Source organism: Leptotrichia hongkongensis (assembly GCF_041538065.1).
In the GTDB taxonomy this organism is placed as follows: Bacteria; Fusobacteriota; Fusobacteriia; order Fusobacteriales; family Leptotrichiaceae; genus Leptotrichia; species Leptotrichia hongkongensis.
Genome location: NZ_JBGORW010000006.1, coordinates 1 through 57,671, shown reverse-complemented (window position 1 = coordinate 57,671; position 57,671 = coordinate 1). Strand labels below are relative to the sequence as shown.

At 29.1% G+C, this 57,671-nt stretch carries 51 protein-coding genes and 2 pseudogenes; 47 read left to right on the top strand and 6 right to left on the bottom strand.

Going from position 1 to position 57,671, the window contains the following annotated elements; all coding sequences use genetic code 11:
• Positions 1-59: 59 nt before the first annotated feature.
• The 25 genes from speD (at position 60) to cbiB (ending at position 28,904) form a co-directional block, all read left to right on the top strand.
• Positions 60-923 (top strand): adenosylmethionine decarboxylase, encoded by an 864-nt coding sequence (speD, locus tag ACEG17_RS05790; RefSeq protein ID WP_021746703.1) that lies wholly within the window; start codon positions 60-62, stop codon positions 921-923.
• Between the two features lie 582 nt (positions 924-1,505).
• Positions 1,506-2,969: an aminotransferase class I/II-fold pyridoxal phosphate-dependent enzyme gene (locus tag ACEG17_RS05785; protein WP_372582927.1), complete on the top strand. Its 1,464-nt coding sequence runs from the start codon at positions 1,506-1,508 to the stop codon at positions 2,967-2,969.
• A gap of 72 nt (positions 2,970-3,041) precedes the next feature.
• Positions 3,042-3,572, top strand: coding sequence for a glycoside hydrolase family 108 protein (locus ACEG17_RS05780; RefSeq protein ID WP_299575634.1), 531 nt, complete (start codon positions 3,042-3,044; stop codon positions 3,570-3,572).
• 140 nt (positions 3,573-3,712) lie between these two features.
• Positions 3,713-4,555: a polyamine aminopropyltransferase gene (speE, locus tag ACEG17_RS05775; RefSeq protein WP_372582926.1), complete on the top strand. Its 843-nt coding sequence runs from the start codon at positions 3,713-3,715 to the stop codon at positions 4,553-4,555.
• Positions 4,556-4,585: 30 nt separating this feature from the next.
• On the top strand, positions 4,586-5,437 hold the full coding sequence (gene speB / locus ACEG17_RS05770; protein WP_372582925.1) for an agmatinase: 852 nt from the start codon (positions 4,586-4,588) through the stop codon (positions 5,435-5,437).
• A 132-nt stretch (positions 5,438-5,569) separates the two neighbouring features.
• Complete coding sequence (locus ACEG17_RS05765; RefSeq protein WP_372582924.1) at positions 5,570-8,167, top strand: DUF2339 domain-containing protein; 2,598 nt, start codon at positions 5,570-5,572, stop codon at positions 8,165-8,167.
• Complete coding sequence (locus ACEG17_RS05760; protein ID WP_372582923.1) at positions 8,151-9,323, top strand: hypothetical protein; 1,173 nt, start codon at positions 8,151-8,153, stop codon at positions 9,321-9,323. The genes ACEG17_RS05765 and ACEG17_RS05760 overlap by 17 nt, the downstream gene beginning before the upstream one ends.
• Positions 9,324-9,339: 16 nt before the next feature.
• The gene (locus ACEG17_RS05755; RefSeq protein ID WP_021768382.1) at positions 9,340-9,906 is read left to right on the top strand and encodes a LemA family protein; all 567 of its coding nucleotides are present in this window, start codon (positions 9,340-9,342) and stop codon (positions 9,904-9,906) included.
• 33 nt (positions 9,907-9,939) lie between these two features.
• Positions 9,940-11,892 (top strand): DUF2207 domain-containing protein, encoded by a 1,953-nt coding sequence (locus ACEG17_RS05750; RefSeq protein ID WP_372582922.1) that lies wholly within the window; start codon positions 9,940-9,942, stop codon positions 11,890-11,892.
• 128 nt (positions 11,893-12,020) lie between these two features.
• Complete coding sequence (locus tag ACEG17_RS05745; protein ID WP_372582921.1) at positions 12,021-13,667, top strand: AAA family ATPase; 1,647 nt, start codon at positions 12,021-12,023, stop codon at positions 13,665-13,667.
• A 25-nt stretch (positions 13,668-13,692) separates the two neighbouring features.
• The gene (locus ACEG17_RS05740; RefSeq protein WP_372583004.1) at positions 13,693-14,745 is read left to right on the top strand and encodes a DUF2207 family protein; all 1,053 of its coding nucleotides are present in this window, start codon (positions 13,693-13,695) and stop codon (positions 14,743-14,745) included.
• Between the two features lie 70 nt (positions 14,746-14,815).
• Positions 14,816-15,859, top strand: coding sequence for a DUF2207 family protein (locus ACEG17_RS05735; RefSeq protein WP_372582920.1), 1,044 nt, complete (start codon positions 14,816-14,818; stop codon positions 15,857-15,859).
• 104 nt (positions 15,860-15,963) lie between these two features.
• A complete protein-coding gene (locus ACEG17_RS05730) occupies positions 15,964-17,100 on the top strand; it encodes a cysteine desulfurase family protein (RefSeq protein WP_372582919.1) in 1,137 nt (378 codons plus the stop codon).
• 87 nt (positions 17,101-17,187) lie between these two features.
• Positions 17,188-17,979, top strand: coding sequence for a Cof-type HAD-IIB family hydrolase (locus ACEG17_RS05725; protein WP_372582918.1), 792 nt, complete (start codon positions 17,188-17,190; stop codon positions 17,977-17,979).
• A gap of 34 nt (positions 17,980-18,013) precedes the next feature.
• Entirely contained in the window at positions 18,014-21,571 is a 3,558-nt protein-coding gene (dnaE, locus tag ACEG17_RS05720; protein ID WP_372582917.1) for a DNA polymerase III subunit alpha, read from the top strand.
• Positions 21,572-21,595: 24 nt separating this feature from the next.
• Positions 21,596-22,366 (top strand): hypothetical protein, encoded by a 771-nt coding sequence (locus ACEG17_RS05715; RefSeq protein WP_372582916.1) that lies wholly within the window; start codon positions 21,596-21,598, stop codon positions 22,364-22,366.
• 93 nt (positions 22,367-22,459) lie between these two features.
• A complete protein-coding gene (gene rsmD, locus ACEG17_RS05710) occupies positions 22,460-23,014 on the top strand; it encodes a 16S rRNA (guanine(966)-N(2))-methyltransferase RsmD (RefSeq protein WP_372582915.1) in 555 nt (184 codons plus the stop codon).
• A gap of 27 nt (positions 23,015-23,041) precedes the next feature.
• Positions 23,042-23,263: an exodeoxyribonuclease VII small subunit gene (gene xseB / locus ACEG17_RS05705; protein WP_071125410.1), complete on the top strand. Its 222-nt coding sequence runs from the start codon at positions 23,042-23,044 to the stop codon at positions 23,261-23,263.
• 104 nt (positions 23,264-23,367) lie between these two features.
• Entirely contained in the window at positions 23,368-23,598 is a 231-nt protein-coding gene (locus ACEG17_RS05700; protein ID WP_372582914.1) for a VOC family protein, read from the top strand.
• 243 nt (positions 23,599-23,841) lie between these two features.
• Positions 23,842-24,732 (top strand): polyprenyl synthetase family protein, encoded by an 891-nt coding sequence (locus tag ACEG17_RS05695; RefSeq protein WP_372582913.1) that lies wholly within the window; start codon positions 23,842-23,844, stop codon positions 24,730-24,732.
• Between the two features lie 42 nt (positions 24,733-24,774).
• A complete protein-coding gene (locus ACEG17_RS05690) occupies positions 24,775-25,707 on the top strand; it encodes a YeiH family protein (protein ID WP_372582912.1) in 933 nt (310 codons plus the stop codon).
• Between the two features lie 35 nt (positions 25,708-25,742).
• On the top strand, positions 25,743-26,450 hold the full coding sequence (locus tag ACEG17_RS05685) for a hypothetical protein (protein ID WP_372582911.1): 708 nt from the start codon (positions 25,743-25,745) through the stop codon (positions 26,448-26,450).
• Positions 26,451-26,474: 24 nt separating this feature from the next.
• A complete protein-coding gene (locus tag ACEG17_RS05680) occupies positions 26,475-27,254 on the top strand; it encodes a purine nucleoside phosphorylase YfiH/LACC1 family protein (protein WP_372582910.1) in 780 nt (259 codons plus the stop codon).
• A 20-nt stretch (positions 27,255-27,274) separates the two neighbouring features.
• Complete coding sequence (locus tag ACEG17_RS05675; protein WP_299570941.1) at positions 27,275-27,832, top strand: hypothetical protein; 558 nt, start codon at positions 27,275-27,277, stop codon at positions 27,830-27,832.
• Between the two features lie 67 nt (positions 27,833-27,899).
• A complete protein-coding gene (gene cbiB, locus ACEG17_RS05670; protein WP_372582909.1) occupies positions 27,900-28,904 on the top strand; it encodes an adenosylcobinamide-phosphate synthase CbiB in 1,005 nt (334 codons plus the stop codon).
• A 5-nt stretch (positions 28,905-28,909) separates the two neighbouring features.
• Here the strand turns inward: cbiB and ACEG17_RS05665 are convergent, their stop codons facing one another.
• The 4 genes from ACEG17_RS05665 to ACEG17_RS05650 all read right to left on the bottom strand — a co-directional run bounded on the left by ACEG17_RS05665 (position 28,910) and on the right by ACEG17_RS05650 (position 31,082).
• Positions 28,910-29,305, bottom strand: coding sequence for a hypothetical protein (locus ACEG17_RS05665; protein ID WP_372582908.1), 396 nt, complete (start codon positions 29,303-29,305; stop codon positions 28,910-28,912).
• A gap of 24 nt (positions 29,306-29,329) precedes the next feature.
• A complete protein-coding gene (locus ACEG17_RS05660; protein WP_299574259.1) occupies positions 29,330-29,695 on the bottom strand; it encodes an AtpZ/AtpI family protein in 366 nt (121 codons plus the stop codon).
• 54 nt (positions 29,696-29,749) lie between these two features.
• Complete coding sequence (locus ACEG17_RS05655) at positions 29,750-30,490, bottom strand: class I SAM-dependent DNA methyltransferase (RefSeq protein ID WP_147006461.1); 741 nt, start codon at positions 30,488-30,490, stop codon at positions 29,750-29,752.
• 229 nt (positions 30,491-30,719) lie between these two features.
• On the bottom strand, positions 30,720-31,082 hold the full coding sequence (locus tag ACEG17_RS05650) for a magnetosome magnetite crystal formation protein family (protein WP_372582907.1): 363 nt from the start codon (positions 31,080-31,082) through the stop codon (positions 30,720-30,722).
• Between the two features lie 173 nt (positions 31,083-31,255).
• On the opposite strand from ACEG17_RS05650, the gene dnaX reads away from it, so the two are divergent.
• The 7 genes from dnaX to glmM all read left to right on the top strand — a co-directional run bounded on the left by dnaX (position 31,256) and on the right by glmM (position 40,191).
• Positions 31,256-32,821 (top strand): DNA polymerase III subunit gamma/tau, encoded by a 1,566-nt coding sequence (dnaX, locus tag ACEG17_RS05645; RefSeq protein ID WP_372582906.1) that lies wholly within the window; start codon positions 31,256-31,258, stop codon positions 32,819-32,821.
• A 166-nt stretch (positions 32,822-32,987) separates the two neighbouring features.
• Positions 32,988-33,440: a 50S ribosomal protein L9 gene (gene rplI, locus ACEG17_RS05640; RefSeq protein ID WP_039901469.1), complete on the top strand. Its 453-nt coding sequence runs from the start codon at positions 32,988-32,990 to the stop codon at positions 33,438-33,440.
• A gap of 106 nt (positions 33,441-33,546) precedes the next feature.
• Entirely contained in the window at positions 33,547-34,983 is a 1,437-nt protein-coding gene (gene dnaB / locus ACEG17_RS05635; RefSeq protein ID WP_372582905.1) for a replicative DNA helicase, read from the top strand.
• Positions 34,984-35,025: 42 nt separating this feature from the next.
• Positions 35,026-36,294, top strand: a complete 1,269-nt coding sequence (locus tag ACEG17_RS05630; RefSeq protein WP_147005957.1) for a peptidase U32 family protein — start codon at positions 35,026-35,028, stop codon at positions 36,292-36,294.
• Between the two features lie 243 nt (positions 36,295-36,537).
• Entirely contained in the window at positions 36,538-37,218 is a 681-nt protein-coding gene (locus ACEG17_RS05625; protein WP_021744742.1) for a response regulator transcription factor, read from the top strand.
• Between the two features lie 10 nt (positions 37,219-37,228).
• Positions 37,229-38,830, top strand: a complete 1,602-nt coding sequence (locus ACEG17_RS05620) for a sensor histidine kinase (protein ID WP_372582904.1) — start codon at positions 37,229-37,231, stop codon at positions 38,828-38,830.
• Positions 38,830-40,191: a phosphoglucosamine mutase gene (glmM, locus tag ACEG17_RS05615; protein ID WP_372582903.1), complete on the top strand. Its 1,362-nt coding sequence runs from the start codon at positions 38,830-38,832 to the stop codon at positions 40,189-40,191. Before ACEG17_RS05620 ends, glmM begins: the two co-directional genes overlap by 1 nt.
• Before the next feature lie 64 nt (positions 40,192-40,255).
• On the opposite strand, the gene ACEG17_RS05610 is transcribed toward glmM, so the two are convergent.
• Positions 40,256-40,999 (bottom strand): gamma-glutamyl-gamma-aminobutyrate hydrolase family protein, encoded by a 744-nt coding sequence (locus ACEG17_RS05610; RefSeq protein ID WP_372582902.1) that lies wholly within the window; start codon positions 40,997-40,999, stop codon positions 40,256-40,258.
• Between the two features lie 67 nt (positions 41,000-41,066).
• On the bottom strand, positions 41,067-41,849 hold the full coding sequence (locus tag ACEG17_RS05605; protein ID WP_372582901.1) for a DUF4037 domain-containing protein: 783 nt from the start codon (positions 41,847-41,849) through the stop codon (positions 41,067-41,069).
• A 268-nt stretch (positions 41,850-42,117) separates the two neighbouring features.
• Here ACEG17_RS05605 and ACEG17_RS05600 point away from each other — a divergent pair, with 268 nt between their 5' ends.
• The 15 genes and pseudogenes from ACEG17_RS05600 to nadR all read left to right on the top strand — a co-directional run.
• On the top strand, positions 42,118-43,008 hold the full coding sequence (locus ACEG17_RS05600) for a LysR family transcriptional regulator (RefSeq protein WP_147005952.1): 891 nt from the start codon (positions 42,118-42,120) through the stop codon (positions 43,006-43,008).
• A gap of 51 nt (positions 43,009-43,059) precedes the next feature.
• On the top strand, positions 43,060-43,644 hold the full coding sequence (gene gmhA / locus ACEG17_RS05595; protein WP_372582900.1) for a D-sedoheptulose 7-phosphate isomerase: 585 nt from the start codon (positions 43,060-43,062) through the stop codon (positions 43,642-43,644).
• Positions 43,645-43,679: 35 nt separating this feature from the next.
• Positions 43,680-45,023 (top strand): MATE family efflux transporter, encoded by a 1,344-nt coding sequence (locus tag ACEG17_RS05590; protein ID WP_372582899.1) that lies wholly within the window; start codon positions 43,680-43,682, stop codon positions 45,021-45,023.
• A gap of 140 nt (positions 45,024-45,163) precedes the next feature.
• Positions 45,164-45,502, top strand: a complete 339-nt coding sequence (locus tag ACEG17_RS05585) for an MliC family protein (RefSeq protein WP_372582898.1) — start codon at positions 45,164-45,166, stop codon at positions 45,500-45,502.
• Positions 45,503-45,671: 169 nt separating this feature from the next.
• Positions 45,672-46,082: a MarR family transcriptional regulator gene (locus ACEG17_RS05580; RefSeq protein ID WP_299573168.1), complete on the top strand. Its 411-nt coding sequence runs from the start codon at positions 45,672-45,674 to the stop codon at positions 46,080-46,082.
• A 343-nt stretch (positions 46,083-46,425) separates the two neighbouring features.
• The gene (locus ACEG17_RS05575; protein WP_372582897.1) at positions 46,426-46,821 is read left to right on the top strand and encodes a YbgA family protein; all 396 of its coding nucleotides are present in this window, start codon (positions 46,426-46,428) and stop codon (positions 46,819-46,821) included.
• Positions 46,805-47,172: pseudogene (locus tag ACEG17_RS05570) on the top strand (TIGR02328 family protein). The gene ACEG17_RS05575 and the pseudogene ACEG17_RS05570 overlap by 17 nt, the downstream one beginning before the upstream one ends.
• A gap of 276 nt (positions 47,173-47,448) precedes the next feature.
• Positions 47,449-48,003, top strand: a complete 555-nt coding sequence (locus tag ACEG17_RS05565) for a peptidylprolyl isomerase (protein ID WP_372583003.1) — start codon at positions 47,449-47,451, stop codon at positions 48,001-48,003.
• 17 nt (positions 48,004-48,020) lie between these two features.
• Positions 48,021-49,223, top strand: a complete 1,203-nt coding sequence (locus tag ACEG17_RS05560; RefSeq protein WP_299572109.1) for an argininosuccinate synthase — start codon at positions 48,021-48,023, stop codon at positions 49,221-49,223.
• 437 nt (positions 49,224-49,660) lie between these two features.
• A complete protein-coding gene (gene metF, locus ACEG17_RS05555) occupies positions 49,661-50,536 on the top strand; it encodes a methylenetetrahydrofolate reductase [NAD(P)H] (RefSeq protein WP_372582896.1) in 876 nt (291 codons plus the stop codon).
• 318 nt (positions 50,537-50,854) lie between these two features.
• Positions 50,855-52,003, top strand: a complete 1,149-nt coding sequence (locus ACEG17_RS05550; protein ID WP_372582895.1) for a cysteine desulfurase family protein — start codon at positions 50,855-50,857, stop codon at positions 52,001-52,003.
• A 33-nt stretch (positions 52,004-52,036) separates the two neighbouring features.
• Positions 52,037-53,227, top strand: a complete 1,191-nt coding sequence (thiI, locus tag ACEG17_RS05545; RefSeq protein ID WP_299573583.1) for a tRNA uracil 4-sulfurtransferase ThiI — start codon at positions 52,037-52,039, stop codon at positions 53,225-53,227.
• Between the two features lie 35 nt (positions 53,228-53,262).
• Positions 53,263-54,819: a YihY/virulence factor BrkB family protein gene (locus ACEG17_RS05540; RefSeq protein ID WP_372582894.1), complete on the top strand. Its 1,557-nt coding sequence runs from the start codon at positions 53,263-53,265 to the stop codon at positions 54,817-54,819.
• A 38-nt stretch (positions 54,820-54,857) separates the two neighbouring features.
• Positions 54,858-56,300, top strand: coding sequence for a DNA recombination protein RmuC (locus ACEG17_RS05535; RefSeq protein ID WP_372582893.1), 1,443 nt, complete (start codon positions 54,858-54,860; stop codon positions 56,298-56,300).
• Positions 56,301-56,418: 118 nt separating this feature from the next.
• A pseudogene (nadR, locus tag ACEG17_RS05530) lies at positions 56,419-57,480 on the top strand (multifunctional transcriptional regulator/nicotinamide-nucleotide adenylyltransferase/ribosylnicotinamide kinase NadR); the annotation flags it as partial.
• Between the last annotated feature and the right edge of the window lie 191 nt (positions 57,481-57,671).

The following is a 57,671-nucleotide window of genomic DNA, read 5'->3' as shown; positions in this document are numbered from 1 at the left end:
GATTTATTTGATTTTTAAAGGAATTTTTAGTGTAATGTGAAGAAATGGGAGAGGAAGTGATGAATGAGTTGGAAAATAATAAAATTAAGTTATATGGATTTAACAATTTAACAAAAACATTAAGTTTTAATATTTATGATATTTGCTATGCGGAAACAGAGAGGGAGCAAAAGGACTATATTGCATACATTGATGAGCAGTATAATTCAGAAAGGCTTACAAAAATACTTATTCGTGTGGCAGAAATGATTGGAGCACAAGTCTTGAACATATCAAAGCAGGATTACGAGCCACAAGGGGCCTCTGTAAATGTTTTAATTGCAGAAGAAAGAATAAGTCCAGAAAATATCGACAAGTCTTGTAATAGAGGAAAGCCATTTTTTGAGGAAATTGGAATGGATGAAAACAGTATAAAAAAAGGTGGGGCAAGTCAGGATACGGATACAGTCCACGCCCATTTGGATAAAAGCCATATAACAGTGCATACTTTCCCAGAATACCATCCAGATAATTCAATTTCCACTTTTAGAGTGGATATTGATATTGCAACTTGTGGGGAAATTTCTCCGTTAAATACGTTAAACTATCTGATAGACAGCTTTGATTCTGATATAATTACAATTGACTACAGAATACGTGGATTTACAAGGGATATTTCAGGAAAGAAATTTTTTACAGATCATAATATAACTTCTATTCAAGATTATATTGAGCCTGAAAAATTAAAAATATACGATGCAATTGATGTAAACGTATATCAGTCTAACATTTTCCATACAAAAATGCTAATAAAGGAAATCAGATTACAAAATTATCTATTCAATCAAGATGTTTATGAAATCGCACCCAAAAAAAGGCTGGAAATTACGGATAGACTTAGGAAAGAAATGATTGAAATTTATAGTGGAATGAATATTTATTAAACATATTTTATACTTAAATTAAGTTTTCAAATATAAATTTTATTTTAGATTTATCTAGTTAATAGTTATTTTTTTTCTTTTTTTACATTATTTATTTTAACGTAAGGGCATCAAACGCCATGCCCTTACAACCCCGCTTAACGCAAAACTTTCTTATAAAAGAAAAATAGAACTCGCTTTTGAGTATAAATTGTTTTAATACGAATAAATATATTTAACTTCAAAATAAATTACAAAAGCTCAAACAGCTATTTTTCTTCTAACGAAATTTTGCTTGGTATCTATTTTCATCAAATTACATATTATAATTGAATCGAAAATGCTTAGATGAGCTGGGATTAGTGCGTAGTGCTTTCGCCAAAATTTTCAGATATTATAATTTGAAGAAATTGAAATAACTAATATTGCGAAATAAAAGGGGATGGCGATTGTTCCCCTTTGCTTTTAAGAAAAAAACATATAAATTATAAAAAAATAGTTACTAATCAAAATGTAAATGTAACTTGTCTAAATATTTAGTGAAAAATTTTGGAATTTAGAATTGTAATAATTAAAAGTAAAAATATGAAAGGAGTTGAAGAAATGGGGAAAAATATTGATACAGATAGACAGAATAAGACAGTTCTTTTTGATGCTTTAAAAAATCATCTTTCTAACAGGGTTGTGAGATTTGATGTGCCGGGGCATAAAGGAGGGCGTGGAAATAAAGAATTTCGTGATTTTATTGGGCTGGAAGCGATGCAGATGGATGTTAATTCGATGAAGCCGCTTGATAATTTATGCCATCCAACTTCGGTTATTAAAGAGGCTCAGGATATAGCGGCGGAGGCTTTTGGGGCAAAAGAGGCTTATTTTATGGTAAGCGGAACGACAGGGGCTGTACAGGCTATGATTATGGCAACTTGTAAAGCTGGAGATAAAATTATTATTCCAAGAAATGTGCATAGAAGTGCCATTAATGCAATGGTAATTTGTGGAGCAATTCCAGTTTATATTAACCCTGGACTTAACAAAAAATTGGGAATATCACTTGGAATGTCGATTAATGATGTGAAAAAGGCAATTCAGGAAAATCCTGATGCAAAAGCAATATTAGTGAATAATCCTACTTATTACGGAATTTGTTCAGATTTGAAATCTATTGTAAAACTGGCACATGAAAATGATATGTTTGTGCTAGTTGATGAGGCACATGGAGCACATTTTTACTTTGATGAAAATTTACCAATTTCAGCTATGGAAGCTGGAGCAGATATGGCGGCAATTAGTATGCATAAGACAGGTGGTTCTTTAACACAAAGTTCGATTTTGTTAAGTGGTGAGAGAATAAACGCTGATTATGTTCGGCAAGTTATAAACTTGACCCAAACAACAAGTGCATCGTATTTGCTTATGACTTCGCTTGATGTAGCAAGAAAAAATTTGGCGATAAATGGAAGGGAACTTTTTGAAAAGACAGTTAAATTTGCAGAATATGCCAGAAATGAAATTAATAAACTAGGTGGATATTATGCCTATGGGAAAGAACTGATTGATGGAGATTCGGTTTATGACTTTGATACGACAAAATTATCTGTGTATACAAAAGATATTGGACTTGCTGGAATTGAAGTTTATGATATTTTGCGGGATGATTATGAAATTCAGATTGAATTTGGAGATTTGGGAAATATTTTGGCGATAATTTCGGCGGGAGACAGAGGCTTGGAAATAGAACGGCTAATATCTTCGCTTGCAGAAATTAAACGGCTTTACTCAAAAGACTCTACAGGAATGTTTGATCACGAATATATAAATCCTGATGTTGTGCTTCCGCCACAAAAAGCCTTTTATTCAGAAAAGGAAATGATTCCCATAAAAGAAAGTGCAGGTAAAATAAGTGGAGAATTTGTTATGGCCTATCCGCCAGGGATACCAATATTAGCACCAGGAGAGCGAATTACTGAGGAAATCATAAATTATATTGAATATGCAAAGGAAAAAGGATGTCTATTAACAGGAACTGAGGATATGCATGTTGAAAAGATAAATGTTGTTTTAGAGTGAAAATTTTTGACGTAAAAACGCAGATAGTATCTGCGAAATCCAATTAAAATAAATGAAAGAAGGAAAGCAAAAATGGCTGACAGCAGATTTTTGAAATTTTTTAATTATATTTTGCTAGTTGAAGGAAGCTATTCTAATGATAAGAATGATAAAGGTGGGGAAACAAAATACGGCATTACTAAGGAACGAGCTAGAGAATGTGGATACAAAGGTAGCATGAAAGATTTAACAAAAGCAATGGCACAAAAAATTTATGAGGAAAAATATTATAAGGCTAGAAAATTGGATCAAGTAAAAAATGATAAAGTGGCACTAAGCATATTTGATTTTTCAGTAAATGCTGGGAGATATGGAATCAAAAAGGCTCAGGAAGCTGTGAATAAAGTTTATGGGAAAAATGTAATTAGTGTAGATGGAGCGGTTGGGCCTATGACATTAAAATATTTAAATGATGTTAATCCAGCTAAATTTTTGATGGCTTATCATAATTTACAGCGTGAATATTACAAGTCTCTTGCTAAAAATAATGTAACTCAGAATGATTTTCTAGCTGGATGGCTGAACAGGGTTAAGGTTAAGGAAAATTATTTGAGAAACGTTTAATGAGTACAAGAAAATAGAATAAAATTATAAACAATGGAAAATTTGAGGAATTTAGAAAAAAGTTTTAAAGTACAAAACATTGGAAATAAAAGGTTAGATATTAAAAAAATAGGTAATACAAATTGAAAGGAGTGTAGCAGATGGAATTATGGTACACAGAAGAACATACGAAAAATGTTCGTTTTTCTATAAAGATTGATAGGCAGTTAGTTAGTGCAAAAAGTAATTTTCAGAGAATTGATATTTTTGAGTCGCCAGAGTTTGGGCGATTTTTGACATTGGATGGATTTATGATGCTGACAGAAAAGGATGAATTTATTTATCATGAGATGATAACTCACGTTCCTATGGCTGTAAATCCTAAGGCTAAGAAAATATTGGTAATTGGTGCTGGAGATGGCGGTACTGTTCGTGAACTTGTAAAATATGAGCATATTGAGAGAATTGATATGGTGGAAATTGACAAGATGGTTGTCGACCTTTGTCGTGAATATTTACCTAAGACAGCGAATAAGCTGGATGACAAGAGAGTTCATATTTATTATGAGGATGGATTAAAATTTGTACGTTCCAAGGCAAATGAATATGATATTGTAATTGTGGATTCGACAGATCCTTTTGGGCCTGGAGAAGATTTATTTACAAGAGAATTTTATGGAAACTGCTTTAATGCACTAAAAGAGGATGGAATTCTTGTGAATCAGCACGAAAGCCCATATTATGAGGCAGATGCTAAAGCAACAGCAAGAGCAAACAAACAATTAAGGGCGGTTTTCCCATTTGCGACAGTGTATCAGCTGCATATACCGACATATCCATCAGGACATTGGCTATTTGGATTTGCTTCGAAAAAATACAATCCTGTAGAAGATTTGAAGGCTGATGAATGGAATAAGTTTGGGATAGAAACAAGATATTATAATACAGAATTGCATAAAGGGGCTTTTGCATTGCCAAATTATGTGAAAGATTTAATAAAATAATTTAGAATAAAAACTAGAAGGAGAATTTATATGAGAAATAAAAATATACATACATTTATAGGTTGTGACAATGAATACAATGAGAGTAAAATTGCTATTTTTGGAGCGCCGTTTGACAGTACAACTTCGTTTAGACCAGGGACTAGATTTGCTTCAGCAGTTATGAGAAATGAGAGTTTTGGAATAGAAACGTATAGTCCTTATCAAGATAAGGATTTGGAGGATATTAAGGTTTTTGATGGAGGAGATTTGGAACTTTCGTTTGGAAATTCAGAAAGTGCATTGCAGGATATTCAAGACGAAACGGCAGAAATTTTGAAGGATGGGAAAATTACGTTTATGATTGGTGGAGAGCATTCTGTTACATTGGGAGCTGTAAGAGCGGTTGCTGAGAAATATCCAGATTTACATATTATTCAGTTTGATGCACATACAGACTTGAGAGATGAGTATTTAGGACAGTATTATTCACATGCTTCTGTAATTAGAAGATGTTGGGACATTGTTGGAGATGGCAGAATCTTTCAGTTTGGAATAAGAAGCGGCGAAAGAGATGAATGGAAATTTGCAAAAGAACATCTTCATACAACAAAATTTAATTTTGATGGGCTTGATGAAGTTGTAGAAAAATTAAAAGGAAAACCTGTGTATTTTACATTGGACTTAGATGTACTTGATCCATCGGAATTTCCTGGAACTGGAACGCCTGAAGCTGGAGGAGTTACTTTTGTGGAACTTCATAAGGCAATAGAAAAAATTTCGCAGTTAAATATTGTTGGGCTTGATATGAACGAATTATCGCCTGTATACGATCAGTCTGGGCAATCTACAGCACTAGCTTGTAAACTGCTTAGGGAAATTTTGCTGTTTATTTATAAATAGATTTATTTTAAGGAAAAGTGTTTGTGCATAAATGGTACAGATACTTTTTTGAATATTATAATTGTATAATATGTTGCAAAAAACTGACAGAATATATTTATAAAAAATTGCGAGTTTTGAGGTGTTTTTACAATGATTGACAAACTAAAAGAATTAGAGAATCTTGAGAATAAGTATAGGGAAATTGGAAAAATAAATTCGGAGATAGAATCAATAATTGCAAATATAAAAAATGAGGCTGGAATAAGCAGGGAAAAGGAACTTTTGGAAGAGAATGAAAGGCTGGCAAAGGATTTAAAGTCATTTCATGAAAAGATGAAAGTTAGAGAAGAGGAAATTGGGAGGCTTAAAAATAGTAATGCAGTACTTATTGAGGAATTGAAGGAAGCGAAAAAGGTTAGGAGAAATGGTGAGATTGATAAGTTTCAGAATATTTTGGCTGCGAAGATGAATGTGGAATTGGAAAGTGGAGTGACTAGAAGGCTTTCTAATTATGCAGAGGAAATGAAGAGAAAAGTCAAAATGCTGGAAAGAAATCTTGATGGCGAATTTTCAGAGGAAGCTGATTCATTAAGAGATGAACTCAAAAAAATTAATGGGAAAATTAGTGATTTTTTAGAGAAAAGTAATAGGAAAACTTTTGAAAATAAAACATTTCTTCAAGAAGAATCTTCAGTTTTTCATAATAAAATAAAAGAAGAAACGGCTTTGAAGGAAGGGGAATTTCTTTTTGAAAGAGAGAAAAAAAGATTTGTATTTGAAAAACTTATTGGACTTAAAGGATTTAACTTTTTAGGGATAATATCAATCTTTTTGGGAGTTTTTTTGGTATTTCGGACACAGTTTGCAAAAATTTTGGCAAATAATTATGTAAAAAGTTCGGCATCGTATTTGCTTGGGATGTTTTTTCTTTTTGCTGGAGAAAAATTTTATCAAAAAAATAAGAAGCATTTTGCAGTTGGGCTGATTGGTGGTGGAATTGGGATTCTTTATTTGACTACGCTTCTTTCTACGCTTTATCTCAAACTTTATCCAATGACAGCGGGACTTTTTATATCGGTAATACTGACAGGGCTGGTTGTGATTCTTTCATTGCGATATGATAGCCAGATAATTGGAGTATTATCGCTGATTGGTGGATATTTGCCTTACGGAGCGTATATTTGGGTGAATAGGAGCAATGTTCAGATTTATTATGTTTTAGCATATTCTTTGATTTTGCAGGGAATTGTGCTTGGTGTTTCTTGGAAAAAGGACTGGATATACAGCAAGATTTTTGGATTTGTTACAGGTGTAGTAAATATGACGGGGCTGATTTATTACTTAAATCACAGCATTCATGATAAGATTACGGCGTTTTTCTACATCGTAATTTTTACAACAGCATACAGTTTCATTTTCCTAAATTCTCACAAAAAAGAAAATCGTCAAAGCAACATAATTGACTATATATTTCTAAGTTTAAATCTAATTATAAAATTTTCATTGATTTACAGCCTATTTGACAAGACAACCCCAAGCTGGCTAAAAGCAATATTAGTTGGAACAGTTGGAGTAATTTATGGATTTTTTGGCGACAGGCTCAAGGACAACAAAGTTGCAAAAATCTTTTATATCGTTGCATTAGGAAGTTTTATCCTAATTATTCCGTTAATTGTGCCAGAAAAATTTGTTGTGGTTGCGTGGGGTGCTGAAACTGCACTTTTATATTTCTTTTATAGAAAATATAAAAATAAAGAAATGCGATATGGGACAATTGCGATTTATCTAGTTTCGCTGGTAAGTAATTTGATTGTGCGGGAAGAAAAATATTTGCTTGTGTATATTCAAGATTTGATGATAATATCTTTTTCATTTGTGCTTTATTTCCTGATAAAACAAAAAAGCTACAAGACGGAAGTTAGGATTTTAAATGGAATATTTAAATATCTGATTTTTACATATTCAATATTTTTTATAAATAAAGTTGTTTTTGATGTTGTTACTTCATTTAAAATGATAAATTATGGTGAAAATATATTTTTGAGTTTATTAGTTTCGCTTTTTGTTTTAAGAACAGTAACGTGTAAAGCGAAAAAATTACAAGATAGTTTTAGTTTGAAATTCTTGATAATAATTGAAATAATTTATTTGTTATTCATAAATATGATTAATCTTATCCTGTATTTTTTTAATTGGAGTTCGGATATATATATATTAATAGAAAGAGTAGCAATAAGTTATATATTTCCGTTCTTTTTGCCAATTTTAATAAATATATATTTATTTATGGTTGCTAAAAATGATATTCATTTATGCTTTTTCAAAAAAAATGAGAAAAAGCCGTTGTGGATACTGGGAGAATCAATATATTTCCTTTGTGTAGCAAATATTATTTTACGGATATATGAAGATTCAGGTGTATTAATTTTAGGAGCTGGACTAGCTTTGGATATAGTTGGACTGCTATTATGTGGATATTTAGTCTGGAAAGGATTTAGAGTGCCAAATAGGAATGTTAGAAGAATTGGGCTTGGAATAGGAATATTTTTTGTGGCAAAAAGTTTTTTATGGGACTTCTTACGATTTGATAATTCTTATAAGTTGATTGCTTACTTTAGTATGGGGGCTATTTTGATTGGAACTTCTTATATTTATCAGACAGCTTTGAAGAAATTGGAGCAGGAAGTGAAAGAGAGTTTGAGTGACACGGATTTTGGGAAAGGTGAGAAAAATGAAGAAAATAAATAAAATAATATTGTTTTTATTTTTAATAACAATTGTTCAACTTTTTTCCAGTCAGTATTTTAAAACTATAAAAATAACAGGAAAGTCGGCATACAAACAATTTTTTCTAACAGAGGATATTTATGAGAATAGTAAAAATAATCTTGGAGATATACGGATAATTGATAATGCTGGGAAAGAAGTTCCTTATGTTATCGAAACTGGAAAAAATCAGGAAAAGCACAGCGAAAAAATTGTAGCAAGGGCAAAAATAGATGAAGTATTGACGAAAAAGGATAAAATGGAATTTATTGTGAAATTTAATTCCGACAGTTCGTTAAAGGATATAATTGGAAACAGGCTTGCACTGATTCCTTCCAAAAATTTTTACACCGAATATACTTTGCTTGGAAGTAATAACGGTACAGATTGGGAACAGATAACTTCGGGAGAAATTTATAAGACACCTGATAAGTCAAACTTGACAATCGAATTTTCAGAAAAAAGATATGAATTTTATAAAATTGTAACGCCTTTAGATAAAGGGAATATCTTTAGTGAAGCAATTTTGAAATTGTCAAATAATGAGGCTGGGAAATTTAAAACTGTAGGGACAAAATTGGATTATAAGGTTGAGCAGGAAGGAAAAAATACAATTTTGAAAATTAAGAGCAAGTTTTTGCCATTAAAAAATATTGTTCTAGATGTAAATGATGAGTTTCAGAGAAATTATACTGTGAGAAACGGAGATAATTTTTTTGCAGAAGGGATAATATCTAAAGTTGGGGAAAGATCAAATTTGGTAATAAATTTAGAAAGTGTTCCTAAATTGTCTGAAATAGTCGTTGAAATACAGAATGGAGATAATTCACCGCTCAAAATAAATGAAGTAACAGGAAACTATGTTCCAGACAGAATTGTGTTTAGGGCTACAGAAGGGGAAGATTATAAAATAACCTTTGGAGATGAAAGTTTAGACAAGCCTGAGTACGATATTGCAGAATTTGCTGATTCAATAAAAGAACGAGATGAAGTTTTTGTAGGAAAATTGGAAAAGGCAGATATAAAGAAAGTTTCAAAGCCAAGAGATTACACGGTTTATTATAATGTTTTTATAGGGGTGGTTGTGGTAATATTAATTGGATTTATGGTAAATAAAATAAATAAAAATAAAAAATAGAAGAGGAGAATGAATTATGAGTATTGTATTTATTTTAATAGGAATTTTGGTAGTTTTAGTTGTAATCGGAATGGGAATTTATAATAAATATATTAGACTAAAAAATCTGAATGAGGAAGGTTGGAGTGGAATAGGTGTATATTTGCAAAAAAGGCTAGATTTAATACCAAATCTTGTTAATACTGTTAAAGGTTATGCAACACATGAAAAAGAAACGCTGGAAAATGTGGTAAAATTGAGAAGTCAAATGATGTCGATTGATACAAAGGATATTGATAATATTGAAAAAATTCAAAAACTTGAAAATGAAATGACAAAAACATTAAGATCAATAATGATGTTACAGGAAAATTATCCAGACTTGAAAGCAAATGAAAACTTTTTGAGCTTGCAATCTCAACTAACTCAAATAGAAACAGAAATTCAAAGTTCAAGAAAATATTATAACGGAACAGCAAGAGACAGAAATACTTTTGTGGAAACTTTTCCAAACAATATTTTTGGTGGAATTTTTGGATTTAAAAAAGCTGAGTTCTTTAATGCTGTGGAAGGAGCAGAAAAGGCTCCAGAAGTTAAGTTTTAATTTTTTAGTAAATTTTTTGGAAGAGGGCTTATTATGAAGAGTTTTAGCAACCGAAAATTAAACAGTATTTTTTCAATAATGTTTGTATTTTTCACATTGTTTTTCTTAAGTGCAAAATCATTAATTGCTGAAAAAATAACGAATTATGAAGTTACAGTTCAGATGAATAAAAATGGAACTTTGACAGTAAATGAAGTAATTGACTATGAATTTGACGGTGTGGCAAAGCACGGGATTTATAGGGATATTCCGTTACGTTCAAAGAAAAATGGCGTAGATATTTACAAATCTTATATAAAAATGAATTCAATAAAGAGAAACGGTATTTCTGAAGAATACTCTACGAAACTTTTTGATGAAGGTATTAGATATAGGGTTGGTTCTGCAGACAGATTTGTGGAAAATGGTGTAAATAGATACGAGTTTAATTATGTGATTTATAATGCAGTATTTGAAAAAAATGGAATTTATCAGGTTTACTTTAATGCAATTGGTCAATTTTGGCAAGTTCCTATTGAAAAAGCTACGGTAAATATAAAATTTGGAAATGGAGAACCTGTTTTAAAAAATGAAATTAAGCAATTAGATATTTTTACAGGTGAATATGGACAAAGTGGAAAAGATTATATTACAAATTTGAATAATGGAACTGTTGAAATTAAAACAAATAAGGTTTTAGAGGCATATAGTGGATTAAGTTTTCGTCTGAATTTAAAAACAGATAATATAAGCCCAACATTTTGGGATAAATTACAGACACTTTATTATGCTCATCCTTTAATTGCTGTAGGACCGATTATAATAATAATTCTAGCAATTTATGGATTTGTAACGTGGTATATATTTGGAAGAGATGTAAATAAAAAGGCAATTGTTCCTGAATTTAACATACCAAAGGATATTTCTGCCATGTATGCGGCTTACATCAATGGAGAAAGAGAGCCAAAAGAAATACTAACAATCGGAGTGCTTTCATTGCTTTCTAAAGGTTATGTTGAAGCTAATGACGAAGAAGGTAATGGAAGAAATGTAGAATATACATTGTCTGACAGTAGAAAAAGCAAGCCTGAATTAGCAGAAGAAGAAAAGATTGTTTTTAATGCTCTTTCTGATAATGGATACATATTTAAAAAAGAAAGAAGTCTTTACGATGCTTCAAATAAAATATTAAAATCATTTGAAAAAGAGTATAAAAAGAAAGTTTATAAGGATAATAACATTTTTAATATTGTCTTTATTGTCGGTATGATTACAGTTTTTATGATTTCGTCAACTGCAAGCAGCGGAACGGCAGGTATTTCTGATGGTATTTCTGGAGCAGTTTCTCTAGTTATGGTTGCTATTTTCTTTGGAATAGTATTAAATACGATTTTTTCAATTATCAATAATATTTATGGAAATAATAGCAAATTTTTAAAAATTATTAAGTGGATAGCAGTATTATTCTTTTCATTAATATATGGAGTTTTAAATTTCATTATAATTGGAATAATTATGGCAATGTATGCTGTTTATTCAAAAATAATTGGAAGATATACTGTTGATGGAATGAGAAAAAAAGAATACTTGGATGGCATGAAAATGTACATAAAGACTGCTGAAGCAAATCAGATTATGAAATTTAATGATGTAGATGAGCTGGTAGCTTATTTTAAAGGGATATTGCCTTATGCGGTAGCTCTTGGTGTAAAAAATGAAGCGGTAAAACTTATGAAGAATACGATAAAACTTTATAATTTTGATGAAAGTACATATTCTTATATAAATAGAGGAGTACATTTTAATTCATACAATAATTACTTTTTATCAGATATGATTTCAAGAGGTTATAACAATGCATACAATAAAATAGCAGAAGAAAGATTCAGTACTTTGAGAGAAAACTCTAGAAATTCGAGCGGAGGCGGTTTTGGCGGAGGCGGATTCTCAAGTGGTGGAGGCTTCTCTGGCGGAGGTTCCGGCGGAGGAGGTGGAGGAAGCTGGTAGAAATACTGGCTTTTTTTCTTGTTGTAAAGTATTGTTTTTTAGTTTATAATATTGGTATAAATATTATTTTTTTGAATTTGTGCAAGAATTAAATTGAAAAAATATGAAGGAAACAGAGGGGATGAAAAATGGGAAATAAAAAGCGATTACCGATAGGAATGTCTGATTTTAAAAGAATAATAGAAGAAAATTACTATTATGTTGATAAAACAGGATTGATTAGCAGTATTTTAAGAGATGGAGCAAATGTAAATCTATTCACTCGTCCAAGAAGATTTGGGAAAACGCTTAATATGTCAATGATAAGATATTTTTTTGATTTTGAAAATAGAGAAGAAAATAAGAGACTGTTTGACAATCTTAATATTTCAGAAACTGAATATGCAAGTGAGCAGGGGAAATACCCAGTAATATTTGTGAGTTTTAAGAATATTGAGGAAGATGAGTGGGAAGATTGCTATTTTGAAATAAAAAATTTGATAAATAAATTGTATAATGACTTTGAGTTTATAAGAAAAAACTTGAATCAGAGTGAGTTAATGGAATTTGACAAGATATGGCTGAAACAGAAAGGGGCAGATTGGAAAAATTCTTTAAAAAATTTGACAAAATATCTGTATGATTATTATGGGAAAAAGAAAGTTGTCGTTTTGATTGATGAATACGATACTCCGATAATTCAGTCATATCAAGCAGGGTACTATAAAAAGGCAATTTCGTTTTTCAAAAGATTTTACGGAGAAGCCTTGAAGGATAATGAATATTTGCAATTTGGGATTATGACAGGAATTTTACGGATTGCAAAAGAAGGGATTTTTTCAGGGCTGAACAATTTGAAAGTAAATACAATATTTGGTGAAAAATATTCTGAGTTTTTTGGGCTTACAGAAAATGAAGTTATAAAAGCTGTGAAATATTATGAGCTTGAATATGAGCTGGAAGAAGTTAAGAAATGGTATAATGGTTATCAATTTGGAGATACTGAAATTTATAATCCTTGGTCAATTATTAATTTTTTGTCGGCTAGGCAATTACGTCCTTATTGGATTAGTGTTTCAGGGAATAAATTGATAGATGAAATGCTTGATGAAGGGAATAAGGAAATATTTGATGATTTGGAGAAATTATTTAATAAGGAGAAAATTTACAAGGAAATAAATGATTATTCTGAATTTACTTTTGATACGGATGATATATGGCAATTATTTCTGTATGCAGGCTATTTGACGATTGGCGGGGAAAAAGTGGATAATGAATATCCTATAAGGATACCAAATAACGAAATACTGAAGTTTTTTGAAAACAGGTTTATTGCCAGATTTATTAAAAAAACTCAAAAATTTACAAATATTATAAAAGACTTGAAGAAAGGAAAAATAGAAGAATTTGCAAAAGGACTTCAAGATGAAATACTATCTTCATTAAGCTATTTTGATACAGATAAGGACGAGAAATATTACAAAGTATTTTTAATAGGGATTTTCATAGTTCTAGGAAATGACTATATCAGACTTTCTGAAAGGGAAACTGGATATGGAAGGGCTGATTTGGTACTTGAACCGAAAAACAAAGAAAATCCAGCATATATTTTTGAATTTAAAGTGGCAGGCAACGAAGAAGAAATGGACAATTATGCGAAAGAAGGATTTAGACAGATTAGAGAGAAAGAATATGATGTGGAACTGAAAAATCGTGGAGTTAAAGAAATAATCCATATTGGAATTGGATTTTACAGAAAGAAATTGAAAATGAAGTATGAAAGAGTGAATTTTTAGTTTTAGGAGTTTAGATGTGGGAAATATGGATTTTATTATAAAAATTTTGGAAATTATCATAGTTATAGTTGTTACAGTGTATTCTGTCTTAACTTGGTATTTTTTTGGAAGAGATCCGAAAAGAAAGGTAGTTGTTCCTGAATTTAATGTGCCAGATAATATTTCTGCAATGTTCATGGCATATATTAATGGAGAAAGAGATTCAATAAGAATACTAAAGATTGGAATACTGTCATTATTATCCAAAAATTATATTTCCGTTATTAAAGATAAAAAAGGAAAAATTAAAAAATTTATTTTGAATAGTAAAAATAAAAAAAATTTAGAATTAAGAAAGACAAATTTATTTGAAGAAGAAAATGAATTACTGAATATTTTGTCTGAGGGAGACTTATTTTCCAACAAACAGTTAATTTTAAAATATAAAAATCGTATTGTACATTTTTTAGAGAAAAAATATAAGAAAACGATATATAAAAATAATTATTTTTGTTTTATTCCATTTATTTTAGGAACTGCGGTTTTATTATTTTTTATATTATTGAAATTAACAAAGGGAAATGTTGAAAATTCAGTTCGTATCACAATAGCAGGAATTATATGGTTAAAACTTGTGTATGATATGTCAAGGGGAATTTTGAAATTCTTATATATTACAGTTGTTATAGGTGGAATTATGGGGGTTATAATGTATGTTGATATTTATTCAGGCATAAGTTTATTTGCTTTAGGGATAATATTTTTAGTTTATGAAAAAGCGATAGGAAAGTACACGACTGCAGGAAGAAGAAAAATGGAATATATCGAAGGGATGAAAATGTATTTTAATACAACAGAAAGATACAGGATAGATAAATTTGAAACGCAAGAGGAAAAGTTGAATTATTTTAATTATTTGCTTCCTTATGCTGTTGCGCTTAAAATAGAAGATGAAAGTTTTAAATTATTTATGGATTCTTTAAATTTTTTAAACATGATGGGAAATTACAAAGAGGCAAAATATTTTGTCGATGAATATACAGTTTCAATATTTCCTAATAAATTGTTTAAAAATGTATTTGATTTTTTTAAAGCTTGACTTATTAAGATTAGATAAGTTTAGAGCTTGAGAAGGTTAAAGTATAAAAATGTATTAAAGGAGCTTATTAATGAATAAATCTTATATAGTTATAATTGAAATTATTGTAGTTATACTTGTCGCAATATATTCTGTCTTAACTTGGTATTTTTTTGGAAGAGATCCGAAGAGAAAGGCTGTTGTTCCTGAATTTGTAGAGCCAGATTATATTTCTTCAATGTTTGTGGCTTATATTAATGGCGAGAGGGATTCAAAGGAAATATTGAAAATTGGAATGTTGTCGTTAATATTGAAGGGATATATTTCCGAAGTTTATGAAGATGGTACTGGAAATAGAAAATATATTTTGAATAAGAAAAATAGAGATAATTTGAAATTGAGAAAGGAAACTTTGTTTCAGGAGGAAAATAATTTGCTGGATGTTCTTTCGGAAAATGATTTGTTTGGGAATAAACTAGGAATTATTGGATTTAAAAATCGAATTGTTCATTTTCTGGAAAAGAAATATAAAATGATGATTTATAAAAATAATTACTCATATTTTATTCCATTTATTTTGGGAATAGCAATTTGTATGGCTTTTACATTGTCAAAATTAATGCAGAAAGATATTGCAAGTTCGATGATTCTTACAATTTTTATATTTGGATGGCTAGCATATGTATATAGCATGCAGAGAGGATTACTGAAATTTTTATATGTAACAACTACTGTGGGCGGGTTTATTGGCGTGATATTGTATGCGGATATTTTTTTTGGAATAATTTTGTTAATTTTAGGGATAATGTTTTTGATATATGAAAAGGCAATAGGAAAATATACAGTTTCGGGACAGCGAAAAATGGAGTATATTGAAGGTTTAAAAATGTATTTTGAAACTGCTGAAAAAAATAAAATAGATAAATTTGAAAAAGAAGAAGAAAAACTTAATTATTTTAATAGAATATTTCCTTATATTATCGCACTTAAAGTGGAAGATGAAAAAATAGGAATTTTTAAGGATTCTTTGGATTTTTTAAATATAATGGGAAGTTATGCTGAAGCTCAATATTATGTTAATGAATATGTAGATAGAAAATTTCCGATTTTTAGAAAAAAATATATTTTTTGGTAAGATAAGTAGATGATTAGAAAAGTAAAATGTATTTTAGAATTAAAATAACAAAATTTTATAAATTATAAAATAATGAAATGAAAAAAAGGAGAAGAAAGTTAAAAATGAAAATAGTATATTTAGATAATGCCGCAACTACAAAAATGTCAGACAAAGTGATAGAAGAGATGACAAAATCATTTAGTGAAAATTATGGAAATCCGTCTTCTGTGCATTCATTGGGACAATGGGCAAAATCAGCTGTGGAAAGGGCAAGACATATTATAGCACAGAATTTGAAGGTTGAAACAACTGAAATTGTATTTACATCTGGTGGAGCTGAAGGGAATAATCTTGCAATAAGGGGATTTTTAAAGGCGAACAATGATAAAGGAAAACATATTATAACATCTAAGATTGAGCATTCTACGATTTTAAAAACCTTTGAGCAGCTGGAAAATGAAGGGTATGAAGTTTCGTACATTAGTGTTGATGAGAATGGAGTTGTGAATATTGAGGAGTTAAAACAGCAATTGAGGGAAGATACTGCTCTTGTTTCGATAATGTTTGTGAATAATGAAACTGGCGTTATTCAGTCGATTAAGGAAATTGGGGAAATTTTGGCAGAGAGAAATATATTTTTTCATACGGATGCAGTTCAGGCAATAGGAAAAATGAAAATTTTGCCAAAAGATTTGAAAATAAATGCTTTGACGGCAACAGCTCATAAATTTTATGGGCCTAAGGGAGCAGGGTTTGTATTTATTGATAAAAAATATTCGGTTGAAAAGGAAATCTGGGGCGGTTCGCAGGAAAGGAACAGACGAGCTGGAACAGAAAATGTTCACGGAATTTTGGGACTTGGTGTGGCACTTGAGGAAGTTTATGAAAATTTAGAAGAAATATTAGAAAAAGAAGAAAAACTGCAAAATTATCTAGAAAATAAACTGAAAATTGAAATTGAAAAACTTAGAAAAAAAATAAAAATAAATGGAGAAAAGGCCAATAGAATAAAAACAACAACGAATATATACATAGAAGGTGTGGATATTCAAATGCTGCTGGTAGCACTGGATTTAAGAGGAATCTGCATAAGCGGCGGTTCTGCATGCATGTCAGGTTCGCTTGAAAATTCACATGTTTTGAAGGCTATGGGACTTACTGACGAGGAATTGAAAGGTTCATTTAGAATTAGTATTGGTAAAGATACGACTATTGAAGAAATAGATTATTTTGTAGAAAATTTAATTGAAGTTATTTAAATATAGAATTATAAAACAGATTATCAGATAGTTTTAAAAAAATAAGAAAGCAAAATTTAACAAATTGTTAGTAGAAAGGAAATTAAAATGAATAATATAAAAGCGATATTTATGGATTTGGACGGAACGGTGCTGACAAGTGAGCATAAAGTTTCGGAAAATTTGATAAAAAAATTGAGAGAATTGGAAGAAGAGGGAGTGAAAACATTTATTGCAACTGGGAGAACCTTTATTTCATCAAAGCCCTTTGTGGAAATGCTGGGTATAAAAAATCCAGTAATTAATTATAATGGTGGGAGAGTTACAAATCCGTTAAATAATGAAGTTATCTTTGAGAAACCTGTTGAGGCACAGGATGTTAAGGAACTTATCAAAGTTTCGAGAGAAAAAGGAATTCACTTAAATTTATATATGGATGACAAGTTATATATTGAAAATGAAACAGATGAAGGTAAAAAATATTCAGAAAGCGTGGAAATTCCATATTATGTTAAAAATTTTGATGAATTCATTGGAAAAACTTCTACAAAAGCGTTATTTATTGCAGAAAATTCGATTTTACTGGAGCTAAAAAAGGAATTGGAAGAAAAATTGCCACATATTAATTTTGTATTTTCAAAGCCACATTATTTAGAATGCTTGAATAAGGAAGTAAATAAAGGGCTGGCAATAAAGGAACTGTTGAAAAAATATGATATTTCTCCAGAAGAAACAATGGCGTTTGGAGATCAGTGGAATGATTTGGAAATGTTGAAGTTTGTGAAATACGGATATCTTATGGGGAATGCTACGGAAGAATTGAAACAGGAATTTTCAAAAGATAAAATTACTTTATCGAATGATGAAGATGGGATTTATGAAGTGATAAAGGCACTTTAGGTATTTTTATAAAAATAGAAATTAGGTAGAAATTATGGAAAATAAATTTGTACATTTGAAATTGCATACGGAGTATTCACTGCTTGAAGGAGTAGGGAAAATAGATGAATATGTTGAAAAGGCTAAGGAAATAGGAGTAAAAGCACTTGCAATTACCGATACTTCGATGTTTGGGGCAATTGAGTTTTTTAAGAAGTGTAAAAATGATGGAATAAAGCCAATTATTGGACTTGAGGTGTTTCTTGACGGACTGGAGAAAGTGGGGGAATTTTCGCTTACTTTACTTGCTAAAAATCAGAATGGGTATAAAAATTTATCAAAATTGTCGTCAATTTCATATAGCAGGTTTACACGGAATAGGAATAAAATTAAGTATGATGAATTGAAAAAATATTCAGATGACTTGTATATTTTGTCAGGTGGCATAAATAGTGAGGTTATAAAGGGTATTCTGGATTTGGAAAATACTCAGGTTAGAAGGGTTATTGAGAAACTTGGTAAGGATTTTGGGGATAATTTTTTTATTGAAGTTCCTGCTGTGGAAAGGCTGGAAAAGGCTAGGAAAATGCTTTTTGACATTGTGCGTAAAAATAAATTTGATAATTTTGTTATTACGAATGATGTTTATTATCCGAATAGAGAAGATACGGTTTTGCAGAAGATTGTAGAGTCGATAAAAGCGGGAAGCAAAATTGATGCGGAAAAATCAGACAGTAGTGAAATTTTGTATGATGATTTGTATTTGAAGTCGGAAGAAGAAATAAAAAAATGTTTTGAAAATAAGGAATATAGCGAGTTTTATGAAACTGGAATTAATAATGTGGAAAAAATTGTGGAAAACTGCAATGTTGATTTTGAGTTTCATCATTTTAAATTTCCAAAATATTCGTTGCCACAAAATGTAAATGAAAAGGAATTTTTGCGAAATCTAGTATTTGAGGGGATTTTTCACAAATATTTGAAAAAATCTGTTTCAGATTCTGAAAAATTGCAGCTGGATAAAAATTTTGAGATAATTGAAAAAGAGATTGCAAAAGATGAAATTGCTGGGCAGAAATTGAAGGAAGTTAAAATTCGGGAAGAATTATTAAAGAATAATTTGGAAAATGTTTTGGAGCGTGCAGAGTATGAGCTGGAAATTATTGATAAAATGAGATACAATGGATATTTTATCATTGTCTGGGATTTTATAAAATTCTCACGTGAAAATGGGGTTTATGTTGGACCTGGACGGGGTTCTGCTGCAGGGAGCATTGTTTCGTATGCCTTGAATATTACGGAAATTGACCCGCTTGAGTATAATCTGATTTTTGAGAGGTTTTTGAATCCTGAACGTATTTCGATGCCAGATATTGACATAGATTTTGATCAGGAACAGCGGGAAATTGTTATAAATTATGTGGTGAATAAATATGGGGCGGAATACGTGGCACATATTATTACGTTTGGAACGCTAAAGGCTAGGCTTGCGATTCGTGATGTGGGGCGTGTGTTAAATGTTTCGCTTGTAAAAGTCGATAAAATCGCTAAAATGATACCATTTAATACGGAACTGAAAGATGCCTTGAACAATATTCCTGAAATTAGAAAAATGTACGAAACCGACAGAGAAATAAAAAGAGTGATTGATTATTCACTAAAATTGGAGGGGAAAGTTCGTCATGCCTCTGTTCATGCAGCTGGAGTCGTTATTTCCAAAGATGTGCTAAGCGATGAGATTCCAACTTATTCTGATGGGAAAACAAAGATTGTTTCGACGCAGTATCAAATGAAGGAACTGGAAGAGCTGGGAATTTTAAAAATGGATTTCCTTGGCTTGAAAAATCTCACAATTTTGCGAAAAACTGTGGAAAATATTGAGAAAAGAAGAAAAACAAAAATTGTATTAAATGATATTCCTCTAAATGATGAAAAAACGTATGAATTGCTTACAAAGGCTGATACAATGGGAGTTTTCCAATGTGAGTCAGCTGGAATCAGAAGCCTTATGAAGAAAATGAAAATCGAAAAATTTGAGGACATAATCGCGTTACTTGCACTGTACCGTCCAGGACCTTTGCGAAGTGGAATGGTGGATGATTTTATTAATGTGAAAAATAACAGGACAGAAATAAAATATATTGATGATTCCCTAAAATACATACTTGAGGAAACTTACGGAATAATTTTGTATCAGGAGCAGGTTATGAAAATCGTGAGTGAAATGGCAAATTATTCGCTTGGAGAAGCTGATGAGCTGCGACGTGCGATTGGAAAGAAAAATCCTGAACTAATGAAGAAAAATCGTGAAAAATTTGTAACGAATGCTCAAAAAAACGGAGTTTTATCGAAAAAAGCAAACGAAATTTATGATTTAGTGGAAAAATTTGGTGGATATGGATTTAACAAGTCACATTCGGCGGCTTATGCATTGATTGTTTACTGGACAGCGTATTTTAAGGCAAATTATCCATTGGAATTTTTTGCTGCGATAATGACAACCGAAGTGCATAATCTGGATAGATTTGTTATTTTTGTGAATGAAGCCAAGGAAAAGGGGATTAATATATTTTTGCCAGATGTGAATTTATCTGATTATGATTTTGAAATTGAAGAAAATCAGGCGGATAACGAAAATTTTGGAAAGGTTGGAATAAGATTTGGACTTTTTGCGATAAAGGGCGTGGGAGCAGGATTAATTAATGAAATAAAAAAAGAACGAAAAAATGGAAAGTTTGTTTCCTACAAAGATTTTGGATATCGGATGAAACAAAACGGAATTACAAAAAAACAGTTGGAATCGCTAATTTTATCGGGAGCATTGGATGGACTTGATGGAAACAGGTTTGAAAAATACAAGTCTATTGATAAAGTTCTAGAATACAGCCAGAAAAAATACGAATCTGAAGAAGATTTGCAAATGATTTTATTCGGAGGGAAAAAGGAAATATCAGTTGACTTCCAGATGGAAAAAAGCGTTGAGTTTCCTCAAAAAGTCTTGCTTCAAAATGAAAAGGAATATTTGGGAATCTACATTTCAAGCCATCCTTTAAATGAGAAAAAAAATCTGATAAATATAATTTTCCACAATAAAATATCAGAAATTTCCCAAAAAGAGCTAAAAAAAGTACGAATTATCGGAATAGTAAAAAACGTAAAAAAATTTACAACACGGGCTGGAAAAGAGCCAATGGTAAAATTTGAAATGGAAGATTTTCAAAAAAGCATTGAAATAATCTGTTTTCCAAGAGAATACATAACTTTTGGATATAAAATCACAGAAGGGCAGATTATGGTGCTGGAAGGAATTGTAAATTCCGAGCAAAATAAAAATACACTTATTTTAAACAACATTTGCAATATTGAAAATCTGGAAGAAAATAAAAATCTAAAATTATACATCTTAATTGATGAAGAAGTGAAAGAAAAAAATCAGGAATTGAAGCAGCTTATTTTGAAAAATAAAGGTGATAATCAAGTATTTTTAGCGTTTAAAACGAATGAGAAAAAGGAAGTTGTAAAACTGTCTGAAAAATATAATGTGAACTTGTCACTCAAGTTTATTAGGAAAGTTGCGAAATTGGTGGGTATTGAGAGAATAAAGTTGAAATGATAAAAAAATTAAAGGAGTTGAAATATGTTTTTTTTGAATAATAAGAAATTAAAAAAATCTTTTAAAGTAACATTTATAATGATAATATTTTTTGCAATAAACATTGTAACATTTTCTGCAAAATCAGAATTTTTGGCAATTGGAAATTTGAAGATTGTAAGACAGGAGCCGCTAGTTATAAAGAGGGAAGATTTGAATATTACGATTGAGAAAAATAAGACAATAAAGGTTGAGAGTGTTTATACATTTGAGAATATTGGGAATTATAATGTAAAATCGACGTTTATGTTCTGGCTGGATACGAATATTGAGAAAAGTTTGAAAGAGGATTTCAGTAATAAAAATACAAATAATCGGGGAAAATTTGTAAAAAATATAAAGTTTTTGACAGATTATAAAAAGGCACAAAACTTGAGAGCAGTTATAAAATTTGATGAAAATATTTATGAAAGTCAAGTTACAGATAGTATCCAGCGTGAATGGTTTGCCATTTCAAAAGTTATTCCGTCGATGGAAGAAGAGAAAATCGCTGTTTATTATGATTTAGTAAATACAAAATTTTCAAGAAATAAGGATTTTGTGTACAGTTTTGAGTTAGTTGACAATTTTTTTAACAAAAATAAGGCGGAAATATTGTATGTAAATGTTTATAACAAATCAGATTTAAAAATTGACAGTATAAATTTTAAAGATTATGGATTTAAGAATATTAGTAAAAATAGTACAAAAGAGCATTATGAACTGCTAGAGAGTGGAGTAAATCTGGATGGAAAAATTTCAATAAAATTTAAGTAGGGCAAATGTTGGTAATTTTGCCTGAAATGTAGTAAAATATACACAGATTAATTCAAATATAGAGAGAATCATAAAAATTGAAAAGAGGAAAAAATGAGAATTGTAGCAGGAACATTGAAAAATAGAAGAATAAAATCAAGGGAAGGAAGAGAAACCAGACCTACGCTTGAAAGAATAAAAGAGGCAATTTTCAGTATAATTGGAGAAAAAGTCGTAGATGCAAAATTTCTGGACTTGTATTCAGGAACAGGAAATGTCTCATTTGAAGCACTTAGCCGTGGTTCAAAAAGAGCGATTATGATTGAGGAAGATAAAGAGGCGCTAAGAGTAATTATTGAAAATGTGAATCATCTTGGAGTGGAAGAAAAATGTCGTGCCTACAAAAATGATGTTTTTCGAGCGATAGAAATTCTTTCAAGAAAAAATGAAACATTTGATATAATCTTTTTGGATCCACCTTACAAGGAAAATATTTCAACAAAAACGATTGAAAAAATATCAGAAGAAAACCTTTTGGAACGAGATGGAATTATAATTTCAGAACACAGCACGTATGAGAAAATGGCTGATAAAATAGGTAATTTTGTGAAATATGATGAAAGAGATTATAATAAGAAGGTAGTTAGTTTTTATAGGTTTGAAGGATAGATAAAAAAATAAAGGAGAAAAATAAAAATGGCAGTAAAAAAACAAAGTTATGAAGAAAATATTGCACAAATTGATGAAATTTTGGAAAAATTAGAAAGTGAGGAATTATCGCTAGATGATTCAATTTCTGAATATGAGAAAGCGATTAAGCTTATTAAGGATTCGGAAAAATTGCTTGAAGTCGGAGAAGGGAAAGTTATGAAGGTGCTTGAAAAAAATGGAAAAGTGGAAATGGAAGAGTTTGAATAAAGATTAAAGACAGATTTTCAAGTGAATAGAAGCAGGATATTTAAAATATTTGAGTTTAGTTTTGAAGTAAATTTTGTTCAAAATTAAGATGAGGAGATGTTAAGATGAAAAAATACGATAATTTTTTTATTCCAGTTGATGACTTGGAAATGGCAAAAAAATATTATAAAAATAACTTAGGATTAAAAGTAAAGTTTGATTTTTCGGATATGGGAATGGTAGCATTCAGTATTGATGGTGAAGAAGCGGCAATAATATTAAAAGATAAAAATAAATTTAAAGACTTGAAACAGACAATATGGTTTGAAGTAGATGATGCAAATCGTAAGTATTAGCAAATGAAAGAAAGCGGAATTAAATTTTTATCAGAACCTTTTAGAATAAAAACAGTATAATCTTATATAACTGCTTTAGAGATTATTATAAGTAAAATTGATAGCAGTTAAATCAACAAAAGAAATATATTTGAAAAAATGAATTATTAATAATTGATAAAGGCGATGAATTTTTTAAATTTTTAGGAGATTTTTGGAATAGAAAAGTTAATGAAAATAAAAATTTGAGTGACGGGGGATAAAATGTTACGGGAATATTTGAAAGAAAAAAAGAAAGTTGTGGAGAATAGCCTGAGGGAATTACTTGGGAATTACAGAAATAAATATCCTGAAAAATTGGCAGAGGCAATTGAATATGCGGTTATGAACGGAGGAAAGCGAATACGTCCTATTTTGATGTATATGATTTGTGATTTGTTTGAAAAAAATAATTGTAAAAGTTATGATAAAATTAAGGAAATTGCCAATGCGCTTGAGTTTATACATTGTTATTCACTTGTTCACGATGATTTGCCGGCGATGGACAATGATGATTACAGACGCGGTAAATTTACAGTTCATAAAAAATATAATGAAGCAATCGGAGTTCTTGTGGGAGATGTTCTTTTGACAGAAGCCTTTGGAATAATTGCAAATTCTAAAAGTTTAGGAGATAAAAATAAGGTTGAAATTATTTCGAAATTATCTGAATATGCAGGATTTTTTGGAATGGTCGGAGGTCAGTTTGTGGATATGGAGTCTGAAAATAAGAAAGTGGAAATTGACACATTAAAGTATATTCACGCTCATAAGACTGGGAAATTGCTGACTGCTGCAATAGAATTGCCGATGATTGCTTTGGATGTTGAAAGTGAAAAGCGTGAAAAAATGGTGGAATATTCAAAGTTGTTGGGAATTGCATTTCAGATTAAGGATGATATTCTAGATATTGAAGGGAATTTTGAGGAAATTGGGAAAAAATCAAATGATATTGAAAATGACAAGACTACTTATCCGAGTATTTTTGGGCTTGAGGAAAGTAAAAGGTTGTTACAGGAGTATTTGGAAAGGGCGAAAAAGATTATTTTTGATGAATTTGAGGGGAATCAGTTATTTTTAGAATTGACGGATTATTTTGGTAATAGGAAAAAATAATAAAAATTTTTTGTAAATGTTTTGAAAGTTAGGAGTTATAAAATGAATAAAAAAATAGTATTTTATGCGGGATGTGCAATTGCGTTAATGCTTCCATTAATTAAAAGTGTTCACGCTTTTGCTTCGGGAATATCTCTTCTTATGGGAATTATTCTGGCAAGTTTCAGTTTAATTCTAGTTCCAAAAAATTTAGGGAAAATACGAACACTTACGCTAAATTCAGCTGTCGTATTTTTTGGATTTGGACTTAGCATAAGCAAGGTTGTTGCTGTTGGAAGTAAAGGGATTTTTCAGACGGCAATTAGTTTGATTGTAGTTATAAGTATCGGGTTATTTTTGGCAAAAATTTTTAAAATGGAAAAGAAGTTATCACAATTAATTGTGTTTGGAACTGCAATTTGTGGTGGAAGTGCCATTGCAGCAACTTCTCCAGTAATTGAGGCTTCTGATGAGGATATTGCCTTGTCTACGGGGATAGTATTTATTTTAAACACAGTAGCATTATTTCTTTTTGCATTTTTTATAAATTATTTCAAATTAAATGCTGAACAAACTGGAATATGGACTGCATTAAGCATACACGATACAAGTTCGGTAGTATCAGCTGCAGCTTTTCACAGTACAGAAGCCTTGAAAATAGCCACAATTATGAAACTTACAAGAACACTTTGGATTATTCCAATAGTTATTGTTCTTAGCATTTTAAATAAATCTGAAAATAAGAAGATTAAATTTCCAATTTTTATATTATTTTTTATTTTAGCTTCAATTGTTGCGACAATAATAAATTTGCCGGTAATTTACAGCTTACTTACTCAAATAGGGAAAATGATGCTGTCTCTTGCACTTTATATGATTGGAACTTCATTAAATATTCAGGCTATAAAAAAAATGACTGGAAAAAATCTTTTGTATGGTATTACGCTTTGGATTTTTTCGATAATTTCAGGATATATGATAATGATGTTTTTGTAAAAAGATTAAAAATAATTATAAGGAAATGAGGTACTATGAAAATAAAAAAATTAGTGATAACATTATTAGTGATATTATCTTTACAAATGTTTGGGTTTGAGTCTAAATTGGACTACAATGTTACAAGAAGTGAAAACTATAAAATTTCTGAACAAAAAATGAAAAAAGAGTCTTTAGAAGTAAAAAAAGGTTTTGAAGCTGACAATAAAAAATATAAAAATAGAGTAAAAGTCATTATTAAAAACTTTATAGAAAATGCGATATCAAAACAATCATTTAGTGAAGATGAAATATTCGGTGCTCAGGCAATGAAACAAATGATGGTTAGTATGTTAGAAAAAAGCATTGAGCATCAAAAAAATAAAATAGAAGAAATTAGATTTTTTAATGATGAAGAAGCACAAGTTACTCAAAAAGTAAAAGTTTTTGGTAGTAAAGAGAGTGATGCAAAATTTGAAAATGAATATGAAGTTTTTAAACTTGTTTTAAAAAAACTACAATATAAAGATGCAGACGATATGATGGTTCAAATGAAAAAAATGGAGAAAAAAGAAGCTTTTTCTAAAATTATGAATGCTATAAGTGAAATTATAGAAGATGAATTAAAAAAAGAAGAAAATTATGTGGAAATGACTATAACTGTTAGTATGCATAAAGTAAATAATACTTGGCATGTAAAAAATCTAGATGAACAAATAAAGATGGTGGAAGCGATATTGTCAAATTTAGAAAACAGTATGTAAAAAAATATAGAAGGATAGATAATTATGTTTATAGAAAAGGAAAATTATTATTATATTGAAGAGTTTGAAAAATACGGTATTACAGCAGTTTATACAAAAAAAAATGCTGGAAATATGTCTGATTACTGTCCAATTGAAAATCAGAAAGAAGGAATACAGAAAAATAATCGTGAAAAGTTATTAAAGGGACTGAATTTATGCTATAAACAGGAAGTAATGGCTTTTCAAACACATTCTAACAATGTAAAAACCATTGATGAAGATACAACAAAATATTATTATGAAAAAGAAGAAGATATTGATGGATTTCTGACAAAAAGGAAAGACATTGCTATTTTTACATTTTATGCGGATTGCTTGCCGATTTTTGTATATGATAAGGAAAATCAGGTTATAGGAGCGTGGCATTCAGGATGGCCAGGAACGTTTAAGGAAATGATGAAATCAGGACTTTTGGAAATGCAAAAAAAATATGGGACGCAAGTTGAGAATGTAGTAATGGCGTTAGGAATTGGGATTGGTCAAAAGGATTATGAAGTTGGAAACGAATTTTATGATAAATTTTTAGAAAAATTTGGGAAATGTAACAGAGAAATTGTGGAAAAATCATTTTGGTTTAATGAGAAAACAGGAAAATATCATTTTGACAATACAAAATTTAATGAACTTATGGCACTCAAACTTGGGATAAAACAGGAAAATTTGATTGTAGCAGCTGAAAGTACATTTGATGAAAAATTTCATTCTTATAGAAGGGAAGGAAAAAACGCTGGAAGGGCTACGGCTATGATTAGTTTTAAATAAAAAAGGGAGGAGACAAATTTATGAAAAAAATTTTATTTTTAGTATTTTTAATGATAGAAGCAATAGGATTTTCAGTTAATTGCAATTGGTATACAGGGAATACAGAATCTGCAAGCAAAATGGTAGAACTGGTTAAAAATACAAAATTAACAGATAAAATTTATTGTGATGTAGAAAAAAATAAAATGGTATATGAAACAGAGGATAAAAATAATGATAGTTTTATGGAAGTAGGGTTAATTTATAACAAAGGAAGCAAAAAGGGACTTACCTATATTGAAATTGCTAATTATTTGGATGAATTTGAAAAGGATGTGATTAAATTATATCCTTGGAAAAATTTGACAGAGTTAGAGTATAGTAATTCTCCAGAATATTATAAATACAGAATGTATATTTACAGTCCTGAAAATAAGGATGAATTTATGATTTATATGATTCTTTATGATACAATAAATGGTGTATGGAAGCGTTTTTATAGTAAGGATTTTTGGAATAAAAATGATGAGAATGCTGTTGAAATGATAGAAATTATGGAAAAAGTGGGAGCAAGGGCAACAGATGATATAGTTTATTAAAAAAGTGATTTTTAAATAAAATAGTTTATAGAAGAGTTACACAATAATGAATAATAGGAGATAAATAATGAATTTTTTAATAAAAATATGGATTGCATTTATTTTGGACTTGATTTTTGGGGATCCGGAAAAAATTACACATCCAGTCCAGATTATTGGTAAAATGATTACATTTTTAGAAAAAAAATTATATGGGAAAAAAGGAAGCTTTGCTGGAGGAGCAGTTTTAGGTATTTTAGTAGTTGCAAGTGCATTTTTTGTAATGTATGGATTTGTGGAATTGACAAAAATTGTAAAAATTTTGGAAATTTTGGAAATTTATTTGATGTATACGGTATTTTCGGTAAAATCACTGGCTCGTGAAGGAAAAAGAGTTTATAAAATTTTAAAATTAGGAAATTTGAAAGTAGCAAGGGAAAAATTGTCTTATTTGGTTTCAAGAGATACTGAAAAGATGGATAAAGTTATGATTATTAGAAGTACAATGGAAACTATTTCGGAAAATATGGTGGATGGCGTGATTGCACCGATGTTTTATATGTTTGTGGGTGGACTTCCGCTTGCAATGGCCTATAAGGCAATAAATACACTTGATTCAATGGTTGGGTATAAAAATGAGAAATATGCAAAGTTCGGTACATTTTCAGCAAAATTAGACGATGTGGTAAATTTCATTCCAGCTAGAATTTCTGGGATTTTTATAACAGCAGCAAGCTATATTTTGAGATACAATTACAAAAATGCATGGAAAATATTTAAAAGAGACAGAAAAAATCACGCAAGTCCAAATTCAGGACATTCAGAAAGTGCAGTAGCAGGAGCATTGGGAGTACAGTTTGGCGGAAAAGTTTCATATTTTGGAAAAGAAGTGGAAAAACCAATAATAGGGGATAAGAAAAAGGAATTTAGATTAGAAGATATTAAAAAAAATATACTATTAATGTATGTTACAAGTTTTGTAGCGATATTTTGTTTTTCTGTAATTTATTTGATTGTAAATGGAATGTTCAATAGTATATTTAATTCAATTGTATATTTTATATTGTATTTTTTTGTTAATATGTTATTGTAATAAAATTATTTTTTAAATAATTTTTCAGTCCAGTAACATAGAAAATATGAAATTTTAAAATTTAATGTTCCAGTTCCAGTTGCCAGAAGATTTGTCAGTACGTGGCTTTCAAAATATTTCTGGCTTACTTTCCCAACTATAAACATTCCCACACAAAATATTAACATTCTTTTCAAATATTCAACATTTCCACGTAATTTTCCCTTGTCTTGAAAGTATAAAATATTATGCACACCATTTACAAGTAAATTTATATTTATAGCAGAAATTATTGCTCCAACTAAATATCCAAAATAAAGTTCTACATAGTTAAAAATTATTCCTAGAAAAAGGAGAAGTATCGCAATAAAAATAGAAATAATGTATGCTTTTTTTATGTTTTGTGGCATTTTTTCCAACATTTTTATTCCTTTCAAAATATATAATTATTTTATGTTATTTACCTGCTTTATAAGTGACCAATAGCCAGAAATTGCTCCTATTATCAAAAAAACGATTAGGACAAGCGGCTGATCCGTTTTGAACAGATATTTTTTTAAAAGTAAATAAAAGCCTAGCATAATTAATATTGGTAACGCCAAAATATAAACCATATTTGTTGCAAGGGCAAAATATTTCATTAATTTACTGTTTTTTCTATTTTTTAATTCTTTTTCATTATTATGTCTGCCTAACTTTTTTTCTATTTCAAAAATCTTTTGTTTTCGTTTTTCTTCCTCTTGTGAAGTTTTCTCGTTGTCAACTATTTTATTTTCATTTTCTAAGATTTCTTTTTTGTCTTCTAATTCCATAATATAACTTCCTTTTACACTTTTATTTAAATTTTTAATTCATAAAATTAGTAATTATAATTTTTTTAGTACAAAAAATATTCTGCTTTCTCCAAATTCAGGATTAGAAGCAGTATCAAATACTTCAAAACCATTATTTTGAACAGTTTCCACAATCCATTCAGGCTCGTAAATAAATTTATGCTGCACTTCGTTGTATTTTCTGAATAAGTTATCATTTTCATTTTCACGGATAAACAAGTCAATTTCTACTAGATGTTTTTTCTCACTTAACTGTTCATGCCGCCAAATACTCGTATATTCAGGCTCTTCATCCAAAAATATATTATTTTCAAATATTTCCTCAAAAATATCTTCTGTTACAGCATCAAAAATTAAATATCCGTCTTTTTTCAAATTTTGATTACATTTTTTGATAAATTTTAAAAATTCCTTTTCATTTTTTAGATAATTTACAGTGTCAAAATTACAGATAATATAATCAACTTGTTGAATTTCATTATTTTCATTTATATTTTCATAATTTATAATGTTCTCTTTTACTAATTTGTAATTATTTATAAAATTATTTTTTAATAACTTTTTTTCAGACATTTCTAGCATTTTTTCTGATAAATCCACTCCAATAACTGTAAATCCATCTTTTAAAAATCGTAATATAAATTCTCCTGTTCCACATCCTAAATCAAGAACAGTTCCCTTTTTCTTGATAAACATTTGTAAAAATTTATACCATTCGTCATAATTTACATATTTCATAAAAACATCATAAATTTCAGCAAATTCCTTGTGCATTATTTTCCTCATTTCATTATTTTAATAATATACTCAAACCTATTTTAAATTAAACTGCTAAAATTATATAAATTTATGGTTTGAGTAAAATAGTCATAGCTTTTGAGTTTGGTTTTAAATAAGTTTTACTATATTATAACATTTTTAATATAAGTTGTGAACTTCAAAAACAAAAAAATACACCTAAGATAGTTATTTCTCTGGTGTATTTTTAAGACAGAATATTTAATTAATCTACAAATAATAAATTTGTGATTTTTTCAATGTAAGGAATTTTAAATTCTTTTTCCAAGATTGATGAAGCAGTTGCAATAATTTGTAAAATAGTTAAAACGATAAAAATTAGAGCAAATAAAATATTCCCAACGACGATAACAAAGTTTAATAATGATGATACTAGTAATAAAACTGTTATTGCTAATGTTTGTTTTGAATATGTTCTAACAAAATTGTTTTCACTTTCTAAAATTAATGCAAAAATTGGAATGACTAATCCACCAATTAATGTAAAAAAACTTAAATTTACAAGAAAAGCTGCTGCGTTTGCTTTTAATCCAGCAATTGATTTTTGTTCACTTATTTTATTGTTCATAACTCCTCCTAATATATTTTTATATTTAAATTATTCCTTTTGCTTAAAAGAATTTTAACATAAAAAATTTAAAAAATCAAATTCAAAATTACTTATATGAAAATTTTCTAGTAGTTCACAAATCATATTAAAAATGTTATAATATCAAATAGCAATAAAAAAGGGTGAGAACATTGAATATTACTTTATATAGAAAATATCGGCCCCAAAATTTTGATGAAATTGCAGGACAGGAATTTGTGTTGCGGGCGATAAAAAATTCCTTAAGAGAAAATAAGCTGTCACATGCGTACTTATTTACAGGGCCACGTGGTGTGGGAAAAACGACTATTGCAAGGCTTATTGCGAAAGGTGTGAATTGCTTAAATAGTGAGGATGTGACAGATAATCCTTGTGGGGAATGTGAAAATTGCCGTGAGATTTCTCAAGGGATTTCTATGGATATGATTGAAATTGATGCGGCTTCTAATCGTGGGATTGATGAAATTAGGGAACTGAAGGAAAAAATAAATTATCAGCCTGTTAAAGGAAGAAAAAAAATATATATAATTGATGAAGTTCATATGCTTACAAAAGAGGCATTTAACGCACTTTTGAAGACATTAGAAGAACCACCGTCACATGTTATATTTATTCTTGCGACAACAGAGATTGATAAAATACCAGACACAGTTATTTCTAGATGTCAGCGGTATGATTTTTTGCCGATTGACAAGGAAGATATAAAAAAATTGCTAAAAAATGTGGCTGAAAAAGAAAATATTACAATTGACGATGCAAGTCTTGATTTGATTTATCGTAAGTCTGAAGGAAGTGCAAGAGACAGTTTTTCTATTTTTGAGCAAGTTGTGTCAAATTTTAATAACGAAGAAATTGATATCACAAAGACGCAAAATGCTTTGGGAGTAGTGCCTGATGTAATTTTGGAAGAATTTTTAAATCTGATACGAGAAAGTGATAAAGAAAAACTTGTAGATTTTATTGATAAAATTTGGGAAGATGGACTTATAATCGAAACTTTTTTGAAAGATTTTTCATATTATCTGAAAGAGCAGTTTAAGAAAAAGACTGACTTACCAGTAAATTTTCTGCTGGATACAATAAGTGCGATTTTTTTTACTTTAAATGAGTTTAAATATGAAGAAGATAAAAGATTGCTTGGCTATGTTCTGATTCACGAACTTTATAAAAATCAGAAAAATAATTTACAAAGTATAAATTCTAGTGAAACTGTTTCTTCTTTTGACAAAAATTACATAAAAGAAGTGTCTAGCAATATTTATGAAAAAGTTATAAGCCAAATTTCAAAAAATACTAAAATAGCAAGTTTGGCTTCTACAGCTGAAACCCAAGAAAAAGAAAATATGGAAAAAACTCCAAAATCAGAAAGTACTACAAAAAATTATGATATTTCAATTTTTTCTGAAAATTGGGAAAAAGTATTGCTGGGGATAAGAAAAGAAAGTGTGATGCTTGGAGCATTAGTAATTGAAAGTTTTCCAGATAGAGTGGAAAATGGTGTATTATATATAAGATTTCCGAAGGAGCAGAAATTTCATAGTGAACAAATTTTACTGCCAGAGAAAAAGGCCAAAATTGAAAAAGTTATTAATCATATTTGTAATTCAGATATTACAATTCATACTTTTCTCGAAAGTGAAAATTCACAAAATGAAGAAGACAAGTTTATGCAAAATGCAGTTAAATTTTTTGGTGGAGAGATTTTAGAAAAAAAATAATTTTAAATATAGTAAAACTGCTTTAAAACAAAACTCAAAAGTTATGACTGTTTTATTCAAACCCTAAAAAGTAGTTTAATTTTAAGTAGGTTTGAGTATATTTTAAAACATAAGAAAAATTTTAACATATTCAATAAAGCTATTAGCAAGGAAAGGGATGATAAATATGAAAATTAAAGTTATTTTGAAAGAAAATATAAAAGGTGTTGGGAAAAAAGATGAAATAGTAGAAGTTAAGGATGGATATGCAAATAATTTTTTGTTAAATCAAAACAAAGCAATACTTGCAACGCCTGAAAATATTAATAAATTGAAGGCAAAAAATGAAAAAATTCAGAAAAATCATGATAAAGATGTAAAAAACGCAAATGAACTAAAAGAATTTTTGGCAGAAAAAGAAATTGTCTTAAAAGTGAAGGCTGGAGAAAATAACAAAGTATTTGGATCAATTGGGGCAAAGGAAATTGTAGAGGCTTTGAAAGAACAGCTGAATGTTGAAATTGATAAAAAGAAAGTATCTGCCAGTTCAAAAGTTAAAGAAATTGGATTACACAATGTAGAATTAAAACTTCATTCTGAAGTTAAGGCAAATTTAAAAGTTAGAGTTGAAGCAAAATAATTTTAAAAAAGATATGAGATTATCAAATATATTAAAGTACTGTATGCTTTAATTTTGATTTTTAAATTGTATTATTATAGAAAATAGAAAGTGAGAAATTTTAAAAATGGGATTATATGATCTGGAAGATGAGGAAAATAGCAAACCTTATAGTATAGAAGCCGAAGAGGCGCTTCTTGGCTCTGTCTTTATAAATCCCAATGTTATAGGTGACATTGTTGATATTGTAACGGTGGAAGATTTTTACAAAAATAACTATAAGCTGATTTTTTCCGAAATGATAAAGGCTTATAATATGGGTAAAATAATTGATGTGCTTCTAATAATAGAATCTCTAAAAAAACAGGAACTGATAGATGAAATTGGCGGAGAGAATATTATTTACGACTTGACGGAAGTTGTGCCTACTGCTGCGAATGCTGTTAATTATGCTCAGATTATAAAAGATAAGTCTGTACAGCGTCAGTTAATAGATATTGGTGAAAAAATTGTAAAAATGGCTATGCGAGGATATGATGAAGTTGACACAATGCTTGATAAGTCAGAAAGCATGATTTTTAAAGTTGCAGAATCTAAGCAGAAAAAAGATATTGTACCTCTGTATGAATTAGTTCAAGGTAAGATAACCCAAATGGATAATTATACAGATAATAAAGGTAAAATAACTGGTATTTCTTCGGGATTTGAGAGATATGACAGTATAACAAGCGGCTTTCATGGCTCGGATCTTTTGATTCTTGCAGCACGTCCTGCAATGGGAAAAACTGCATTTGCATTAAATCTTGCAATAAATGTTGCAAGACAAGGTAAAGGTGTACTTATATACAGTTTAGAAATGGGAAATGAGCAATTATTTGACAGGCTTGTAGCAAGTGAGGCAAAAGTAAGATTAAAAGCCTTAAAAGACAGTACTTTGTCTTCAGAGGAAATGATAAATTTAGGAAATGGTCTTGGACGGCTTTCTGAAATGCCAATTTATATTTCGGATTCTTCAAGTGTAACAATGCTGGAAATAAAGGCAACTGCAAGAAGACTTAAGTCTGAAGGTAAACTGGACTTTATGTTAATTGACTATTTGCAGTTAATTAGTCCTTCTGAAAATTCGAGAAAAAGCAGGGAACAGGAAATATCTGAAATTTCACGATCGTTAAAAATACTTGCAAAAGAATTGAATATACCAATTGTAACATTGTCGCAATTATCACGTGGAGTGGAGCAGAGAGTCGATAAAAGACCGATTTTGTCAGATTTAAGGGAATCAGGGGCAATTGAGCAGGATGCGGATATGGTAATGTTTTTGTACCGTGAAGAGTATTATCACAAGGACACTGCTCAGGAAGTAAATAATCTGAATATTCCACAACAATATGTGGAAAAACCAAAACCGGAACCAAAAGATGACGACAATAAATTAGAAAAAGTCGAATTAATAATAGGAAAACATAGAAGTGGACCTACTGGAACGATAGAACTTGGATTTAGACCAAGCTATCAGCAATTTGTAAATGTGGTAGATGATGAATTTGCACCATTGCCACAATAATAATTTTAAGTAAAAATAGATTTAAAGGAGATAAAAGAGAAAATGGAAAACAGAAAAAGGGTAGAATTATTAGCACCAGCAGGAAATATGGAAAAATTAAAGACAGCATTTCACTTTGGGGCTGATGCATGTTTTGTTGGAGGAAGTTCATTTAATTTGAGAGGAATGTCTTCAAACTTTAAAAATAAAGAATTAAAGGAAGCTGTAGATTATGTACACAGTTTAGGTAAAAAAATATATGTTACATTAAATATTTTTGCACACAATACAGAAATTGACTATTTACCAAGATTTATAAAAAAATTGGATGAATTTGGCGTAGATGCTGTAATCGTAGCTGATCTTGGAGTGTTCCAGACAGTAAGAGAACACGCTCCAAATCTTAAAATTCATGTAAGTACACAGGCAAACAATACAAACTGGATGAGCGTGAAAACTTGGAAGGATTTAGGAGCAAAAAGAGTTATTCTAGCTAGAGAAATGTCTCTAAAAGAAATAAAAACAATTCGTGAAAAAGTACCAGATGTGGAAATAGAAGTATTTATTCACGGAGCAATGTGTATGGCCTACTCGGGAAGATGCTTACTAAGTAACTATTTTACAAACCGTGATGCAAATCGTGGAATTTGTGCACAGGACTGCCGTTGGAACTATAAAGTAATTGCAGAAGGTCATGAAGAAACAGGAGCTCATGACATTGTTGAAAATGAAGAAGGAACATATATGTTCAATGCCAAAGATTTATGTTCTATTGAATTTATCGATAAAGTAATTGAAACAGGAGTAGATTCATTAAAAATTGAAGGAAGAATGAAAAGTATCTACTATAATTCAACTGTAGTAAAACAATATAAAAGAGCATTGGATAATTATTATTCAGGAAATTACAAATATGATCCAGACTGGCTGAAGGAACTTAAAACAATCAGCCATAGACAATATTCAAATGGATTTTATTTAGGGCCTACTTCTGAAAAAGATCAAAATTATGAAACAGGACTTTCTTATAGCCAAACATATAGACTTGTTGCAAATGTACTTGAAAAAGTTGATACAAATAAATATAAAATTCAGATAAGAAATAAAGTTTATGCAACTGAAACTTTGGAATTGGTACGTCCAATCGGAGATGCTGTTAAATTCAAAGTAGAAAACTTTTTAAACACAAAAAATAACGAATTTCAAGAATATGTAAATCCAAATACAATCGCTATTATTGAGACTGATGTGGAAATGGGACCGATGGATTTAATTAGAATTAAACTGCCTGAAGGACAATCGGATAGCGATATGGATACTGAAGATTTTTAATTTAAATAAATTATAATTTAATTTAAATTTTAACAAATAAAAAGCATTGAAAATAAAAGATAGTATTTTTTAATCTTTACTAAACTATTTATTCATTGAAAATTATTTAAAAAAAAAGATAAAAAACTATACAAATCAAAAAAAATGAGTTATAATTATCTATATCCAAATAACTTTTTATTTTTAGGAATAAAAATTTTGGAGAAATAAAAATTTTAAAGAAAAATAGAAGTGGAGATAATTATGAGAGAAAAAATATTAGTAATTGAAGATGATCCTAAAATTTCAAGATTATTAGAAATTGAATTAAAATTTGAAGGATTTGATGTATTTTTTGCATACGATGGTAAAGAAGGGCTAAATATGGCAAAATATGGTTCGTATGATATCATCTTGCTAGATGTTATGCTTCCTAAGATGAGTGGAATGGAAGTATGTAAAAGGATAAGGGAAACTTCACAAGTACCTATCATTATGCTTACTGCAAAAGATGAAATTAGTGACAAAGTAGTTGGATTTGACTACGGAGCAGATGACTATATGACAAAACCATTTTCAAATGAAGAATTGCTTGCAAGAATAAAAGCTCTTCTTAGAAGAACTAAAAAATCTGTTGTTCACAAAGGTGTATTTGAATTTGAAGATTTGACAATTAACTATTCAACTTACGAAGTGTTCAGAGATTATGGAAAAAATTTAATTCAATTATCAAAAAGGGAATTTGAACTTCTTGACTTTTTAGTATTAAATAAAGGAATTGTTTTATCAAGAGATAAAATCTTGGAAGAAGTTTGGGGATTTGATTATATTGGAAATGATAATATTCTTGATTTGTATATTAAATATTTAAGAGATAAAATTGACAGACCTTATGAGAGAAAATTTATTCAGACTGTAAGAGGAATCGGATTTATTTTTAAATAAGGAGTAAAGAATGAAAAATTTAAAATTAGAAGATCGTATTTCAGCAAATTACGCTCTTCTATTTTTGGTATTAATATTAGTTTCTAATATTATTCTTGTTTATTCACTGCAAAGGCAGTCAAATAAAGTGCTTGAAATTTCTGCAGGCAGTAAAATGGAAGAAATAAATAGTTTTTTGGATAAAGTTGGAATTTTTTCTGATAAGACAAATGTGCTTACACTTGACTTTAATCCTGAAGTCGTTGAGGGGAAAAAGGTTATTCATGTAAAACCATTTAACCCTGGAGAAGACAACTATTTGTATGTACTGGAAATAAAACAAAATAAAGATTCTGTAATTCCAATTAATACACTTGGAGACACTGATACCGAAGAAGCCTCAATGACTAACGAAAAAATGATTAACTTGCTTGAAGGCTTTAATCTGGAAGATAATAATTCAGAAGGTAAAATAATAAATATTGAAAAAAATAAATATTTTGTCTTTAAAGTGAGCAGAGAAATAAAAAATTATAAATTTAACATTTATACGTTAAAAAATGTAACGCAGGAAAATCAAATTTATAAAAGATTAGAATACCTTGTTATTTTATTTACGATAATTGGTGTTGTTATAACGATTATTGTATCAAAAATAATGAGCAGAAGAATTTTAAAGCCAATTAATAATGTAATAAAAACAGCAAAAAGTATTTCAACAGATGATTTGAGTAAAAGAATAGAAATACCAAAAGAAGAAGATGAACTGCAAAATTTGACACTTATTATAAATGAAATGCTGGATAGGCTGGAGATTTCATTTGAAAATCAGACAAAATTTGTATCCGATGCTTCACATGAATTGCGTACTCCACTTGCGATTATAAAGGGATATGCAGAGATTATACGAAAACGTGGGATGTCAGATATTGATATATTTGTGGAGTCGATAGATTCAATAATTAGTGAAACAGATAATATGCGTAATTTAATACAAAAGCTCCTATTCTTAGCAAAAGGTGAAATCACAAAAATTAATACAAAATTTGTAGACATTGACGCAAATGAAATGATTCATCAAATTCATTCTGATACCGTAGTTTCTAATAAAACGCATAATTTTCATCTTGAGATGGGAGAAAATTATAAGATTAAAGGAGATGAAACCTTGCTTCAGCAAGCAATCAGAGCCTTAATTGAAAATGCTACAAAATATTCAGAACCACATACAAATATTTATATTAAATCAGTTATTAAAGATGGATTTGGACGGATTTCAATCAGAGATGAAGGAGTTGGAATTTCTGATGAGGATGCAAAGAGAATCTTTGATAGATTTTATAGAGTTGACCTATCGAGAACAAAGGCAACTGGTGGAACTGGGCTTGGACTTGCGATAGTAAAACGGATTGTAGAAATTCACAATGGAAAAATTGAGATAGAATCTAAAATGAATGAGGGAACGGAAATTTCAATTGTACTTCCAATTGGAGAAAATATAGTAAAAACGGAAGAAGAAAATGTTAAGAATGTAAAAAAGGAAAGAACAGAAAAGAAAAGAGCGGTATTTAGCTTTTTGAAAAAGGAAAAAGAACATAAACATAAAAAAAGAAAAAATAGAAAGGGAAAATAATGGCTAGAAAATATTTTGGAACTGATGGAATGAGAGGAGAAGCCAATAAAGACTTAACAATCGACTTAGTAACACGTCTAGGGCTGGCTCTTGGATATTATTTGAAAAAGCATAGAAAAAAAGCTGGAAAGCCAAAAATTATTCTTGGAACTGATACAAGAATTTCAGGTTATATGATTCGTTCAGCTCTGACAGCTGGACTAAATTCTATGGGAGTAAATATTGATTTTGTAGGAGTGTTGCCTACTCCAGGAGTTTGCTATCTAACTAGAAAATTAAAGGCTGATGCGGGAATTATGATTTCTGCTTCACATAATCCTGTAAAGGATAACGGAATAAAAATATTTAGTCAAAATGGTTATAAATTACCTGATTCAGTTGAAGAGGAATTAGAAAAATTAATGGAAAAAAAGGAAGAACTTTTAAAACATCAAGTGCCAGGAGATGATTTAGGAACATTTAAATACGTGGAAGATGACATGAGAATTTATTTAGATTATCTAACTTCTACTGTAAAAACTAATTTTTCAAAATTGCGAATTGTAATTGATACAGGAAATGGTGCGGCGTATAGAATTGCTCCAAAAGTTTTTCAAGCCTTGGGAGCAGATGTTGTTGTAATTAATAATATTCCAAATGGGAAAAATATTAATGTTAATTGCGGATCTACTCATCCAGAACTTCTTCAAGATGTAGTAAAAGTTTATAAGGCTGATTTAGGTCTTGCTTATGATGGTGATGCTGACAGATTGATTGCTGTTGACAATACAGGTGAAATTATAAATGGAGATTTGATTATTGCGATTATTGCTGAATATATGCAAAAGAGAGGACTTTTGAACGATAATAAGGTCGTGACAACTGTTCTTAGCAACATGGGATTTGAAAAATATCTGGATGAAAAAGGAATTGGACTAATTCGTGCAAATGTTGGAGATAGATATGTTCTTGAGAAAATGAAAGAATATGGACTAAATATTGGCGGAGAGCAGTCCGGACATATTTTAATGCTTGACTACAACACAACTGGAGATGGAGTGCTATCGTCGATTCAACTTGTTGCAGCTATTTTAGAAAGCGGAAAAACATTGCATGAACTTGTAAAAGGAATAAAATTATGGCCTCAAGATTCTAAAAATATCTTTGTTGCAAAAGAGAAGAAAGCAACTTGGGAAACAAATAAGGAATTAATCGATTTCATAAAGGCAAAGGAAAAAGAAATTGCTGGAAAAGGTAGAATTTTAGTAAGAGCTTCTGGAACAGAATCACTTATAAGAGTAATGGTTGAAGCAGAAAGTCAAAAAATTGTTGATAAATACGTAGCAGAATTAAGTAAAAAAGTGGAAGAAACACTTTGCTAATTAGAAAAAATGTTTATAAAAAAAGAAAATCATAGTTAACTAGGCTATGATTTTTTTCTTTAAATTAATTCTTTTTCCTTGAATTTACTTCATTTACAAATTTTTTAAATAATTTTTGTGCAGTTTCATCGTTAATTGCCATCATTTCTGGGTGCCATTGAACCCCAACGATAAAAATTTCATCTGAAATATTTTCAATTGCTTCAACTACTCCATCTGCACTTTTTGCAGTTACAACAAATCCTTCTGCCAGCTTATTTATTGTCTGATGATGGTAACTGTTTATAAATCCAATTCCTTCAGGATAAATATCGCTTAAAAAACAGTTACTCGCTACAGAGATAGAGTGAGTTGGAGTGTGGGCTCTAGCTTTTTGAAAATGCTTTATTGATACATTTTCATTGTAGGAAAGATCTTGATAAAGAGAACCGCCACATTCGACATTTGCTATCTGCATTCCACGACAAATTCCCAAAATTGGTTTTTTATAATTTATTGCATAACGGATAAGAAGTGAGTCAAATTTATCACGTTCAGGAAATATTTCTCCGAGCTTCTCCTTTGGCTCTTCTCCATAAAGAAGTGGAAAAACATCATTTCCTCCAGTTAAAATTATTCCATCCACATTTTTTACAAATTCCTCAATAATATCTTCATGCTCATTCAAAGGCAGAAGATGTGGCACACCGCCAGCATTTATAACGGCATTGATATAGGAAACATCAACATAAGCACGCTTATATCCAGCAAAAAGCCCTTTTTCTAGTCCAAGTATATTACTTGAGATTCCAATAATAGGTTTTTTCATATTGTCCTCCAATTTATAAATTTTAACATATAGATTTAACCATATTTTTTTTTATTAGTCAAATTTTTTATTTTGCTATATCTTTTATATTTTTAATGATTTCTTCAAGAATTTTCATTAAAGAATCTTGATTTTCTTCTGAATACATATATGAAAAAAGTAAATTTAAGTTTTCTTCAAAATTTTCAGGCAAAATTTTACATTGCGTTTTACAAAGCTGAACTAGACGTTTTTCACCAGGATGAGTTACTTCATTTATTGCAAACAACAAATCGAAATATGAGGCTAGAAATTCTGTTATTCTGTGGTTTATGCTTACAAAATCATTTCTTTGAACGGCTTTTATTATTTGTTTTGGATATGCTGGCATTGAAGAGTCAATTAATTTTAATTGTCTTTTTATGATATTTTCTTTTAATTGTTTTGGATAATCTATTGAATATTTATTTTTGTATTTTTCAAGTGTTCCGTTTTTGTCGTATAAAATTTTGCAAGTAATTAGGTTATTCCACATACAAGTTGTGTAAGAATTGTTTGGCTGACATTCAACAACTACTCTTTCGATTCCTTTTATAAAGTCTTCCATATCCCGATATAAAATATCAATTTCGATTCCATTATTTAAAACACAGTTGTCTTCATATTCCCAGAAGCTATTTCCAATCTCTATATAACTACAGAATTTTTTTAGAATATTTTTTCTTTTTTCTTCATTAATTGCAGAATTTATGTAAAGATACACATCATAATCTGATTTTTTGTCGTAATTTTTTCCAGCTCGTGAACCTCCTAATGCAATTGACTCTACTTCCTCAAGTAAAGAAAGTTCTTTAAATAATTGTTCTACCATTTTTCCTCCTAGATTTCTATATTTAATCAAATTTATTTAATATATTTTAACACTAATTTTTCAATTTTCCAAATTCACAATTATTTAAAAATATCAAAAAATATTCATAAAAGACTGTTAACGTGGAAATAGAATTTTGATGTTTACATTCACAGAGTAAAAATGTTATAATGTAACAAATTTATTTTAAAACGAACTGAAAAATTAAAGTTATTTAATTTTAATTAGTTTGAGCATAATATAAAAAAATATGATTGGAGAAATAACTGTGGATGTACATCATTTAAAAATTTTCTTTGAGGCATGCAAGGAGAAGAGTTTTACTAAAGCTGCAAAAAATTTATTTATCAGCCAATCAGCAGTGTCAATACAAATAAAAAAATTGGAAACAAAACTTGGAATTCAACTTATTGAGAGGAATTCTAAAAATTTTAGGCTAACTTTTGCTGGAAAAGAACTATATAGGATGTCAAAAGATGTTTTTGACAAGATTCTACGTGTAGAAAAAGAGATGGAGAAAATATCGCAATTTGGGAAGGGAAAAATCTGCATTGGAGCGACTCATAACATTGGAGAGCCAGTATTGCCGAGAATTATGGTAGAATTTAAAAAACACAATCCTGAAATTGAGTTTGACTTGTATATTAAAAATCGTGAATCACTCGTAAGGCATTTGAAGGAAGGAACAGTCGACATTGCCTTAATGGAAGAGTATTTTATTGAAGATAAGGAAATAAAGGTTATCGAAACAGAAGAATATCCGTTTGTGGTTGTAGCTGGAAAGGAAATATCTGATTATAAGGAATTAGAGCAGATGCAGCTGTTAAAGCGGGATACAGTTTTGACAAGCAAATATCTTGACTTGTTTGAGAAAATAATCGGATTTAATTTAGAAAATAGAATTGTAATAAATGGAAGCATTGAAACAATGAAAAATCTTATAAAAAGTGGGCTTGGTTTTGCAGTTCTTCCATATTACAGCGTTTATGAGGAAATAGAAAAAGGTACATTGAAAATCATTCATAACTTTGAAAAGTCTGAAGATAAATTTCAGATTGCATATATTCGTGAAAATGGAGAAAAGTCAGGAATTGCCAAATTTGTAAAATTTGTAAGAAATTATAAGATTACGCCTGCGTTATTTTCAGTAAAAAAATAGTAGTAAATCTAAAAAAATGAAACAATTTATAATTAAATTCTGGGAGGAAATATGTTAAAGGAAAATATTAGAAATTCGTATTTAACTGCCTTTGAAACTGTAAAGGTATTTGTAGAAAATGAGGAAAATATTGAAAAAACAGAAAAAATTGCACAGGAATTAGCATTAGCCTATAAAAATGGGAAAAAATCGCTAATTGCAGGAAATGGTGGAAGTAACTGTGATGCAATGCACTTTGCAGAAGAATTTACAGGAAGATTTAGAAAAGACAGAAGGGCCTTGCCGTCTATAAGTATCAGCGATTCTTCCCATATCACATGTGTTGGAAATGACTATGGATTTGATTTTGTGTTTGCAAAAGGTGTGGAAGCATTTGGGCAGGAAGGTGACTTTTTCTTTGGAATTTCAACTTCGGGAAATTCTAAAAATATAATTGAGGCTGTAAAATCGGCAAAAGAGAGAAATTTAAAAACTGTAGCGCTGCTTGGAAAAGATGGCGGGAAATTAAAAGGAGTATGTGATTATGAATTTATAATTCCTGGAGAAACATCAGACAGGATTCAGGAAGTTCATATGATGATTTTACATATTATAATTGAAGGTGTGGAAAGAATTTTATTTCCTGAAAATTATTAAAATTAATAAGGCTTTTTTTAAATTCGAGGAGGAAAATGAAAAAAAGTGTAAATATAGAAAAAATTAGAAATACAGAATATCTGAAATTAGCACTTGGATTTACTTTGTCAACTCTGACAACGCCCTTGTTAAATTCTGTTGATACAGCTGTTGTAGGAAATCTCTCAAATCCAGTATTTATAGGTGGAGTTACACTTGGAGGAACAATTTTTAACACAATATATTGGCTTTTTGGCTTTTTACGTGTCAGCACATCTGGATATTCTGCAAAGGCTTTTGGAGAAAATAACGAAAAGGAAGAAATTACAGTATTAATCCGTCCCGTATTAATTTCACTTATTTTAGGATTTCTGTTTGTTATTTTTCAGAAACCTATTTTATGGGGATTTATTCATTTTTTTGATGCTGGAAAGGAGATTACGAAATATATAGAAATTTATTTTAATATTCTAATATGGGGAGCCCCTTTCGTATTTCTGAACTACACATTTTTAGGATGGATAATGGGACGAAAAGAAATAAAAAAATGTCTAATTTTGCAACTTATGACAAATATTGTGAATATTTTTCTTGATTTATATTTTGTAGAAGTTTTAGGAATGGATGTTACTGGAGTAGCAGTTGCTACACTAATTTCCCAAATTATGACAACTCTTTTATCAATTTTTATTATTTTAAGAACTTTTTCACTAAAAAAAATCTTGCACAATATAAATTTGAAAGAAATATTTGATAGAAGCGAAATAAAAAAAGTTGGAGCAGTGAATTCAGATTTAGTGCTTCGTACAGTCTGTTTACTGGTAGCAACAAATTTATTCTTGGAAAAAGCTGCACATAATGGAAAAATAATATTAGCTGCAAACTCTATATTATTTCAAGTTCAATATTTAATGTCATATATTTTTGATGGCTTTGCTAATGCATCAAGTGTGTTTTCAGGCATAGCGGCAGGAGAGAAAAATTTTAGAAAACTAAAATGGGTAATGAGAAAATCAATACAGTTTTGTGTTATAATTTCAATATTTTTGAGTACAGCATTTGTTTTCGGAGGTAAAAAGCTGCTGCTGTTTTATACAAAAAATGCAGAAGTTATAAATATTGCAAATCAGTATAAAATTTGGATAATCATATTTCCATTAGTTGTAAGTTTTGGGCTAGTAATTTACGGAAATTTTACAGGCACAACAGAAACAGCATATATAAGAAATTCAATGATACAGGCATTAATAGTATTTTTAATCTTTTATTTTGCTGGAACAGCAATTAACCAAAATCATGGACTATGGTTGTCGTTTATAGTATTTTCGCTAGCAAGATCAGTATTTTTGATAAGGTATATCGGTAAATTTCTGAACAAATACAAACTGAAATTAAGTTAAAATAACCAATTATCATGCTGTTTATTGCATAAAGCAAATTTACTATAATTTCATCTTCATTAAATAGTTTTTTATAAGAAAATTAAAAGTTTCATGTGGTATATTTCTATTGAAACAAATTTTGAAGAAAAGAGATGGTAATGATGAAATTAATGAAAAAATCTATGTTAGTATTGTCTGTAATGACATTAATTGGAGGAATGAGTTTTGCAGCGGCAAGTAAAAAAAGACCTACTGTAAGAAGGGTAGCTTCAGAATCATATACTTGCGGTTCTGAAAAAATAACAGTTTCTTATCCAGCAACAAATACTGCTAGAGTAGTTACTAAAGCAGGAAATGTTTACAACCTTAAGGTAGCAACATCAGGTAGTGGATCAAGATATGTTTCTAAAAATGGAAATGTAGAATTCTTTAAAGGTGGAAAAGACGCCATTTATAGAGGACCTAATGGAATTGAAAAATCTTGCACAAGAAGATAACAGAATTCATTCTTAAATTAAAGAACATAACCGATAGATTAAATGATAAAATCATAAAATCTTGAGGTTATGTTTTTTTAGTTATAAAAAAATTAGAAAAATCAAAGAAAATATGATATACTATTATAAACAAATTATAATGGAAATAAAACCAAGGAGGAAATTTATTATGAAAAAAAGTATATTGGCAATTTTTGCGATTTCAATGACATTATTTGCAGCTGGTGAGGGGGAAGTGAAAAAAGTTCACGATAATAAGACAGCTAAATTGGTAAAAGACTCATATTGTAATAAACCTAAATCTCATGGAGAATTTAAAAAGATAAATGATAAAGATTATAGAGTAGATGTTGATTTTGAAAAATGTGTATTTGATGGAGAAGAATATGAAAATGTAAAAGTTGGAGTATTAGTTCAAAATACTGAAAAAGTTGAAAAATACTTGAAAAAATATAAATATATGCATTTAAAAGCAGGTAAAAATTTAGTTTTCAATTCAAATGACAATAGTTACTATTACAATGGTTCATGGGCATTTAATAATGATAAGGCATATCCTACAGTATTTGACGGAAAATAATTTATAAATAAATTTAGGACGGTAGTTTTATTAAATTGCCGTTTTTATAATTTTTGAGGTTAGATTTTGTAGCAAAACTTCTTTAAAATCAAACTCAAAAGTTATGACTATTTTACTCAAATCCTAAATTTACTATAATTTTTAGTAGTTCAATTTTAAATGGATTGGAATATACTTAATAAATTATTTTCACAATAAATGCAGGAAGATTAGATTAAATTTTTAATACTCGCAAACTTAGAAAAATACTTATTAAAAAAATTAACTAATGAAAAATTCAAAGGAGAACATAGATGAAGTTAATTCTAATATATAATTTGAATATCTTGAAAGAAGGGCTGATATGAACCACAAAAAAGAATGTGAAGAGCTGTGGGCAAAAAATAAATATTATGTGTTAAGCAAATCGCATAAAGTGTACTTAGAAATAAGAAAGTATTTGAAAGAAAAAGAAATTGATATTGTATTTATTGATGAAAGAATACAAAAAGTAAGGGATATAAAAGAAAGTAAAAAAGATTTTAGTAATGCAATTCTTCATTTATGGGGATATTTCAAAAAAAAGGCAACGAAGATTGAAAAACAAGGATTATTTAACATACTGGAAGAATATATGGGAGGGAGAAATAATCAGAAATCGCTAATTGAATATATCAATACTTTACTAAAGAAATATCCAAATAAATATTTACAAGAATCTACTTTATTAACAGGAGAAAAAGATGAGACTATGGCATGAACAAATTATTCATCTGTTGCTAAAAACCAGCTTCTTGGTCAACATAGAGAATGTTGTGCGCTTAGGGGAAACGGATGGAAAAAGAAACATAAAACAGTAGATTATGTATTTTTATATTCTCCGTATTATTTATTTGTTTATCATTCATTGGTTATGGATGAAATGGAAAAAAGAGGGTATAAAGTTTCTGAAGAATGGAGAGATAAGAATTATAGAGGAAAGAAAGCAGAAAATTATAATAATCTTGAAGAAAAAATTATAGATAGCCCAATTTACAAAGAACATGATAATCAATATTTAGTTGAGTGTATCGAAAATTTGCAAAAAAAAGGGATTAAATTAGAACTATAAAAGTTTTGATTGTTTTAACTGCTACAACTCATTGTCCTGCAGAGGAGACATAAGATAATGATTCATGTAATAATTTTTTTATGACAAAAATAGCTTTGAAAAGAGAATTATTTTAAAATTTTATTCAAAAAACCTCTACAATATGATAAAATGTATTTAGATTTTTAAAGCTAGATTTAAAGTTAATCTTTCTTTAAAACATAAAATATATATTGAAATGAAAGGAGATGTATGATTAAAAGAGTATCATTACTAATGTTATCAATTTTAATGATGATGACTGTTGCTGTGCAATCATACAGTAAAGAGTATAAAATGAAAGTAAAGATTATTACTGCAAAAGGTGATGTTAATATTAATTTATTACCTGACAAATCACCTGTAACTGTTGCTAATTTTGTAAACTTAGCAAAAAAAGGATATTATGACGGGCTAAAGTTCCATAGGGTTATTGACAACTTCATGGCACAAGGAGGAGATCCAACTGGAACTGGTGCTGGAGGACCAGGATACCGATTTGAAGACGAAGTTAATAATGGACTGAATTTCTCAAAAGCTGGTAAACTAGCTATGGCAAATGCAGGACCAGGAACAAATGGAAGTCAATTTTTCATAACAACAGTTCCAACAGAATGGTTAAATGGTAATCATACAATATTTGGAGAAGTTGTGTCAGAAGCTGATTTAGATGTTGTAAAAAAGTTATCTAATGGAGATGTAATGACAAAAGTTGTAGTTGAAGGAGACATTGATGCTTTCCTAAAAACTCAAAAAAATAGAGTTGACAGCTGGAATAAAACTTTAAAGCAAAATTTTCCAAATAAATTTTAATTAAAGGGGAAATAAATATGGCAAAAGAAAAAGTAGTTTTAGCCTATTCAGGGGGACTTGATACTTCGATTATCATTCCTTGGCTAAAAGAACATTATGATTTAGAAGTAATTGCGTGCTGTGTTGATGTTGGGCAGGATGAAGATATGGAAGCTGTAAAAGTTAAAGCCATTGAATCAGGTGCTTCTAAAGTTTATGTAGAAGATAAAAAAGAAGAATTTGTAAAGGATTATGCTTTCCGTGCTTTAAGAGCGGGAGCAGTTTATGAAAATAAATATCTGTTGGGTACTTCATTTGCAAGACCTTTAATTTCAAAAGTATTGGTAGATGTGGCTCATAAAGAAGGAGCTTCATATATTTGCCACGGATGTACTGGTAAAGGAAATGATCAGGTTAGATTTGAAACTGGAGTATTTTCATTAGATCCAACATTGAAAATAATAGCTCCTTGGAGACTTTGGGACATTTCTTCAAGAGAAGATGCGATTGATTATGCACAAAAAAATAATATAAAAATAACTGTAACGAAAGAAAAAATTTACTCAAGAGACCAGAATTTATGGCATATCTCACATGAAGGCGGAGATATTGAAGGGCTTGAAAATGAACATAAGGAAGATATTGTTTATATGATGACAACTCCACCTGAAAAAGCACCAGATAAGCCAACTTATGTGGATATTACATTTGAACAAGGATGGCCAGTAAAAGTAGATGGGGAAAATTTAGAGCCTGTCGCATTACTTAAAAAGTTAAATAAAATTGCTGGAGAAAATGGTGTTGGAGTAATTGACATTGTAGAAAATAGACTTGTTGGAATGAAATCAAGAGGAATTTATGAAACTCCAGGTGGAACATTACTGATGGAAGCACTAAAAGAATTGGAAACATTAATTTTTGACAAGGATACATTTGAATTTAAAAAGCTGGTATCTCAAAAATATGCAGGATTGGCTTATTCAGGGCAATGGTTTACACCACTTCGTGAAGGGCTTGATGCTTTTGTTGATGAAACTTCTAAAAATGTAAATGGTACAATAAAACTGAAATTATACAAAGGAAGTATAAAAATAGCTGGTAGATTTACTGATTTTGCATTATACGATGAAGAAATTTCATCATTTGGAGCAAGTGAGCTGTATAGTCATAAGGATGCGGAAGGATTTATAAAATTATTCTCACTTCCAAATAGGATTAGAGCTTATAAAAAACATAAATAAATTTGAAATAAAGAATTCCTGAAAATAACAGTTTTGGGAGTTCTTTTTTTTATACTTTTTGTTTCCATAAGATTATTAATTTTTATAAATTTATGTTTTGCAATAAAAGTTTATCGCAATAATTTCAGATTAATGTGTAATTCCTATGGCTAGGCACAATTTTATTTGCCTAATTTCAAGACATCTTTTTCCAGTAGTCAAGCAGTCATAGTTAAATAAATAAAAGATTTATCTGGTTATTTAGATATAATTTACAGTATTGATTATAGTATTTTTTAAATTTTTAAATGGATTGGCTATAATTAAAATTTATTGCAAATAAGAACTAAAAAATATAGTTAAAAAATTTACAAAATAGTTTTTTTATAGTACAATACTAAAGAAAATAATCAAAAATAAAATAATAAATAAAAATATTTTTAAATTAGGAGGATTTGATGAAAATAAAAGATATGTTTGAACAGAAGGAACATCTTGTTTCTTTTGAGATTTTTCCGCCAAACAAAAATTTTTCACATGAGAAATTAAAAGAGGTAACAGCAGAACTGGTGGAGTATAATCCTGATTTTATTAGCGTTACATACGGTGCAGGAGGGCAGACTAAAGGTGGGACTATTGAAATGGCTTCTCACATTAAAAATAATTTGAAAACAGAAGTTTTAGCTCATTTGACTTGTGTTGGAAGTAAGAAAAATGAAATTCACGATTATTTGCAGGAAGCAAAAAGTAAGAATGTAAAAAATATTTTGGCACTTCGTGGAGATGTTCCGCAAGGAGAAACAGAAGATATTTATAACAAAGGCGATTATAAGTATGCTTCTGAACTTATTAGTGACTTAAGAAAAAATAGTGAATTTGATGATTTTTCAATTGGTGGTGCATTTTATCCAGAAACTCACTATGAAAATAATGATTTGGTTGACCTGTTTCATTTGAAGAATAAAGTTGAAGCTGGGACAGATTTTTTAACTTCTCAAATGTTCTTTGATAATGATATTTTTATAAAATTTAAGGAAAAAGCAGAAAAACTAGATATAAAAGTACCTTTAGTTGCTGGAATTATGCCAGTTACAAATGCAAAACAAATAAAAAGAATTATAGAACTTTCAAAATGTTCTGTTCCTCAGAAATTAGATAAATTATTGGAAAAATATGGAGATAATCCAGAATCTGTGAAAAAAGCTGGAATAATGTATGCAAGTGAACAAATTATAGAATTATTAGCTTATGGAATTAAAGGAATTCATATTTATACAATGAACAAGCCTGAAATCGCAAAAGAAATTATGAAAAATATTGAATTTGCAAGATAAGTTCAAAAAATCGATTAATAAAAAAAGTGCTTGTTATTTAAAAATTGATAAAGACAATTTTGATTTGAAGACATTTTATTAGATAAAAATAATATAAAATTATGGGAAGATTATATTGCAATAGGATTTGATAATAATATTGTGATTAGTCTTCTCTTTTTTTATAATTCAAGATTATGTTTAAATTTTTTAATTCAAAAAACAACTTTATTTTTGATAAATTTTATAAAATATAGTATAATAAAGATAATTTAATTATAGATTATTAGTAAAATGATAAAATTTTTGTGAAATAATAAAAACAGAAAAGGAGAAAAAATGATTTATTTGGATAATTCAGCTAGTACAAAACCACATAAAGAAGTTATAGACACGCTTCTTCAGACAATGGAAGAAAATTATGCAAATGCTGATGCAATTCACAGTTTTTCCCATAATATTCTTTTGAAAATAAAAAATGCGAGAAAAATCATAGCTGACTATCTGAAAGTAGAAGCCGAAAGGATTTACTTTACAGCAGGAGGAGGAGATGGAAATAATCTTTTATTGCAGGGAATCATTAATGCAAACTCTCGTACAAAAAAACACCTTATAACAACAAAAATTGATCATCCATCAGTTTATGAGGTGTTTAGACATTATGAAAATGCTGGTTTTGAAGTTGATTATCTAGATGTTGATAGAGATGGATATGTAAATTTGGAGCAGCTTCAAGATGCAATTCGTGAAGATACATTGATTGTATCTGTAGGAGCAGTAAATAGTGAAACTGGAGCAATTCAGGATTTAGAAAAAATTTCGAAAATTATTCAATCAAAAAATAAAGACACGTATTTTCACACTGATTTTGTGCAAGGTCTTGGATGTACAAATATAAAATTTGATAAATTTCCTGTAGATGCAATAACAATAAGTGGACATAAAATTCATGCGCCAAAGGGAATTGGAGCCATCTATATAAATAAACGTGTCAAAATTGCAAATATAATTTATGGTTCAAATGCTGAAAATGGAATTGTAAAAAGAACAATGCCTACGGAGCTTATTCTTGCCTTTACAAAAGCTGTAGAAATTTTATCAAGGGAAGATAAACTAGAAATGGAGCATTCCCAAAAGATAAAGAAATTACTTGCAGACAGGATTTGTGAAGAGATTAATGATATTAAGCTTAATTCATCACTTAATCCTGAAAAATCAAGTCCAAAAGTTTTGAATATTTCTTTTAAGGGAACAAAAGCCGAAGTATTGACACATTTTCTGGGAATGTATCAAATTTATGTTTCTACAGGCTCGGCTTGTTCATCAAAGAAAGGAAATAGCAGAATACTTGAAGTTATGGGGCTTAATCAATCTGAACTGGATGGAGCGATAAGATTTAGTTTTTCAAAAGATAATACTGAAGAACAGATTGCTGAAGTTGTCAAAAGGCTAAAGGAAAGTGTGGAAAGAATTAGAAAAATGAGATAAAATTTTTTTTAATAATATTTAGAAAGGGAAAAAATGAAAAATTATACTAATAAAAATTTATTAGACGCAATAGGTCTTTCTTATGGAGAATTGTCACTGAAAGGGAAAAACAGGGGACAATTCGAAAAAAAATTACGAAATAAAGTCAATAAAGTGTTAAAGGGATTTGATTATCAGCTTTTTGACGATTTGTCAAAATTATATGTTTTAATAAATCCTCAAAATCTAGATGAAGTAACAGACAAGTTAAAAAAAGTTTTTGGAATAGTCGGACTTAATCAGTCAGCAAAAGTTGAAAGAAATGATGAAGTTATAAAGGAAAAAGTGCTAGAATTTGCAAATTATGCTTATGAAAATGGAGCTAGAACTTTTAAAATAACAGTCAATCGAAGTAATAAAGGATTTGAAAAAAAATCTATGGATTATGCACGTGAACTTGGAGGACATGTACTTGTAAACAGTCCGTTTGAAAAAGTTAAAATGAAAGATCCAGATGTTATGATAAATGTAGATATTAGAAAAAATGTTTATATTTACACAGATAGAATAAAAACTTATGGAGGACTTCCGCTTGGATCGACAGGAAAGGGGCTTGTTCTGTTATCTGGTGGAATAGATAGCCCAGTTGCTTCGTTTATGATGGCAAAAAGAGGGATGCGTCTGAACTTTATTACATTCCACAGTTTCCCATTTACAAGTCAGCAAGCTCTTGAAAAAGTAAAGGAGTTAACTGATATTTTATCACTTTATGTTGGAAAAACAAGACTTTATTCATTAAATATACTAAAAATTCAGGAAGCAATAAATACTCAGACAAAAAAAGATTTAGCAACAATTCTGACAAGACGTGCTATGATGCGTCTAGCTGAAAGATTGTCGAATACTATGCAATACCAAGCTTTAATTACAGGAGAAAGTCTTGGACAAGTGGCATCTCAAACAATGGGAGGGCTTACATGTACAAATGCTTCTGTAGAAAAATTGCCGGTATTTAGGCCTCTTATCGGAATGGACAAGACAGAAATAATTGAAATTGCAAAGGAAATAGAAACTTATGAAAAATCTATTGAACCGTATGAAGATTCATGTGTAATTTTTGCACCAAAGCATCCAGTTACAAATCCAAAGCTGGAAGATGTGCTGGAAGAAGAGGCAAAAATTGAAAATTATGATGAAATTATGAATGAAATTTTTGAAGAACGTGAGTATTTTAATTTTGGGTAAAAATAAATTTTAAAAAATAATAATGGAGAAATTTTATGGATGAAAAAAAAGAGTTGAAAAAACAAAAAAAAGAAGCAGTAGAAAGTGGATTTAAGAAAAGAATTGAGGAAATAAAAAGGATAATTTATTTAATTTATAGAAATTATCGAGATGGAGAAACACAAATACTTGCAATTTCCCTTACTTACTACTCACTTTTAGCAATTTTTCCTGTAGTTGCCCTAGTTTTAGGAATTACAAAAGGATTTGGGCTAGATAAGATATTTATACAGAAATTTTTTGAATTATGGCCAGGAAACAACAGTTTTTTAAAAATAATTGTAGATATAGCACAAAGACTTTTGTTATCGACAGAAAGCAGTATATTAACAGGTGTAGGAATTGTAATTCTGATTTATTCCGCAGTAAAAGTTTTGATAATGTTAGAAAATTCATTTAATAAGATATGGAAAATTAACAAAAAAAGATCTATAACAAGAAGAGTTATTGACTATATTGCGATTATATTTTTAGGTCCAATATTTTTTGTGTTATTGTCGGCATTAAATTCGTTTGTAGTCGAGGAAATGGTAAAACATTTTCCAAGTAATGGTGTATTACTTAATTTGTTTATTGGACTTTTCGGGCCTGTGACATATATTATTCTGTTTAGTTATCTATTTTATATAATTCCAAATACAAATGTAAAAATAAAACCAGCTGTTTTTGCTGGAGTTGTAACAACAGCTCTTACTTTTGGATGGAAACTGTTATTTTTACTATTACAATCTTCAATTACAAAATATAATATAATTTATGGAAGCCTTGCATTAATTCCAATTTTTCTAATTTGGGTGCAATATGTATGGGTAACAATTTTATTAGGAGCACAAATAGCATTTTCAATTCAGACTTCTGATGAGTTTTTATATAATGAAAAAATTGAAATGCCGATAAAGGTAAAAAGAGAAGCAGGAATTCTGATTCTATCATTAATAATTAAGAATTTTGTGGAAAAAAAGGAAGCATTTACATATCAGAAATTAACGGATAGACTAGGTATGGAAGTATTTTTTGTGAAAGAAGTGCTGTCTGATCTTGAAAAAATGGGATTTATAAATGAAGTGTTCTATGATAAAAATTCAGATAGCCAATATCAAGTTGCATATAGCCCTGAAACTATTACAATCAGAGAATTTATGAAAAAATTTGATACAAAAAATATTGAACATTATGAAAATATTTTTAGTAACTTGAATGAGGAGGATCAAAAACTTCTAGAAAAGATAAGAGAAAAACTGGCAATGAAAAAAATTGAGAGTTCTGAAGATGAAATTTCAAACGAACAAGAGGAGTCAGAAGAAAAATATTTTGATGACTCAGAAACTTCTATGAATTCAAGAAAATCAGAAGAATTGACAATAGATTTTCAAATTTCAAAACAATCAAAGCAAAAAAATGAAAATTCACAAGTAAAAGATTCCCCCAAAATAATAAGAAAAGAAAAAATTAATCGTGAATCTGAAGTACAGTCAACTTCAACAGAAATAGAAAATCCTGTAAATACACAGAAAAAAGCCAGATATGAAGATGGAACTTGGAAATTCTTTTAGCAAATAAAAAATTATGCAACTGAAAAGGAGACTTAGAAATGATAGTAATAATACTAGTAATGACGATTATAAATATTATTTCAGTAGCCGCAATAATTATTTATCTCAATAGAAAAAATAATAAAAATACGGAAAAAATGATAATAAATCAAATAAATGAAAATAATAAGGAAAATTTTGAGGAAAATAAGAAAAAATTTGATGAAATTGAAAAATCAATAAATCTTAATACAAAAAATAATTTACTCGAAGGAATAAGCAATTTAGGAAATGTACTATCTGAAAATAATGAAAAACTTCTTTTAAGATTTAATGAGCTTGGACAGAATATAAATACCACGATGAACACCAATAATCAGCTTTTATCTAAGAATCATACCGAAAATACACAGCTTTTGACTACAAGTATGAATAACAATATTCAAAAACTGTCTGTCAGATTAAATGAAAATAATACAGCCTTGACGGGTGTTATGACTGAAAATAATCAGCATTTAACTAAAAATATAAATGAATTTAAGGACGGGCTAAATAAAAATATAAATGAAAATTTTGAAAAATTAAGTCATAAAGTTGAAAGCAGACTTGATTTAATGAATACAAAGGTAGAAGAGCGCCTGTCGAAAGGGTTTGAAGAAACTACAAAAACTTTTGGAAATGTGCTGGAAAGACTAAGTAAAATTGATGAAGCACAAAAAAAGATAGAGGCATTATCAAGTAATGTTGTTTCGCTTCAGGATATTTTAACAGATAAAAAAAGCCGTGGAATTTTCGGAGAAATTCAGCTTTATCAAATATTATCTTCAGTTTTTGGAGAAAAAAATGATAAACTTTACCAAAAACAATATAAACTTTCAAATGGAACAATTGTTGATTCTATTATTTTTACTCCAGAACCCCTTGGCAACATCGCAGTTGACTCAAAATTCCCATTAGAAAATTACAGAAAAATGTATAATAATGAATTGTCTCAGATTGAAAGAGAAAATGCTAGAAAAGATTTTGTGAGTGACTTGAAAAAACATATAGATGCGATTTCCTCAAAATATATAATAAAAAATGAAACAAGTGAACAAGCAATATTATTTCTTCCGGCTGAAGCAATTTTCGCTGAAATAAATGCTTATCATACAGACATAATTGAATATGCTTACAAGAAAAATGTGCGAATAGCTTCACCAACAACATTAATTTCAGTATTGACAGTAATTCAGGTTACGATGACTAATTTGGAACGTGACAAATATGCAAACATAATTCAGCAGGAATTGGAAAAATTGAACGTTGAATTTACAAGATATCGTACACGTTGGGATAATTTGCAAAAGGATATTGAAAAAGTTTCCAAAGATGTAAAAGAAATAAACACAACTTCAAATAAAATAAGCAAAAGATTTGTAGAAATTTCAAATGCAAAATTTGAAGAAAAAATAGGAAATAACAATTCAGAAAATTTTAAAATCTTAGAAATTGAAGAATAAATGAATTTGATAAATTTAATAAATAAAGTTATGCTAAATTCTATAAAAAACAGTTTTATACAATTTTTACCATAAATAAAATCAAAAAAAGTATTAGTATAAAAAGGAGAAAGAACAAAAAATGCAAAAAAATGGAATAATATTTGGAAAATTTTATCCATTGCATACTGGACATGTTAATTTCATTCAAATAGCCAGTGGTTACGTAGAAAATTTATATGTTGTCGTATGTACAGATGATGATAGGGACAAAAAATTATATGAAGAATCAAAAATGAAGAAAATGCCAACCGTAAAAGATAGAATCAGATTTGTAGAGAAAACTTTTAAACATCAGAAAAACATAAAAATAATACATCTTGCAGAAGATGGAATTCCTTTTTATCCAAATGGTTGGAAATTATGGAGTGAAAGGGTACAGGAAGCACTTTTAAAAAATAAAATTAAAGTGGATGTAATTTTTACAAATGAAACTCAAGATGTAGAAAATTATAAAAATAATTTTTTAACATTACCAAATTTCGAAAAAACTTTTAATAAAAATTTGAAAATTCAATTAATAGACATAAATAGAAATAATTTTCATATCAGTGCAACAGAAATAAGAAAAAATCCATATAAAAACTGGTTTTTTATTCCAAAATATGTAAGAGAGTTTTTTGTCTTAAAAGTAGCAATAATCGGTTCAGAACACTCTGGAAAAACTAATTTGGCTCATAAATTATCCAATTACTACAACACAACTTACGTAAAAGAATATAGAAAAGAGTATATAAAAGAAGAATTACAGAATCATACAGAAAATATACAATATTCTGATTATAGCAATATTGCTTATGAACATAACAGAAGAATATTGGAATCTGTTAAAAATGCTGACAAACTAACTTTCATAGATACTGAATTTTCCTCTTTGCAGACTTTTTCAATAATTCAAAATTATCAAAAAAATCTAGTAATAGAAGATTTAATTAAACACAGCAGCTTTGATATACTAATATATATTGAAAAAGAAATAAATTCGAAAAATGAAAAACCTGAATTTGATAATATATTACAACACTTACTAAAAAAAAATAATCAGAAATTCATAAAATTGTTTTATAAAAACAATAAAAGTCTTACAGAAAATTATATAAAGAGTATTGAAATAATAAATAAATATCTCGAAATAAATTAAAAATAATTTATTGGAATAATATCATTAAAACTAAGAAATAACAAGTGCTTTCTAAGAGCTAAAAAATGATTTACGAATAAAAATATAAAAAAACTTTAAAAAAATGGAAAAAAGTAGTTGACAAAGGAGAGGGGATATGATAATATATATCTTGTCGATACGAAAAAGTATCGCAGGACAATAGAAGATAA

Excerpts from the sequence above, each read along its gene's own strand:
- speD (WP_021746703.1), top strand. The coding sequence starts at position 60 with ATGAATGAGTTGGAAAATAATAAAATTAAGTTATATGGATTTAACAAT.
- ACEG17_RS05785 (WP_372582927.1), top strand. The coding sequence starts at position 1,506 with ATGGGGAAAAATATTGATACAGATAGACAGAATAAGACAGTTCTTTTT.
- ACEG17_RS05780 (WP_299575634.1), top strand. The coding sequence starts at position 3,042 with ATGGCTGACAGCAGATTTTTGAAATTTTTTAATTATATTTTGCTAGTT.
- speE (WP_372582926.1), top strand. The coding sequence starts at position 3,713 with ATGGAATTATGGTACACAGAAGAACATACGAAAAATGTTCGTTTTTCT.
- speB (WP_372582925.1), top strand. The coding sequence starts at position 4,586 with ATGAGAAATAAAAATATACATACATTTATAGGTTGTGACAATGAATAC.
- ACEG17_RS05765 (WP_372582924.1), top strand. The coding sequence starts at position 5,570 with ATGATTGACAAACTAAAAGAATTAGAGAATCTTGAGAATAAGTATAGG.
- ACEG17_RS05760 (WP_372582923.1), top strand. The coding sequence starts at position 8,151 with ATGAAGAAAATAAATAAAATAATATTGTTTTTATTTTTAATAACAATT.
- ACEG17_RS05755 (WP_021768382.1), top strand. The coding sequence starts at position 9,340 with ATGAGTATTGTATTTATTTTAATAGGAATTTTGGTAGTTTTAGTTGTA.
- ACEG17_RS05750 (WP_372582922.1), top strand. The coding sequence starts at position 9,940 with ATGAAGAGTTTTAGCAACCGAAAATTAAACAGTATTTTTTCAATAATG.
- ACEG17_RS05745 (WP_372582921.1), top strand. The coding sequence starts at position 12,021 with ATGGGAAATAAAAAGCGATTACCGATAGGAATGTCTGATTTTAAAAGA.
- ACEG17_RS05740 (WP_372583004.1), top strand. The coding sequence starts at position 13,693 with ATGGATTTTATTATAAAAATTTTGGAAATTATCATAGTTATAGTTGTT.
- ACEG17_RS05735 (WP_372582920.1), top strand. The coding sequence starts at position 14,816 with ATGAATAAATCTTATATAGTTATAATTGAAATTATTGTAGTTATACTT.
- ACEG17_RS05730 (WP_372582919.1), top strand. The coding sequence starts at position 15,964 with ATGAAAATAGTATATTTAGATAATGCCGCAACTACAAAAATGTCAGAC.
- ACEG17_RS05725 (WP_372582918.1), top strand. The coding sequence starts at position 17,188 with ATGAATAATATAAAAGCGATATTTATGGATTTGGACGGAACGGTGCTG.
- dnaE (WP_372582917.1), top strand. The coding sequence starts at position 18,014 with ATGGAAAATAAATTTGTACATTTGAAATTGCATACGGAGTATTCACTG.
- ACEG17_RS05715 (WP_372582916.1), top strand. The coding sequence starts at position 21,596 with ATGTTTTTTTTGAATAATAAGAAATTAAAAAAATCTTTTAAAGTAACA.
- rsmD (WP_372582915.1), top strand. The coding sequence starts at position 22,460 with ATGAGAATTGTAGCAGGAACATTGAAAAATAGAAGAATAAAATCAAGG.
- xseB (WP_071125410.1), top strand. The coding sequence starts at position 23,042 with ATGGCAGTAAAAAAACAAAGTTATGAAGAAAATATTGCACAAATTGAT.
- ACEG17_RS05700 (WP_372582914.1), top strand. The coding sequence starts at position 23,368 with ATGAAAAAATACGATAATTTTTTTATTCCAGTTGATGACTTGGAAATG.
- ACEG17_RS05695 (WP_372582913.1), top strand. The coding sequence starts at position 23,842 with ATGTTACGGGAATATTTGAAAGAAAAAAAGAAAGTTGTGGAGAATAGC.
- ACEG17_RS05690 (WP_372582912.1), top strand. The coding sequence starts at position 24,775 with ATGAATAAAAAAATAGTATTTTATGCGGGATGTGCAATTGCGTTAATG.
- ACEG17_RS05685 (WP_372582911.1), top strand. The coding sequence starts at position 25,743 with ATGAAAATAAAAAAATTAGTGATAACATTATTAGTGATATTATCTTTA.
- ACEG17_RS05680 (WP_372582910.1), top strand. The coding sequence starts at position 26,475 with ATGTTTATAGAAAAGGAAAATTATTATTATATTGAAGAGTTTGAAAAA.
- ACEG17_RS05675 (WP_299570941.1), top strand. The coding sequence starts at position 27,275 with ATGAAAAAAATTTTATTTTTAGTATTTTTAATGATAGAAGCAATAGGA.
- cbiB (WP_372582909.1), top strand. The coding sequence starts at position 27,900 with ATGAATTTTTTAATAAAAATATGGATTGCATTTATTTTGGACTTGATT.
- ACEG17_RS05665 (WP_372582908.1), bottom strand. The coding sequence starts at position 29,305 with ATGTTGGAAAAAATGCCACAAAACATAAAAAAAGCATACATTATTTCT.
- ACEG17_RS05660 (WP_299574259.1), bottom strand. The coding sequence starts at position 29,695 with ATGGAATTAGAAGACAAAAAAGAAATCTTAGAAAATGAAAATAAAATA.
- ACEG17_RS05655 (WP_147006461.1), bottom strand. The coding sequence starts at position 30,490 with ATGCACAAGGAATTTGCTGAAATTTATGATGTTTTTATGAAATATGTA.
- ACEG17_RS05650 (WP_372582907.1), bottom strand. The coding sequence starts at position 31,082 with ATGAACAATAAAATAAGTGAACAAAAATCAATTGCTGGATTAAAAGCA.
- rplI (WP_039901469.1), top strand. The coding sequence starts at position 32,988 with ATGAAAATTAAAGTTATTTTGAAAGAAAATATAAAAGGTGTTGGGAAA.
- dnaB (WP_372582905.1), top strand. The coding sequence starts at position 33,547 with ATGGGATTATATGATCTGGAAGATGAGGAAAATAGCAAACCTTATAGT.
- ACEG17_RS05630 (WP_147005957.1), top strand. The coding sequence starts at position 35,026 with ATGGAAAACAGAAAAAGGGTAGAATTATTAGCACCAGCAGGAAATATG.
- ACEG17_RS05625 (WP_021744742.1), top strand. The coding sequence starts at position 36,538 with ATGAGAGAAAAAATATTAGTAATTGAAGATGATCCTAAAATTTCAAGA.
- ACEG17_RS05620 (WP_372582904.1), top strand. The coding sequence starts at position 37,229 with ATGAAAAATTTAAAATTAGAAGATCGTATTTCAGCAAATTACGCTCTT.
- glmM (WP_372582903.1), top strand. The coding sequence starts at position 38,830 with ATGGCTAGAAAATATTTTGGAACTGATGGAATGAGAGGAGAAGCCAAT.
- ACEG17_RS05610 (WP_372582902.1), bottom strand. The coding sequence starts at position 40,999 with ATGAAAAAACCTATTATTGGAATCTCAAGTAATATACTTGGACTAGAA.
- ACEG17_RS05605 (WP_372582901.1), bottom strand. The coding sequence starts at position 41,849 with ATGGTAGAACAATTATTTAAAGAACTTTCTTTACTTGAGGAAGTAGAG.
- gmhA (WP_372582900.1), top strand. The coding sequence starts at position 43,060 with ATGTTAAAGGAAAATATTAGAAATTCGTATTTAACTGCCTTTGAAACT.
- ACEG17_RS05590 (WP_372582899.1), top strand. The coding sequence starts at position 43,680 with ATGAAAAAAAGTGTAAATATAGAAAAAATTAGAAATACAGAATATCTG.
- ACEG17_RS05585 (WP_372582898.1), top strand. The coding sequence starts at position 45,164 with ATGATGAAATTAATGAAAAAATCTATGTTAGTATTGTCTGTAATGACA.
- ACEG17_RS05580 (WP_299573168.1), top strand. The coding sequence starts at position 45,672 with ATGAAAAAAAGTATATTGGCAATTTTTGCGATTTCAATGACATTATTT.
- ACEG17_RS05575 (WP_372582897.1), top strand. The coding sequence starts at position 46,426 with ATGAACCACAAAAAAGAATGTGAAGAGCTGTGGGCAAAAAATAAATAT.
- ACEG17_RS05565 (WP_372583003.1), top strand. The coding sequence starts at position 47,449 with ATGACTGTTGCTGTGCAATCATACAGTAAAGAGTATAAAATGAAAGTA.
- ACEG17_RS05560 (WP_299572109.1), top strand. The coding sequence starts at position 48,021 with ATGGCAAAAGAAAAAGTAGTTTTAGCCTATTCAGGGGGACTTGATACT.
- metF (WP_372582896.1), top strand. The coding sequence starts at position 49,661 with ATGAAAATAAAAGATATGTTTGAACAGAAGGAACATCTTGTTTCTTTT.
- ACEG17_RS05550 (WP_372582895.1), top strand. The coding sequence starts at position 50,855 with ATGATTTATTTGGATAATTCAGCTAGTACAAAACCACATAAAGAAGTT.
- thiI (WP_299573583.1), top strand. The coding sequence starts at position 52,037 with ATGAAAAATTATACTAATAAAAATTTATTAGACGCAATAGGTCTTTCT.
- ACEG17_RS05540 (WP_372582894.1), top strand. The coding sequence starts at position 53,263 with ATGGATGAAAAAAAAGAGTTGAAAAAACAAAAAAAAGAAGCAGTAGAA.
- ACEG17_RS05535 (WP_372582893.1), top strand. The coding sequence starts at position 54,858 with ATGATAGTAATAATACTAGTAATGACGATTATAAATATTATTTCAGTA.